Raw genomic sequence first — 57671 nt, forward strand, 5'->3', positions numbered from 1 at the left:
GAAGCGCTGGCGCTGCAAGCCGATCTCGTGATTGCATCCTACGACACCTTCGATTTTCCGCCTGAGACACTGTCACTTGAAGACTGGACGGCATCCGGCGTTCCGGTTTACAGCATGAGTACGGAATGCGGCGGCGGAGATGCGACCCAAGCCCGTTTTGAAATGTTCTTCGATGATGTGCGGAATATCGGCATCATTTTCAACGTTCAGGCGGAAGCGGAAACGCTGATCGCTGAAATGCAAGCCCGTTTAGCTGCCGTCCAGACCGCAATTGGCGATGCTCAACCTACGACTGCCATGATCTACTATGGCGGCGAAGGACCACTCAACGTTTTTACCAACGGGGTGTATGGCAGCATCATCGAGCTTGCAGGTGGGCAGACGGTTTTCCCGGATGCGGAGCGCACCGTTGAAGAAGTCAGCCCGGAAGTGGTCGCTTCGCTTGCGCCGGAAGCGTACCTGATCATCCCGTGGACAGACACATTTGACAACCTGCGGACTTTCCCTCTGTCACAAGCGTTCCCGGATGCACCGGCAACCGTCAACGACCGTGCGCTGCTGATGCCGGATGGCACGACGCCCGCCGGGTATCGCACGGTCGAAGCCATCGAGCAGTTAGCGCAAATGCTGCATCCCGAAGCGTTTGAATAATCACTGCATACGAAAGCCTCAAGCGGCGTGGAGTAATGATCCACGCCGCGCTTTTTTCAGGAAGTGAAACTTCATTTTGTCGAGTTTTGCACCGTTATCACTCACTCAGCACATGAACCGTAACGCGAAGTTTTGGCTGCTGTTCTTCGGATTAACCTTTGGTGTACTGGCAGCGGTTGTGCTAGCAGTCGAAATCGGTCCTGTCCCTATTCCTTACGATATGGTGGTGCGCATCGTCCTATCCAAGCTGCTGCCCAATGCGGTCGCGGTTGATTGGACGTCGGTACAGGAACAGATTGTGTGGGTATTCCGATTGCCGCGCGCACTGCTGGCGGTGCTGGTTGGCGCAGCGCTTTCGGTCAGCGGAACGGCGTTACAAGCGCTGGTGCGTAATCCACTCGCTGACCCGTACACCTTTGGCATCTCGAACGGCGCATCGGTCGGGGCGGTGCTGGTGATCACACTGGGCGCAGGAGTTGCAACCGGATTCAGTCTATCCGGGGCGGCGTTCATAGGCGCACTCATCACGATGGTGATCGTCTATGGGATCGCGCAGCAGGGAGGGCAAGTCAGCCCCGGACGGCTGATTCTGGCGGGGGTTGCCATCAGCTACGCGCTCTCTGCTATCACCACCTATTTGGTGCTGCGTGCCAGCAGTCCCGGCACCAACAGCGCGGCGATCGCCTTGAGTTGGTTGGCGGGCACGTTAGGAGCGGCGAAATGGGAACAGCTTGGCATCCCCGGTATCACTGTATTCGCCACCACTATTTTGCTCATGTTGCAATCCCGTCGAAACCAACGCACTGCTCGCCAGGCGATAGAGCAACGGTCAGCCTCGGCGTGAGCGTTCAACGCTTCCGGTTGCAGCTCTTCGTTTTAACCTCGCTGCTCATTGGCACTGTGGTTGCGATCAGTGGCGCCATCGGGTTCGTTGGGCTGATGATCCCGCATCTGGTGCGCTTTCTCGTCGGCGCGGATCACCGGCGGGTACTGCCGATTGCGGCACTCCTCGGTGCGGTCTATCTGGTCGTTGTGGACATGATCGGACGCACCATCATCGCACCGTCCGAGCTTCCAGTGGGGATCGTCACGGCGGCGGTGGGCGGACCTTTCTTCCTGTGGATGCTGTGGCAGCGGCGGCTGACGGGCGGTGTGCGGTGAACATCGAGATCGCCAGCGTTTCCGTTGTCATTCAGACCCGCCTGATCGTCGAAGGGATTTCGCTGCATATTCAGCCGGGTCAGATCGTCGGGCTAATTGGCCCGAACGGAAGCGGCAAATCGACGCTGCTGCGGACGGTCTACCGGATGCTCAAGCCAGCAGCGGGTTATGTGCGTTTGGGCGGTGATGATGTGTGGAAGCTAACCGCCCGGGAATCAGCGCGGCGTACCGGGGTCGTGGTGCAGGAAATGCCAAGCGATTTTCAATTCACAGTGCGCGAAGTCGTGCAGATGGGGCGTACCCCGCACAAAGACGCGCTTTCGTTGGATACCACAGCCGATGCCGCGCTCATCCAATCCGCGCTGGAACGGGTGGAAATGTCAGGCTTCGATGACCGCCTCTTCGCAACCCTCTCCACGGCGGTGAGAAACAGCGCGTTTTGATCGCCCGCGTGCTGGCCCAGCAGCCGAAACTGCCACTCATTCTCGATGAGCCAAGCCAGCCATCTCGACATCCATCACCGGTTTGGAGATTCGCGCGAACTGGTGCGCGGGCTTCGGCATTACGACCTGATCCGCTGCACGACCTGAACCTGGCTGCGACCTGTGCTGATTATCTGGCCGTGATGCAGCAGGGTCAAATCGCTGCCGAAGGCGCGCCTGAAGCGCAACCCTGACGCGCCCCTGATTCAGCAGGTATTCCCTGACGTCATCGTGCCATCCACGCCATCAAGCCGCGACTGCCTGCATCTGATATTTATTCCGCTGGAGCAGCCCCCGCCGCCACCTGCTTGACGTTCTCGACAAAGCCATCGAACATGGCGCGCATCATCCGCACCGTGTCCGGTGACGACTTTTCCGGTGTGCCCGCATTCAGTGTCGGCTGCGGGTCATATTCGGACAAAAGCTGCACGCCTTCGGCGTAGGTGTTGCCGCGCAAACGAGCCACGATTTCCAGTCCGCAGTCCAACCCGGCAGTCACCCCTGCGCCCGTGATGCGGTTGCGATCCACGACCACGCGCTGATTGACGGGATGTGCGCCAAATTCGCTCAACAAATCACGCACGACCCAGTGTGAGGTTGCCTGATAGCCTTCGAGTAGTCCAGCGGCAGCGAGTACCAGTGATCCGGTGCAAACACTGGTTACCCAGCGCGCTTTCTGCCCGCGCACGCGGAGAAAGTCGAGTGTTTCTTTGTCCTGCATCGCCCGCAGCGTCCCCATCGTGCCGCCCGGAACACAGATGACCAGCAGATCTTCGGGGCATTCGTCGAAGGTAAGCTGTGGTGTGACACTTACTCCTGTGTCGCTGATCACCGGTTCCAGAGTTTTTTTTTTTTTTTTTTTTTTTTTTTTGGCGACCAGCCGCGTTCGCTCACCCATCAAATTGATGAACATGTGATGTGGCCCAAAACACATCCAGCGCGGTGAATTCAGGGTAGAGGAGAATCGCCAGAAGCCCCTCCTGATACCCGCCAAAATGCTCGATAAATTCCGCATCCATCTCGTGGGTCATGCTTGTAACCTAACTGATGAATCTGTATCTTGTGAGGCCGGGCTGAGATCACAGCATTATAGCGACGAAATTGAGTAACCACTCTACGCCGTTTTGCGTAGTTGCGGTCTTAACGAAATGAACGAAGTTGATGCTGGTCAACGCACCGCTCTGCTACTGGTTCACGGTCAGAGTTTCCAAAAAGCGCCCGTAGATTTCTCCGACCAAAGCACCATGATTGAGGAAAACATGAGCCACTGAGGGAACGGTTTCCAGTTTCCCATGCGGCAGGAGTTCGCACATGCGATAGGCGAGATTGATGGGATGGAGCGAGTCATTGGGCCATGCGATGATACAAATTGGCATTGTTAGCTGAGTGATCTCCGCGAGCTCGTCAAAGATGACCCAATCTTTCACAGTATCGAGCGCGGTTATCAGGCTGTTCTGCTGGTGTGAACTCTGCATTTCGCGTACAGCTTCGATCACCTCGTCAGAAGCCCCCCAATTTTCACGCAGGCGTTGAGCCGACAGCCGCATATACTCCTCCAATCCATAGTGCCCGATTTCGCTTGCCATGTTGTGCAGCGAGGGGATTTCCGGGTTGGGCTCATCACCGAAAGCGGGTCCAGTCAGCAGCAGCGCGCTGACCCTGTGTGGATGAGGGTGAAAGAGCAGGGTAGTCGCCGCACCCATCGATTCGCCTTGAACGACGGCTTTCTCGATGCCATATGCATCCATGCGACGGCGCGCATATCTTCTGCCATGCGATCCGGATTATAGAGGCTGGGGTTGGTGACGGGGGTAGAATCGCTGTGACCGCGTTGGTCATAGACGATGATGCGGTAGCGGTTGGCGAGCTGTTTGAGCTGCCGTCCAGTAATATGACGATTGCCAGTTAGCCCGTGGGCGGCGATCAGCGGCGGTCCAGAGCCAAAGCTCTCGGCAACAAGTTCCAGTCCATCAGAATTGATTTTTACAATCTCTGAATCCATGGTTTTGCCCAATCCCCCAAACGACTCGTTAAAACAAACATAATAGTAGGCGGTTGCCCAGTGGTTGAGAATGATCAGCGCTCAACAGGTGCCACGAGCACCTCCGTGCCCGCCTCACGCAGGGTCTCAATCATTTCTGGCGGCGCGCTGTCGTCCGTGACAACACAGTTGAGCTGATCGATGCGCGCAAACGATGCCAGACCGGTGCGGCCAAACTTGCTGCCATCAACGACCGCAATGACTTCTCCCGCTCGTTCAACAATGTATTGAAGCAGTTCGTTTTCCATCGGATCATTGCCGCTCAGCCCTTTTTCGAGCGTGATTCCCAGCGCGCCGATAAACGCCCGGTTGATGTGATACTTCGCTAACATCTCGCGGGTGATAGGCCCGTTGACAGACCCAGACATGCTGGCGAGGCTTCCCCCTGCCACGATCGTGGTGGATATTGGGCGAGTCCATGATTGCGACTGCTGTCCATAAGCCAGTCGTGATTACCGTTAGGTTGGTAATGTTCGGTGCATCTTTAATCGCCTGACCGACTGCCAGGGCGGTTGTACTCGAGTCGAGCAGAATTGAGTCTGTCTGCTTGACCAGCGTGGCGGCCAGCTTCGCCAGCGCGTGTTTCTCGGCGGCATGCCGCCGCTGACGAGCCGCAAAGGTCATTTCCTGGCGCAAACTGGGTTTTGCGAGTGCCGCGCCCCCGTGAACCCGAACGATCCGGCCTTCTTCCGCCAGAAAATTCAGATCGCCACGGACTGTGACAGATGACACGCTCAACATCTCGCTGAGTTCGTTGACGGTTACCCGTTCGCGTTCACTAAGAATATTGACGATCTGCTCGCGTCGCTGATTCATGATTCTGATAAATACAGCCATGTCACGCTTTCGCCTTTAGAAACGATACCATCTGGAGGTGCTGCACATCATGATATAACGTACCGCCGATGAACATCCAGTCTTCATTTCGAAAGAGTACCGCAAGAAAAACAAAGGCTTTAACTTTCATTCGAAAGTGAAAAATTGTACTAAGGTTTCTTTTTAGTGTCAATGAGCCTTCGTTTTATTGACAACACCAAATATTTAGGCGTACACTTCATACAAAGTCCTACCACTTTTGATGAAACTCAATCCGTCGCGTCACGGAGAAGGGATCTGCTCACTTCGGAAGACCGTACCTATCCGATGGTCATTTGCGCTCAAAACATAGTAATTAATCAAAGGATAATTCAAATGAATAGATCACGAACAACTTCGGCGAAATCACTTTTTGCACTGTGCATCCTGCTTGTTTGCCTGATGGCAACGGTTGTGGGAAGCTCCGCTCAAGAGGCCACTGAATTTTCTGGTGAACTGCGAATCGCTGTTTGGGGACAAATCGATCAGGCAGTAGGCCGCCCCGATGTCACCGTAGTGCATAACCTGCTGCAGCAGTGGCAGGCGATGTACCCGGATGTCCAACTGGCATACGACTATATTGGCGGTACGAACGTGTCTGAACGCTTCACATGGATCAACACGAACTTGCTCGCGGGGACGCTGCCCGACGTGGTCATGATCTATTTCCCGGGTCCGGATGTTACCAATGCCGTCGACCTCGTCTACAATTTCGCTGACGATCTCCAACAGCCCAATCCGTACAGTACCAATGCAACGTGGCGCGAAGATTTTCCGCTCGATGGGCTGGTGCTCAATCAGACTCAGTCATCCGACAGCGGCAATCGCGTTATCGGCTTCACTCTATCCGGCGACTCCGGCGTGACCACCTATGCGTACAACCGGACAATCTTCGACGAAGTGGGCATCGAACCGCCGACGACATGGGGCGAATTCATGCAAATTCAGCAAACGCTGAAGGATGCTGGCTATACCCCTTTCCAGATGCCAACTGCCGGATCCCTAGGCTGGGTGTGGAACTGGGCGGAGTGGATCATCCGTGAACAGCTCATGGAAGACGTGAATGGCGCGTGCGATATCGAAGAACCGCGTAACCTGCTGAATGACAAAGGAAGTTGTCCGCTGTATCGCTACCGGCACATTCACTCTGCAAGACCCGCGCATGGCCGAAACATGGGAACTACTCCAGCAGTGGTCGCAGTACTGGCAGGAAGATTTCCTGGCTCCCCCACCCGATGTTGATTTGTTTGCTCAGGGTGAAGTTGCCATCGTCAACACAATGAATCTCTGGTTGGGACAAATCGCCGCCAACCCGAACATTACGTTCGACTGGGGACGTTCTATCAGCCGCCGGTGACCCCTGCCGAGCAGTGATTCGGCAACGATCTCCTTCCTCGGCGCGTTGGTAATCTGGGGCAGGCTGGCAGCGGCAGTGTCTATTTCTTCATCCCGAATACGACGGTCGAGCGTGGCCCGGAACGCTTGGCGATGGCGCGCGATTTGATCCAGTATGTGACCGCGCCGGATCAGCTCGCCCAATGGTGCAGCCAACAACCAATACCCTGCTACGAACCCGGAACGCCGATTGAAGAAGTCTACACTGATCCCGTCATGGTCGAGCGCATGCGTGGCTTCTTTGAACCGGGCGCGTACAACAACGGCGGAGCCTCGCTCAACTGGGCGACGTTTGACCGGGCGTTGGATGCCGAATGGTCGCGCTTATTCGTCGAATACATGAGCGGCAGCATGACCATTGAAGAAGTGTTCGCCGAATTCCAACCACTGCTGGATGACTCGGTTCAGCGTGCTATTAGCGCCCACCCAGAATGGGGCGCGGACTCGTGGTAGTGTATCGACACTAGATCAGAAGCGGTCTGAAAATTCGTAATTGCCCTCGTAGAGGCAAGGCGCGCCTTGCCTCTACACAAACGAAACCAACGGATTTTTCTGATGGCCGCTCACCCGGATTAAATTCTGCTCCTGCGGGTGCAGCCCAGCGCCGAGTATGCTGGGCTGCGCCCGGACTCATAGTTTTCTTAAAATCGTTTGGGCGAATGATGGCTTCACAGGTTACTTTTTCCGCGGCTGCGCCGCGTCGGTATCGCATCAACACGGAGCGACTGCGTCACTCGCGCCACTGTACCTGATGGTGCTGCTACCGTCGTGATGCTGCTGATTTTCTCTACTATCCAGCGATCAATGGCTTTTTTGACGTCATTTCATTATGTTGACGTGCGCGGTTGGCGGTGGGTTGGGCTCGACAACCACGAGCGGTTGTTCAGTGACGCGCGTCTCGGGCAGTCCTTCAGGAATTTATTCTTCCTCGCGGGGTTCAATGTGCTGGTGGTCACCACCATGCCGTTGATCGTTGCGGCGTTGATTTTTCGCGTCAAAAGCACCGTGGCGCAGTTCTGGTGGCGAATCGTCTTTGTCATCCCGATTGTTGTCCCGGCCGTCGCCATCATTCTGGTATGGCGCTGGATGTACGCTGCCGACGGCGGCTTGAATATTCTGCTCAACCTGATTGGTTTTGGGCGGGCTGACGCGCAGTTGGTTGGGTGATCGGGATGTAATCATGTGGGCGCTGGCGTTCACCAATTTTCCGTGGGTCGCCGGTATTAACTTTCTGATCTACTACGCGGGATTGCAGGAAATCTCATCTGAAGTCCTAGATGCTGCCGTCGTCGACGGCGCGACCAGTTTCCGCCGTTTCCGCAGCATCGAACTGCCGTTGCTGCGTCCACAAATGCGCCTGCTGGTCTTGCTCACGTTGATCTACTGGATGCGCAGTTTTGAACTCCCCATGATCGTGACCAACGGAGGGCGGGGTACGCCAGCATGGTACCCGGCTTACGCATGTTCTATGCCATAAACCGCGATTTTGACCTTGGTTACGGATCGGCAATCGGCACGATCCTATTTCTGATTGTGCTCGTCATCACGCTGGTTCAGATACGTGTGACTCGAACCCGCGACGACGTGGTCTAGATTGGAGCAGGGCGTGTCACGACTTCATCGACTCCGCAGAGAAATCCCGCTGCAACTGGTCTTGTTGATTTTTGCGATACCGACGTTCTTTCCGGTGTTCGTGATGCTGTCGATCTCTGGGAAAGATTTCTTCCAATACGGACAGCAGCCGCTGCTGCCTACACTGCCCTTCAACTTCAGCAATTATGAAGTGGCATGGGCATCAATGTCTTCGACGTATTTCAACAACACCGTCATTATCGGGACGAGCGTCGCGGTGATATTGATCTTCGCCTCGCTGACATCCTTTGCACTGGCGCGCTTCAGTTTTCCGGGGCGCAAAGTACTGTTCTATTTTGTGCTGGCAGTGCTGGCCATCCCGCCGACCGTGATCCTCGTGCCACTGTTCATGTTGATCGTGAATATGGGGCTGCTCAACACGCGCTGGGCGGTCATTCTGCCCTACGCCGCCAGTCAGAGCTTCGCCATTCTGGTGTTCTACACCTTCTTTTCAACGCTCTCCAAAGAGATTTTTGAATCTGCCGAAATTGACGGCGCGGGTTTCTTTCAAATGTATATTCATCTGGGGCTGCCGCTCGCCCGTCCGATCATGAGTTCCATTGGCGTCTTCCTGATCTGGATTCAGTGGAACGATTACATCTGGCCGAGTCTCGTGCTGTCGAATCCGGAACTCCAGACGGTAGCGCTCAAACTGGTGGTGTTTTATCTGGGGCGCGGCATCCCCGAACCCGGTCAAGGCATGGCGGCTTCGGTGATCGCGGCTGATCCCGCTGGTGATCTGATCTGGTTTCTGGTCATATGCGGACATTTATTGCCGGCTTAACGGCCGGGGCGGTCAAAGGATAGTGTCAGGCGGCGCGATGGCTAAATTTGCTCGGCGTGCCGAGTGGATCTGGCGGCGGCGCGGATTGGGCACGCTCGCATTTGGCACGTCCACCCCGCTGTTAGCTGCGGAAGCGAACCGCTACATCTACTTTCGCCGGCGAGTCGAAGTGACCGGGGAGATTGCTCAGGCATCCGCGCTGGTTTCGGCTGACGGGCGCTACCAACTCTTTGTCAACGGTCAGCGGATTGGACGTGGTCCAGCACGTTGTTCCCCGAGCTGGCAGTATCTCGATGAATTTGATTTGACGCCTTATCTGCACCCCGGCGCGAATGTGATCGCTGCCCTTGCGCACAGCTACGGCCGTCCGACCGCATGGTACGAATTACCGGGATGGGAACAGATCCGGGCCTTTGGCTGCGGCGGGTTCTTTTTGCAGGGCGAGGTGATCACCGCGGCAGGCGAGCTTCTGCCCCGATACGGGTGACTATTGGCACTGTCTAGACTCCGGTGCGTGGCAGCGGGATGTGCCGGCCGGAAGCCTCGGTTTCATCGAGATCTACGATGCGCGGCTCGCCCCGGTAGGCTGGACAGAAGTGGACTTCGATGACTCTGATTGGGAGTATGCCGAGTGTTTGCGGGTCGCGGGGCGCAATTTTGCCGGGGATGTTATCCCGTTTCCGGTGATGATTCCGAGCGATATTCCGCGTCTGATCGAAGTGCCGCGCTGGGCGGAAGCGGTTGTGCGTGTGGCGGAAGTTACAAATGCAACCACCGACACCAACGCGATTGCGCCGCTCTTCGAACAGGAGCTGCTGGCGGATTTGCGCGCTTGCAGCGTTATCGACGCCGAACATCTGCTCCATGACGACGGCATCACCACCATCACTACCAGCGGCACACGCGGCGTCAGCCTGGTGCTGGATTTTGGCGAAACGCAGCCGGGGCGCGTCCAATTTGATCTGGAGGTTCCGCCGGGACGATTATTGACTTCACCCACAGTGAACGCCTGCACGCGGACGGACGAGTCCACATGCATCAGGGCATCCCCGGTTTCGATGTATGGCCCGCTCACCGTTTGATTCTGCGTGAAGGTCGGCAGACATGGGAAGCCTTCGAGCTGAGCGGCTTCCGCTACTTGCAGGTGACAGTACGCGGCTGTGAGCGCCCGCTTCAGATTCACGCCGTGCGGCTCAATTTCAGCGCCTATCCGGTGCAGCCTGTCGGCAAGTTCACCTGTTCTGACGATCTGCTGAACCTGATCTGGCAGGTAGGGGCGAAAACATTACGCTATTGTATGCTCGACGGCTATGTGGACTGCCCATCGCGCGAACAGCGTCAGTGGCTGGATGCCTATGTCGATTCACTGATCAACTATGCCGCTTTTGGCGATGCCCGGTTGGCAGCGAAGATGCTGCGGCAGGTCGCCCAGTCACAGCAGGCGGACGGCATCACGATGATGGTCGCCCCCGGCGATTTTTCAGTCATGCGCTTCACCAACATCCCGGATTTTTGTCTGTACTGGATACTGGCAATTGATGCCTATCTGGATTACACAGGCGATCTTTCTATCATCGCTGATCTTTACCCAAGCGTAATCAAAGCGATTGGCTGGTTCGAGCGGCATTTGAACAGTGAGATGCTGCTGACCGATGTGCCGCATTGGGTATTTGTCGATTGGGCTGAAATTGACAAGCGAGGGCAAGTGACCGCGCTGAATGCGCAGTTTGTGGCGGCGCTGCGCGTCGCCGCCCGCCTCGCGCGCCTGATGGACTCCCCCCGTGATCGCGTGCGGTTCGAGCAGATGGAGCGAGCGATCAGCGCGGCGATCAACCAGCATTTGTGGGATGACAGCCGGGGGGCATATGTTGACTGTCGTCACAATGACGTTCAGAGCAGCCGACTCAGCCAGCAGACAAATGCGGCGGTGCTGGCGTATCAGGTTGCCCCGGCAGAACGCTGGTCACGGGTGTTTGATGTCATCCTCGACGATCAGCGGTTAGTGCTCACGCGCTTCGGCGCGGCGCAGGCCGAATCCATTCGCTTTGACGAAGCGGCGCACGTCGTGCTGGCGCAGCCGTTTACCATGCACTTTCTGCACCGGGCGTTATGCGCATCCGGTCGACAGCAGACGATGCTCGATAACATCCGGCGGCGCTGGGGCGCGCTGATCGAATCCGGGGATCGCACCTTCCGCGAGTCGTGGCAAATCATCGAATTGACGAGCTTGTGTCACGCCTGGGCCGGAACACCAACCTTTGATCTCTCCACGGAAATTCTCGGCGTCAGGCCGCTTGCACCGGGTTTTTCGCGTTTTCAGGTTGCGCCGCAACCAGCAGATTTGCTCTGGGCGCAAGGAGTTTTCCCCTCTCCGCAGGGTGGGATCGCCGTCGGGTGGCGCGTAACCGGCGATCAATTCGACCTGACGGTTACCGTACCGCCGGGAACAGAGGCGCAAGTTTCCTTGCCAGAAGCAGATTGGGATGTCGTTCAGGTCAATGATCGAATGGCGCATCCCGGTACGCTCCTGCTGTCGATTCCTGGAACATATCACGTGAGCGCGCGTCGATCACATTTCAGCGAGCTTGTCTAACGGTATTCAAGTCACACTGACGGAGCCTAGTATGAATGCAGCACAACACCATCACGACAGCATCATTATTGACGGACTGAATGCTAGTTGGTTCCTGAGTGATTCCGTCATTGAGCGGATTCATCGCGGTGGCACGACCGCCGTCAACGCCACGATTGCCGCTTGGCATGACCCAGCAGCGACGCTCGACATGATCGGCCGGATGTACCACCAGATCGACAGGCACAGCGAGATTGCCCAACTCGTGCGCAGCGTAGACGATATTCACGCTGCCAAGACAGCGGGCAAGACCGGGTTCATCCTGCGTTTTCAGGATACCACTCCGCTTGCGGACAAGCTGCATCTGCTGCGCGTCTATCGTGCATTGGGTGTGCGGATCATCCAACTCACTTACAACTTCGAGAATCTCGTCGGCTTTGGGTGTCAAGCGCCGGAAGATCGTGGTTTGACCGAGTTTGGGCGGCAGGTCGTATCGGAAATGAACCGCTTAGGCATCCTCATCGATCTGTCACACTGTGGGGCGCGCACAACGTTGGAAGCGATTGACCACTCTGAGAAACCCGTCGCTATCACCCACAGCAATGCAGCCGCGCAATTTCCTCACCCGCGCAACAAAAGCGATGAGGCGATCAAGGCGTGTGCTGCGCGCGGCGGTGTGATCGGCGCAGTATCGTTCCCCGCGATGCTCACCCCAAATTTACCCGCCACACTGGACGATTATGTCGACACAATTAACTATTTGGTCGAAGTGGCTGGCATTGATCATGTCGGAATTGGCCCCGACCTGATGGAAGAAATGCCCGCGGAAGTGGTGGCGATCGTACTGAAAGGGCTGCCCGTTGATGCCGTCAACTTCATGAAGAGCATTCCGCCTGTGCAGGGCTTTGCGTCAGCGGCCGACATGCCGAACATTACCGAGCGGCTATTGGCGCGCGGCTACAGCGCCGCCGATACTCAGAAAATCATGGGCGGCAACTGGCTGCGCCTCTATGCCGAAGTGTGGGAGTCTCCCAGCCACTGAGCGCGCGAACGCTGGCCCCAACCGCCAGCCCTGACGGCCAGCGCAATCCCCGGACGCATACTGTGGCGGGTCAACTGGCACAGTCAATTCCTGAAACAGTAATGAAGCTTTGATAATCAAGAGCAGAAAGGAAATTTATAATGCCGGACAATCCCATTCCCCAGACGATGGGACAGCAGTTTGGTCGACGCTCCTGGGCGGAACCCTGGAAAATAAAGATGGTCGAGCCAATCACCATGATTAGCCGGGATCAACGCGAGCAGGCACTGAAAGCCGCTGGTTACAACACCTTTCTGCTGCGCTCCGAAGATGTCTATATCGACCTGTTAACCGACAGCGGCACCAGCGCCATGAGCGATCGCCAATGGGCGGGAATCATGTTGGGCGACGAGGCCTACGCTGGCAGTCGAAACTATTATCATCTGGAAGATGCTGTTCAGACCTATTATGGCTACCGGTATGTCGTGCCGACCCATCAGGGACGCGGAGCCGAGCACCTGATCAGCCAGTCCGTCATCAAACGCGGGCAGTATGTACCGGGCAATATGTATTTCACAACAACTCGGCTTCACCAAGAATTGGCCGGGGGGATTTTCGTGGATGTGATCATTGACGAAGCCCATGATCCGATCAATCCGCATCCTTTCAAAGGGAATGTGGATTTGGACAAGCTGGAAGGGCTCATCAAACGGGAAGGTGCCGAGAAGATCGCTTACATCAGCCTGGCCGGCACGGTGAACATGGCCGGCGGGCAGCCGGTGAGCATGGCGAATGTCCGCGCTTTGCGGGAACTATGTAACCAATACGGAATTCGCATTTATCTGGACGCGACGCGCATGGTCGAGAACTGTTTCTTCATTCAAGAGCGCGAAGCCGGATACAGTAATCAGCCGATCGCGGCGATTCTGCGCGAATTCTGCAGCTATACCGATGGTGCGTGGATGAGCGCCAAAAAGACAATCTTGTGAATATCGGTGGCTGGTTGGCTGTGATCAGGAAGAAGTCGCGGATCTGGCACGCAATCTGGTGGTGATTGTGAAGGGCTGCAAACGTATGGGGCATGGCTGGGCGTGATATGGAAGCCCTATCTATAGGTATAGCCGAATCGGTAGCCGATGATCATGTGCGGGCACGGATCGGACAAGTACGTTACCTCGGCGATCTTCTGACCGATTGGGGCATCCTGATCGTCCAACCCATAGGCGGACATGCCATCTTTCTGATGCCAAGCAAATCTATGCCCACATTCCACAGGATCAATTCCCCGCACAGGTGTTGGCATCCGAACTGTACCTCGATACGGGAGTGCGCAGCATGGAGCGCGGCGTGGTCAGTGCCGGACGCGATCCCAAGACGGGTGATCACCGGTACCCGACGCTTGAACTCACCCGTCTGACCATTCCGCGCCGGGTATACACTCAGGCCCATATGGACGTAGTAGCGGAGTCGGTGAAGGCGGTTTGCGATGCCCGAGAGACAACTCGCGGGCTGAAGATGGTTTATGAACCCAAGTATCTACGGTTCTTTCAAGCCCGGTTTGATCGACTATAGATCAGGGCACGTGAGTTTGAGGGCGTAAACAGATGATCAAACATATTCAAACGGACCGAGCCCCTATCCCGAAGGGGCCGTATTCGCAAGGTGTGATCGCCATAGCACCGCAATTGTATGTCGCTGCGCAGGGTCCCTTCGATCCAGTCACAGGCGCGGTGGTGGGGGTGACTTTTCGCGAACAGGCGGAGCGCGTATTCGCCAACATTCAGGCAATCGTAGAGGCAGCCGGTGCTTCGATGGCGGATGTGGTCAAAGTAACCATCTATCTCGCAGACGCCGCAAACTTTGCTGAAATGAATGAAATTTACCAGAGCTTTTTTCCGGCACCATTCCCGGCTCGAACCCCAGTGCTGGGGTCGGTTTACCTCGCGCAGATCATGGCGGATGCGGTCGTAGCGCTGCCCCAGACAGACCGCGAATCCTGACCATTAGCGGGCGGCGGTTGCGCGGTCGTAAGGTTGCACTCGTGCCTCGGTTCTTCGGCGCTGGAAATGATCTGCCGCACTAACACGTGCGAAGTGGAAAATCTCATCGGGTAACCGCTTCAAGGAGCATCTCGGTTGGTCTGGGAGGAATGCGATATTGCGTTCAATCAACCCGGTTCTCGACGGATACGTCGAGGATCGGCTCGCAGAATCAAGTCGATCGATAGCAAAAGATACCAACATCAAGATTAAACCCATTGAGTGCGGCTTCCTCCAATTGCACGATGCTGCCGCTCAGGGCCCGGAGCGGCAGTACGACACAGGGGAAAGTACACAGGGTTAGCACCAACCATGCGCCCCAAAACCGCAGATCGAGGGTAATCGTTGAACGCTGTAAAACATCAGAATCAGTGAGACAGGAACAGGGCTAAACTGAAGAGAGACTTTCCCATCTTCGAGAGTGACAAAAAGGCTTCGGCTGCTTCGAATGCACTGGGCAAGGGAAAGCGCGGCGACGCATCATCGAACCGTTGAATTCAGATTACGATCGACAAAAGTTTTCGCAAACTGGACATAGGTGTAGACATCAGCAAACGTGGAAGCAATGCCCAATGAGGCGCGCAGCGCACCGGTCGTTTTGCCATCGATAACATGGAGGAACTGTTCAAAAGAGAGTGATTCGTGGTCAACGAAGCAGGCCAGCATAGTTTCGCGGGTAAATCCCAGCCCGAGTTCTCGCGCTCCCGGATTACAGTGACAGCCTGCCCGAAGTGAGATTCGCTGTTCGTTCGCCAAGGCTTCGATTTCATTACAATCCCACATCGTACCGGACGGATCGAAGAAATTGACCTGAATCGTCGCACCACGCATCACTGCAGCTTGCGGTCCGTAAAGCTGAATGACCGGGCTCGCATTGCTGTGCCTCAGCCCACACAACTGCTTGATCGTCCACTCAGTCAAGCATTTCACTCGCGTATGAATTAGGTCGATGCCAATCGACTCCATGTGTTTCAGGCCGATCTCAACGGCAGGAATACTCAGATAGTTGACAGTGCCATCTTCAAAACTTGCTACCCCAGGCGTGAGATGATGGTTGAAGGCAAGCACTGAGGAAAAAGTGATCGTACCGCCGGAATACCATGGTCGGCGCAGCTTGTTCAATGCGGCTTTACGGGCAATCAAGCAGCCGATTCCGGTCGGATAGCCGAACATTTTGTAGAACGAGAGATCGACAAAATCTGGATGCCACCGACTCAGATCGAGTCGATTCGTCGGCACAAAAGCCGCTGCGTCGACAAGCACGTCCCAACCCAGTTGCTGCGCCTCGCCAATCCAGTCGAGAGGATGCTGCACGCCAGTAAAATTCGACTGCGCTGGATAGGCGAATAGATTCTTTTTTCCCGGTACGCTCGCCTGCAAATACTCGGCCAGAACGACCGGGTTCACCCGCAAATCAGGCAGCTCAAGCGGTATGTAGCAGACCTGTGCGCCCTTAGCGCGGGCATATTCCCGAATGCCATTCACCGAATTGTGATTATCAAACGTCAGCAGATAAGTACTCTCGGCGCCAAACGGATATGCTTCACCAACCAATTTGAGCGCGCCAGTCGCGTTCGCTGTGAATATGGCGACATATTCGTCGGGCGAGGCATTGAAGTATTGGAGAACCGCGGCGCGCGCCTGTTCGACCCGCTCGGTCATCGCCAGCGAAGTCAGATTTTTGGAGTGGGGATTGCCGAACACATCACTGGCGAGCAGCCTGAGGTGATCGCGCAGCTGCGACTCCGCGTACAGACTGCCTCCCGTGTAATCCAGATACACGTGCTTCTCCCGATCCAAGCGGGCATACTCCGTGGCCCGCAGCGCATCGAGCGGGCGGGTCGACTCATAGGCTGGAAACTGCCTAATGAAGTCTCCGAAGGCGGTCTCTTCGGTCATGGTGCTGAAGGCAAGCGTCGGCTGTATCATTTCAATGGCTCACTATGTGGTTACAAGTCCTACTGAACGTCAGTTAGGGATAAAACCGCCCGGGGGGCGGAATTTTGGGCGCGCCCCGCCCCCCCCCCCCCCCCCCCCCCCCCCCCCCCCGGGGCGGGGGGGGGGAAAAAAAGGACGGGGGGGGAGGGGGGGGGGCCCGCCCCCCCCCGGCCGGGGGGGGGGGGACAAGGGGGGGGGGGGGGGAGGGGGGGATGGAACAAGCAGTTATCCCAACTGACGTTAATGAGACGATGAGCGCCCGGAGCAGACTGCCGAGGCGCAGCATGCGCCCACCCAACCTGCTGGCGGGCGCGTACTCTACGGTGCACTCGACCATCGGCCGCTCTTCTCCCAAACGCGGCGCACCCTTGATGTGGCCACCCGCCAACAATGTAAACGTATCAGCAACCGGTTGAGAAGGACGCATGGTAAACACCTCTCAAGTACTAGTTATCTCGATTTGCGTTACTTGTAGTGTTGCTAGTATAAAGAACGTAAATGACGACATCGTGACGAAAACGTGATGTGAGGAAAACAGCATGAGCGAACTGCGGCTCTATTTGCTGGGGGTTCCCCGAATCGAATATCAGGGAAAACCTGTCAAGCTTGATCGCCGGAAAGGGTTAGCGCTGGCTGCTTATCTGACTCTCTACCCCCAGCCGCAAAGTCGGGATACTCTCGTCGACTTGCTGTGGCCAGAGCTCGATCGTGAGCATGGCCGTTCTGCGCTTCGCAGTGCCTTGCGTTCACTCACCATGTCAGTCGATTCCAACTGGATCGACGGCGACCGCGCTACTATCGCTTTGAACCGGACCAATATGTGGAGCGATGCGAGCGAGTTCACACGTCTCCTTTCCGAGACTGAAGCCCATAACCACCCCCCGGATGTCGTCTGCGAGCAGTGTGCAGAGCTGCTCAAACAAGCCGTGGCGCTGTATGCCGGAGACTTCATGTCCGGTTTCAGTCTAAAGGACAGCATCGACTACGATGACTGGCAGATGGAACAGCGGGAATGGCTGCGCCGCGAGTTTGCCGATGTCGTCCGGCGACTATCGGTGTTTCACGCCGACTTGCGCCAGTTCGAGCAAGCGATCAAATATGCCAAACGCTGGGTCACCGCCGACCCGCTGCACGAAGCGGCTCAGCGGCAGCTGATGCGCTTGTATGCAGCGAACGGTGAGCGTACCGAAGCGCTGCGTCAGTACAAGCAGACCGTCGACTTGCTCGATGAAGAACTGGCGACGCCACCCGAAGACGAGACGAACACGCTCTACGAAGCCATTCTGAACGGACTCGGCGACCCAACAGCATCCGCCACCAACTGTGCGGTGACCAGCGTGCTGCCGCCCCTGCCCTCGCTCCTGATTGGGCGCGAGGACGTGCTCCGCGAGATCAAGCAGCGCCTCGGCATCGGCGGCGAACAACGCCCCGTCACGGTGATTCAGGGTTGGCCCGGCGTGGGCAAAAGTACCGTAGTGGCCATGCTCGCCCACGACCGCGAGATGGTCGAGCAGTATCCTGACGGCGTGCTGTGGGTCTCGCTGGGCGAAACTCCAAGCTTGATCAGCGAGATTTCCGTCTGGGCTGAAGCCTTTGGTTTGAGCGAACCGACACGCATGCGCAAAGTCGAGGAATTGAGCGCGCAGTTGACCGCCGTGTTGCGCGACAAGCGGGTGCTCTTGATCATTGACGACGTTTGGCAGGTCGAACATGCCGCTCCGTTCCGTGTGGGCGGTCATGCCTGCGCGCATCTGATTACAAGCCGCTTGAACGATGTCGCTACGGCTCTCGCACCCACCGCCGTTGATCTCTACCGCCTGCCCCTCCTCACGGACCAAGCGGCGCTGGAGCTGCTGCACAAACTCACCCCCGAAACAGTCAGCCAATATCCCGCCGAGGCGCGCGCGCTCGTCCGCAACTTGGAAGGTCTGCCCCTCGCTCTCCATGTGGCCGGTCGTCTCCTGCACAGTGAAGCGCGGTTGGGCTGGGGCGTGCGCGAACTACTGGCCGAATTGGGCGCCGGAACTGGGCTGTTAGGCGCGCAAGCGCCCAGCGACATGCGCATGAGAGATATCTCACCCACGGTTGCAGCGCTCCTGAAGCGCAGTACCGATGCCCTCGACGCGGCATCGCGCCAGCGGTTCGCGGTGCTCGGTTTATTTGTACCGAAACCGGCGACGTTTGATCTGGCGGCAATGGGCGCGGCGTGGGGACTTACCGATCCACGACCGACGGCGCGTCTGCTCGTCGGACGCGGCTTACTCGAACCCATCAGCGGTGGCCGTTTTCAGATGCACGCCCTGCTCGTCCTGCACGCACGCTCGTTGATCGCCGAGGAAGGCTTTGTTCAATGACTCAGTCGATTGCACTCGTTCAACAGCGGCTTGCCCAACACTACGTCGACACGTTGCAGCGCGCCAATACCGCCATCCAGCGAGGCCGGGGGAATCGCAGCCACTGGTACAATCAGATCGAGCAGGATTGGGAACAAATTCGCCACTGGCAAGCGTGGTCGGCAGAAGCATCTGACCTAGAAAAAGAGCGCGCCAAGCTGTGCGTCGACTTTTCCATGGGTGGGCTAGACATTCTACGCGTGCGCCAGACGCCCGCCGACCGCATCCAGTGGATGAAAACGGCGTTGGCCGTGGCGCAGAAGATTGGGAATACCGCTGCCGAATGTACGGCGCTGCACGAGCTCGGTCACACCTATTTCTATATCGGCGCAACTGAGGACGCGACCGCCGTCGCTCAGATGCTGCTCAAATTGGCTGAACCAAGGCGTGACATCTTTAACCTTGGGCGAGCGTGGTACATTCTGGGTCAGGTGGGTGTGCATCAGGGTCAGCTTGATGAAGCCGAGGCCGCTTTCATCAACGGTTTGGCGTATTTACAGGAGGCGGGCGCAGAACCTGAATATGGACGCGCGCTGCAGGCGTACGGACGGATCGCGCTGTATCGCGGGGACAACCAGACGGCCTACGAACGCTTTGCAGGCTACTTAACGATCGTTGAACGCTCCGGGCGCGAAGCGGAACTGGCACCCGCCTACATCACTATGAATCACGTTCTGTTGGAAATGCACGATTATCCCCAAGCGAAACACTACGCCGAACGCGCCTTGCAAGTCTGCCTGAAAACCGGCTTTCAGCGCATGCTCGCCAATGCGTGGTTATCTCTCGCCGCCGCCGAAGCCGAACTCGATGAGCTAGACGCTGCCCGCACCCATTACTTGCAGGGCATCACCAGCGCCCGCGCTATGCAGGCGAACTCCACTGTCATCGACCTCCTCCGTTATCTGGCCGATGTCGAAATGCGGCAACAGCACTACACCGACGCACAGCAGCATCTGCAAGAAGCACTAGAACTTGCCCAGCAGCACAACATTTCATATTACTTATGTGAAATCTCAGCGGCCTTGGCGCACTGGCACATCGATCAGCACCAAACTGCGGCCGCTCGTGTTCATCTGCGCACCGCGTTTGATTATGCCCAACAACTGCGCGCTGATCGCTTTCTGGTCGTGGTGCTGGCGCGCGCGCTGCGACTCTTTCCGCTTGAAGGGCAGACCGAACAAGCCGTAGTCTGGTTCGGCGTGCTGACGCGTTATGCCCATTATGTCGAACCACGCGTCATCGCCGATCTCCAAACCCACCTCCAGCAAGGCTTGAGCGCAGCGCAGTTTGAGCAAGCCTTTACCCGTGGCGCAGATATCCAGCTCGCTGATGCCATTACGGAAGTTCTGTCACTCATCCAGTAAGCAGCCCACGGGCAACCGTAACCACAGACTATGAAGACTTGGTAACGCCACCTCAGATCATGCTGAAAAACGGTTAGGGATACGCGTTCGAGCGGCGATCTACTCGGCTGCGCGCAGCCGACACAGGACCAAAGTCAAGGGATAGGTGCCCCGTCTGTCACGGTGTTGTAACGCAGTCGTGACGATCGTTTCCTATAGTAGCCCTAAGCGTAGTGAGGCCGAACACACCTTCTGACTGTTCCCGCCGTCGCATACCTTCGTTCCTTCCTTTATCCCCACCAGTAACGGTTTGCCGTCGGAAGAGTCGTCCTAAGCCAGACCGCCCGGAACGGCACACCATGCTTGACAGGAATGCTGCATTGATACTGGTGCTCGGAGTTGAGCGCTAAGGCAGGGGGCGAATCACAGCAATGGCGATTGACACGGGAAACAGCACCTCAACGAGATTTGACTATCGCACCTTTCTACTCCCTCAGCTCTTAGTTAAGTTGGGTGTATTTCAGGGAATGCGCTCCCCCAATGCCGATTACCGTGAGAACAAATTCATGGAGGGGGATATCGCGCCCCAAAACGTCGATCAGGCGCTGAATTTCGTTCATCCGATGGGGGTGCTGCTCAATCTGGCGGGCTACCAATTGGAAGCCTTAACACTCGCGGCCATGGCGACCAATGGCGTGAGTTCGGGCGTTTTCATCAACTGCCTGAAAGGTGAATACAGCATTGGCAGCGCGGATCCGTCCGACGCGGAAAACGCGCTCCAATACCTGATCCAGCGCGACTTTCTCGCGAATACGAATCTTTGTCTCGCACTGCGTATCACCCCCCGCCCCATGTGGTGGGGCGAATCCGCCAGTGAGCAGTTTTTTAGTCTGCCGGTTTCACTCACGGGCTTAGGATTTTCGCACAGCCAACTCGAAACCCGCAACGCGATTTGGCTCCTGTTAGGTGGCAGCATCGCAAATAGTGGCACCAACGTCAAGCTGCAAGATGTGACGACTGGGCTCGATAACAGCCTGACTGATTTGACCGAAGCGATCGCTGACGCGCTGACGACCGAGTGGATCGCCAAGCAAGCTATCCCTGAAGCGCGCTCAGGATTGCTCAAATACCTCAGCCCAGCCCACTGGGGCGCGATGATCATGGGCGACACTATCTTAGGCGATGAAGATGAGCTCGAAACGCATAATCTGACGCTGATCAACATGGGGCTTGATGTTAGCGACTGGTTGGAAACGCTGAACGAAGCGACCTTTAAGTCCTGGCTGTTGGATCTGCAAAAGGGCAGTTTCAAACAATCGCTCAAACAGGCAGTGTCGCTTACAGGGGAAACCATTCAAGCGCAGGTGATTCCCGAAATCGCAACCAGCATTGAGACGATTTTCACCGGCACGCATCCGCAACGGGACTGGATCAAATTCAAGCATGTCCGCGATCTGATTGAGTCACTGGTGTTGAACGGTTCAGCCTTGCATTACATCAACGTCTTGATGCTGATGGAAGAGATGACCGTAATCGATATGCTCGGGCGTATCGGAGAACCAAGCTTGCCCAAAGTCACGCTGCCCTTCGACATCACCGGCTTTTACGAACAAGTTCCGCCGGAAGATATTTCCCAAGGGCAAGAACAAAACACCTTTGACTTTCACACCCTGCAAATCAATCAGGCTGGAATCTACGCGCAAGGACACTGGCAATACCGTGAACAAGCGGGCCTTTGCAGCGACCAGTATAACGGTGGCCGCTATGTTCGCTGGAAGCATTACCGCTTTTGCATCGACACATTACCGGGGCAGGACTACAGCGCTGGCCTGGAAGAAGTATTCATGAACGTTTTCCGTTGGGAGAACACCAACTTTCAGTCAGTGCAGCCCTATCTGAAACTCCCCGGCGATACCACGAGCGAAGATTACTGCAATTACAGTCTGAGCGCTCAAAGAGGGACGCTAGAGATCAAGAAGATTCCGCTGCTGCCACTCGACGAAATCGTGCCGAATACCGACGTATACGACACATCTTTGCCTGACTACAGTGTTCAACTCGAAATCACCCTCGGTTCCGAAACACTTATCATGAAGCGCGTGCACGCGCTGCCCTATCTACCGCAGCCGGACTTGATCGCAGCGCCGCTGAATGCCCGTGACTCACTGGTCATTGCGCAGCGCTTTCCACTGCACAGTTATGACAAAGTACGTATCTTAGCCGCCGCCAATTACTTGCTCACCAGCATTGGGGACTACGCGTATGCCTTTGAGACCGACAGCGGCATTACGGATCGGACAACGCTGGATGCCCTTGAAGAGATCGATCACAACTTTGCGGAATGGATGGCGCGTTATGCCTGCGTTAGTGCAATAACGAGGAAATTGGTCAACGCAGGCCCCCAGCTTGAAGCCATCCGCGCATTTATCATGCATGTTTTGTCCCAGCGGATCGTGGTTCTGAGTGACATCAACATTGATGCGCTAACCGTTTTGAGCGTTTTTTTGCATCGTCCAATTAACAGTAACCTCCTGATATACACGCGGACGATCTTCGGTGATTCCCTCCCCGAACGGAGTCTGGAGATTGAGCAGGCCATTGACGATGGGACAGCCGAGAGCCACATTTACGATTGGGGCGATAACGGTCTAGGCGAAGAAGGTCAGGGGAAGATTGTCGATAAACTAATCACATTGGGCATCAAAAAGACGTTCGACGCGGCTGAAGCCATACTTGATTTCTTGGTCAAGCTTGAAAAAGGGGTTATCCCCGTTGCCATTGATGTCAGCATCTTCATACTGGAAATCACGAAAATCTCACCGCACGGCACACAATACCCCGGTTGGGCACCCGGCGAAATTCACAGCTACTTGGGATTTTTGGCCGGGGTCGCGGCTGGCTTCTCAAAAGGTATGTACTTTAAAGCAGACAGCACACAACGCATGTACGCGAGTGTCAATTGGGATCCCGGCGATTTTAGCGGCCCGATTTTCCAACTGAGCTTTCAGGCTGGCGTCGTGCTGGACTTACGCGCCGATCTCGATTTCATCAATCTGCATTGGCATGTCGTCGACGTGGGCGGGTGGCTTGAACAGCAGATTCAGACCTTCGGACCCGTCCAAAAGTTTGCCGATTGGATGGGCGTTGACCCAAACGATATTCGGCTCGGCTTTACCCTCAGCACAACGACATTCGTAGGCAATACGTTAGATCTCGACCCCAAATTGCCCATTGTCTCCAGAGGTCTAAACTGGGTTGACTATTCTTATGGGGCAGCCGGCATCCTGGAAGCGGGAGCGCTCAATGGCGCGATTCTCCACATCTCTGAAGACCTGATGGGACATGATGCCTACGGGGTGCTTGAGGGGATGTTCGCGGCTGTCGACCCCCTGACATGGCGGGTCATGGCGCACACCAGCGCCCGCACCTACAATGAACTTGATGAATGGGAGCTTACAGACGGTGACAAAGTGCTGCTGCGGGGCATGGTCGCGGAATACCTGATCATTTTCCGCCGCCGTGATACCAAGCTCACCATCAACGGCCACGCCAGCCCCATCGGTAGCGACCCCTATAACCTCTGGCTCTCGCAAAAACGCGCCCAAGCCGCCTATGACTATCTGCGCAGCCTGCTCACCGACGACGAGTTTTTGATCCTACCGCAGAACACCGTCGTTCAAGGGTTTGGCGAACTGTATGCCAATGTCTTTGGCGCCCCCGAACGCGATGAAACCTGGCAAACAGTCATGATCTACCTGAACGGGGAACTGGTTGTTGCCCTAGGCGAGAGTCTCAGCGAAAGCGATGCCGGATGAGCGCGAGATACGGAGCAAACCACGCATGAGCTATCCTCTCAATATTGCCAAAGGGTTCGGAGAAGCCTTCGCCGCGCTGTCCGCGTCGCTGGCTTCCGCCAACAAATTTACGCTGCTGCTCAGTCGTCTAGGCTGGCGCGTCAAACTCACGGACGAGCAGATGGCGCTGATCACTTCGCTGTTGGGGATCAGCAGCAATTTATCGGCGCTGACCAACGCGCTGGCTGATTTAGAGAGCGACGACAGCGACCCGAATGTGGCGGCGGTGGTCGAAGCCGCCTTCAACATTAGTCTGGCGCTGTATGACCTCGCCCAGACCGATTTCAGCGCCATCGCCCAATTGCCCGCGCCGCTCAACAGCGAGGCTTTCTGGATCGATGACTTCGCACCGCGCTTGATCAACTTACTGCTGATCGATTTGATTACGGATAAAGCCAGCGGCTTGTACGGTTTGATGGATGTTTTCGGGTTGGTCGAGCCCGATATCGTCGATGGTTCGCTGTGGTGGTTCAGCAGCCCAGCAAAGCTGCGCTGGGATCGCCTGCTTCCCGCCGTCACCGATCCTGTTGGACATCTCAAAACGATCTACGGCTGGGATGACGACCTGCAAACCACGGCCATCACCGCCGCAATCAAGAGTTTCGTAGCCGCGCTGGGGTTGCAGACCGTTCAGGCGCCCATCAGCGATACCGTGCGCGCCCGCTTTTTCCCTGACCTGTCGGAAACGCTCACCATCCACGCCACCGAAGTCATATTCATCGAGAACGGCTTCACTCGCGCTGGCTTACGCATTTTGCCCGTCAACACGGACGACGATATCGGGTTGTATATCGAGCCGTTTATTCAGGGCATCGCCAATGCCAGTCTCCAGCCCAGCGACGCGCTTGAACTCGCGCTCACCGCCGGCGCCGAAGCCAGCGGCACCGGTTTGTTCATCACACCCGAGGGTCAACCAGAAACACTCGGTGCAAGCGTGGCACTGGATCAGAAGATGAGCTTGATCTGGCAACCGGAAGCACCACAGGTGTTGATCGGCAAGCCGGATGGGATGCGCCTTGAACTGGCCGATACTGAAGTCTCGGTCACCTTTACGGGCAGTCCCGCCGATCCGGAAATCATCATCACGCTCGGCGGTCGTGATACGGGTCTGAAGTTGATCCTGAATCCCAGTGAGGCGGATTCGTTCGTCAGCGAACTGATGAAGAATGTGGAGATCAACGCCAGTCTGGCGGCGCGGCTGGTGTGGTCAAGCAAAACCGGTTTTGCTATTGAGGGCAGTACCGGGCTGGAGATCGTCATCCCCCTCAACCTTGAGATTGCCTTCGTCACCCTGAACGAGCTGTATCTTGCGCTGGCGCTGGCCGCGGAAAGCCTCGACATCACAGCCGCGGTGACCTTCACTGCTGAACTTCCGCCGCTGACCTTCACCGTTAACCGCATCGGTCTCCTGACCACCGTTATCCCGGATGACAACCCGACCACGAATGGTCTCGGGGGGCTCGATCTGGCACTGGCCTTCAAGCCGCCCACCGGCGCGGGGATCGCCCTCAATTTCCTCGATATCGTCTACGGCGGCGGCTTCATTGACCTGAACGCCGCCAAAGGCGAGTACAGCGGCATGATCACGGTGCAGTTGGCGGTGATTGGCGTCACGGCGCTGACGATCATCACCACCAAGCTGCCCGATGATCCCAATGCCTGGAGCATGTTCGTCAGCATCAATGTCAATTTAGGCGGCATTCCGCTCGGTTTCGGTTTCACGCTCGAAAAAGTCGGCGGCCTGATCGGCATTCACCGTTCCATTGCGACCGATGTGTTTCTGGAGGGCGTGCGCACGGGGCTGCTCGATTCGGTGCTGTTCCCTGATGATCCGATTGCCAATGCCCCAAGGATCCTGAGCGATATTCAAGCCGCCTTCCCCACAACTCCCGGCTCCTTTGTGGTGGGCGCGATGCTGCAAATCGGGTGGGGATCGCCCGCTATCATCACAGGGGATGTCGGCTTCATCATCCAGGTGCCCGACATCATTCTGATGTTGGTCGGGCAGGCCGAATCCGTACTACCGGCTGAAGAAGCGCCGTTGGTCGAGTTTCACTTTGATGTTGTCGCGGTGATTGACTTAAGCCTCGGCACGCTTGACATCCGCGCAGGCCTGCGCGATTCGCAGATCGTCGGGTTCGTGCTAACGGGTGAAATGGCGCTCAAAGCTGCGTTTTTGGGGCAGCCCTCTTTCCTGCTGGCGCTCGGTGGTTTCCATCCGGCATTTGTCCCACCGGAATCCTTTCCGAGTTTGCAGCGGTTGGGCTTCGGTCTGAACGTTGGCGATTGGCTGAGTATCGCGCTCGAAACCTATCTCGCGCTCAGCGCCAATACCGTGCAGTTCGGTGCCGGGCTGTACCTGAGCGCGACGTTCATCGGCTTCCGGGTCGAGGGTGGCTTCGAATTCAATACGATGATCACCTTCTCGCCCTTTCAGTTCGTGGCCGATCTGCGCTTCTACATCACCGTGAGCGCTGGCTCAATTGAACTGCTGGGCGTGCTGCTCACCGGATACCTCAGCGGCCCCAATCCCTACTTCATTCGCGGTCAAGCCCAGTTCAAGCTGTTTGGTCTAGCGAAAGAAGTGAACATCGAAGAATCGATTGGCGAGAAAAGCTCGCTCGATGAAGTCGATGAAGTCCCCCTGATCGGCGATCTGGTGGCTGCGCTCGAAGAATCCGAGAACTGGCGCGCCGTGGATGAAGGCGCACGCCTCGGCGCGGTGCTTCTGGCGGGTGTGAGCGATCCTCAGGCGGAACCGACCGTGCATCCCGGCGGCTCGGCGGAAGTGGTTCAACGCCTTGCCCCGCTGGATGTGGAACTTGAGCATTACGGCCAGGCTGAAATTGCCGGGCAAGACGAGTTTGCGATTGATGATGTGGCGCTTGGCGGGGATGACATCGCCTGGGAATTTGTCGAAGATTGGTTCGCACCGGCCCAGTTCTTTGACATGACGAATGATGAAAAGCTGGATGCACCGTCCTTCGAGATGATGAAAGCGGGTGTACGCTTTGGCGATGATGCCGCCGATGGCGGCGCAAGTGCCGACGCGCTCTACAACTATGAGCAGATCATCCGCGATCCGGAGTTTATCGACACCACTTATCCCTTGAAGACGAAGTTCACACCGAGTGCCGCCGTGATCAGCACGTTGGGGCAGCAAAAATACGTGCTGGTCAGCAGTCGCCCCTTGATCAAACGCACGCCCGCCGCCGCGCAGGTCTACACGCTCAACCCGGTGCGCTATGTCATTGTTGACCGTACCACACTCAGGTCTGGCTCGGGGATGCCCACGCACAGCATGACCCATGCCGAAGCCGTCCAAAAAGTTCATGTGAACACGTCTGACCAGATCGTGGTGACGACTGGCGAAAGGGTAAGCGCATGACCGACCTGAATTTACGGTTTCTGCCGTGGCTGCGGCGCGGGCTGGCGCGTTCTATTCAAGCTGATGCTTCGGCCAACGCCACGGTCAACTTCAGCTTCACCGTCGGCGGCTCAACCGTCAGCAAGACGCTCCGCGTGCGCAGCGCCGGTGACGTCATCGGGATTGATCCGGCGCAGATCATCCGGACGGATCCGCGACCGAACCTGGTTGACTTCGAGCCGAACTACTTCCCGACCATCGAGTTTGCCACGCCCGACCTCCCGTGGATGTTCACACCGACTGCGCCGGACGGCGATCGGTTACTCCCGTGGCTCACGCTCGTCACCGTGCCCGAAGCGCTCGTCAGCCTCGGCCTGCTGCCCAACGCGCCCTTACCCGTCCTCACGACGCCGATCAGCGAACTGCCGCCGGATCTCAGTGAGATGTGGGCTTGGGCACATGTCCAATCCACCACGCTCTATGCGACACCTGCGGATCTAAGTCAGGCGCTGCGTGACCAACCGCAGAACTTCATCAGCCGGCTGCTGTCACCGCGCAACTTGCAGCCCGCGACCACCTATCTCGCCTGCCTGATCCCCACGTTCCAAGCGGGCATTCTGGCCGGGCTGGGTCTGACCGTTCCCGCAGATGTGGGTCAAACGCTCGCCTGGGCAATCGGCGACACCCGCAGCGAACTGCAACTGCCGGTCTATCATTCATGGTCGTTCACCACGGGTACGCTCGGCGATTTCGAGATGCTGGTTGAGCGCTTGCAGCCGCGTGAGTTGAACGAAACCGTCGGGCGGCACGAGCTCGACTTGCTCAACAGCGGCATCATCACCCCCAAAACGATTCCCCTGCCTAAAAGCACGCTCTTTTATGGCGCGCTCGTCTCCCCAAGGCGATTGTCGAAACACCGCTGCCCAAAACGCCCCTGCCGCGCCCAACCGCTGATCCCTTGCGCGCGGCCATTTACGACCAGCTCACGCCCGAAGTGGTTGAGCAAGACGGCGCGTACCACTACTTGACCGACGATCCGGTCGTCACCCCGCCGCACTATGGTCATGAACAGTTGAGCGGTGCGCCGCTGCCACCCCCTAAACCGGACGGTCAGCGCAGCCCGGTCGGCTATACGCCCATCTGGTATGGCGACGTGAACAGCCACCCGCGCACCCGCAGTGCGGCCGGGTTGGGCGTGCGCATCGTCCGCCGCCACCAGGAAGATTTCATGACCCGGGCCTGGGAATCCGTCACTGAACTGCGCACCATCAATCAGACGTTACAACAAGCGGTCTACGCCTCGTTGATCGCCGAACGCTGGCAGGGGCGCATGCAGCAGCTCGAAACGGGCACGCTGCTCACCCTCACCCGCGCCGCCCACGCGCGTATCATGCCCAATACCAAAACGATCTGGGGGCAGTTGCAGGCGGCCGCCGTCCCGAACGGCGCGGTGTCAAGCGACATGAGCCGCCTAACGCGCAGCGGCAGCGTCGTGCAGCACACACTGCGCATTACCACCCGCAGCACGACTTCGATTCAACCCGCGCTGCGTCAACTGGTCGTCGAACAACCGGATCGTCTGGTCGCGTTGTCTGTCCACCAACTGCCCGCCGGGGCAAGCTTGCTCTCCGCCGAAGAAGCCGAACCAACAGTGGAACCAACTCTGAACTGGTATGCGGATGCGCTGGCCATTCAAACGGGTTCTGAAATTGACCATATCAACGGCTTGCTGGTCGGTGGCGTCCGCCCAGCCGAACAAGCCAGCACAGTTACTGCCGTGCTGACCGCTAATCAGATGGCGAGCGGGCAAATCGCCCAGCTTGATGAATTGAGACAGCGCGGCTATCGCCTATCGTCACAGGCCCAAGCCACACGCACCGCCGCCACCGCGCTGCGCACCGCCACCAATCAATTCATCAATCAGATTGAGCCGAATCAGTTCCCGGCTCGTACGCAGGTTGTGGCAGTGCGTGATGCAGTGCGGGCGTTCCAAGGCACGTTGAACGATTGGTCCAGTGTTGTTGAAGAACAACCGCTGCCGCCCGTCGCCCCGAACGCCTCGCTTGAACCCATTGCCCATACGCTCAGCAGCGCACTGCATGCCACCGAATCAATCAGCCTGCATCTCCAGTCGCGTATTCAATTGTCCGCGACAGCCTGGGGCAGTCGCCCGATTCCCACCCTGTTCACGGCATCTCCATCGTTTGACGAAGCGGTTTACCCGTATGTGAACGAACTAAGTCCCGAATTCATGCTGCCGGGAATCGGTGAGATTGAGGCGAACACGGTTGGGCTGGCGGAAGTGAACGGTGAATTTGTCGAAGCGCTGCTGCTCGGCATCAATCACGAAATGAGCCGCGAAATGCGCTGGCGTGAATATCCTGCCGACCTCAGCGGTACGTGGTTTAAGCACTTCTGGACGTCGACCGCACCTGACATTGACGAGATCAAGTCGTGGCAGGTGACGCAGCCGCTCGGCAACAACCTGATCAACTTTGCCGACGACATGCTGGTGCTGCTCATCAAAGGCGACATTTTGCAGCGCTACCCTAATCTCGCCATCTATGCCGTCAAAGCAGTGGCGAAAGATGTCAAAGAGGACGGAATAACGCGCCGTCTGCGTGTGCCCGCAACGCCCGAAGTGCAAATCTTCCCCGCGTTTAGCGGTGATCTTGGCGCGGGCGTAAACTTCTTCGGATTTGCTGGTCTGGATATGACCACGGCACTGGGGGCGGCCACGCCCGAAAATACAGCGAGCGATGGCGGTTACTTCTTCGCCTTTCAGGAACAGCCGAGCGAACCGCGCTTTGGGCTGGATGAAGCCGACCCCGAAGCCGCCTATGACCCGGCGCAGCTTGACACATGGAGCGAGCTGTCATGGGGTCATTTCAGCAGCGCGGAGTATCCCGACGCGCCGCCGTATCTCACCATCGCCGGGAATTTTGAGGATGATCCCGAAAAAGACGACACCGCCGAGACATCCGCGCCAAGTTCAATCTGGGGCAGTCATGCGGGCGCGATGGCGCGCATCGTCTTGCAGCGTCCGGTGCGGATGCTGGTCCATGCCTCAGCGATGCTGCCAGAGGAAAATACCCAATCATGACCAAACGACCGAACCGACCAAACCGCCCCGGACGGGCAGCGCCGCCGACCGGCACTGTGCCGGAAGTTGGGCGCTCCGCCGCTGAATTACCGGGCGGCGGGCTACCTGATATTGATGTACCCGACATCAACCCGCTGGTGTTGTACAGTCTCTTAAGCGCGGATGTCCCCTTATTGCTGCTGCCGGTACGCCTGGAGACGCGCTTTTATCGTGATCCGAATCGGTTGAAAATTCGCGTGTATCCCGATCAGATTCATGTCAACAGCCATCAACCGGAATTGAGCGCGCGGGAAGTCGAATTAGGCCAGCACTTCTGGCAGTTAACATGGACAGCGAATTGGCAGCGAGCGAGTCGCATCTTCAAGAAGCTGGCGGATACGCTGGGTGTCTGGCGGGCGGTGTGGGTGATGGAAAGCACGACGCCGACGAACATGGCTGCGCTGGGAACCGATAAGCCGCTTTTTCCGCCGATCAACGCTGCCCGCGCTTTCGACGCCCCGGCGCACTTTGACTTGCTGCCCGCCCGGTGGGTCGCCGTGGGCCGGCTGAACGGCGCAACGGTGTTCACCGAGGTTGGCGAACCGATCCCTAGTGAGCTGCGGTTTGCACCCTTCCAACTGCAAAACCCCGATGATCTCGATCATTGGCTGGCCGATTTCGAGGCTGCTCAACGGGTCGGAATGGCCTTTGAGATCGCGCTGACCGGCGACCGAAGCGCCATCATCGATCAAGGCCTAGATGAATTGATCGTGCTGGGGATTCGTGTCGAGGATCCTCAGGCCGCCGCCAACGCGCTCGAAAACACCTTGTTGGCTCACTACTACACGCGCGGCTTTGACTTTGTTCCGCAGGGAACGCCCACCAACAACACCGAAACCGTCCGCAGCCCGTGGGCTTGGAACAGCGCCGATCCGCAAAGCGTGCTGCAGCGGTTGTGGCAGCCCACTCCCGCCGCTGACGACAGCTATCGCCAGCGCTTCGCCGCCGCCCTGGGCTTGAAGCCTGATGGACTCGCCGCCCGCGCTCTGCATGGGGATGTGAACGACCTAGCCGGCATGGAATCGATGAATCACACGCTGTGGTACAGCATGTGGGGCGAATATCTGCGCTTTATGTTCGACGATGGCACGCAGACTCCGCTTTCCGCAGCGAGTATTGATGACCTGCGCGACTGGTTCATTGATCATGTGCGGGGCGGAGCGGTTTATCCCGCTTTCCATGTGGGCTCCATGCCGTATGGTCTGTTACCGATACAGCTTCAACCTTCCCCACGCGACGCCAACACGCAAGAAGAATATCTTCAGTGGGTGCTGGAAGGCTTGCGCGCTGGTTGGGAACGTTCGCTGCCCAATGTGCCGCACCTTGACCCGACGGCCACCGCGCTGGCGACTGACGTGCCGATCACCACTGATCTTGAAACCGCTAACGATCACCTGATCGCCATCCTCAGCAGTCACCCGCACCCGACCAAGTTCTTCACGCGCCGCCTTGATAACCTGCGCACGTGGTCTTTCTGGTCGCTCTTCTTCGATCCGGTTGACCTGTATGAAGGCCAAAAAGACGTTTTACTGGAGCGCACCGCCGAAGTCGACAGCGTTTGGTCAAGTGCTATAGAGAGCGACCTGCGCACCCCCTTCTTGTCACTCGCCGACCAGCAGGACTACTATGGCGACCTGCTTGCTGACGCCGAGTCGCGGTATGAGGCTGCGGCGCAAGCCGTCATCGATTTTGGCGCGACCTTTGGCGGTATCATCCCGCCGGCCTTTGTTGATGAGCTCAATGCTTTGGTCGCTACCCGTGATCAGCATGAACTCATTGTACAGATCATCAACAACATTGTGGTGCTGCTCACCGCGCACGCCAATCGCGTCTATCCGGTCACCAGCTTGAATCTGCTGCCGCTGATGGACGCCTTGAGCGCCGAAACGCCCAACCCGGAACACTTCTATTTTGTCTTTGATCAGGAGTCCAGCGCGTGGGGCGACCTGCCGCTGGTTCAGGCCGAGGACGCGCTAGCCGTCGCGCCGGCGAGCGTTTATCTCGCGTGGTTGAGCGATTACGCCCATGGGACGGCCTCCGGCACCCAACCTGCGGGGCTGCCTGACCCTGCGCCCTTGTTGTACCAGTTGATCAAGCGCTCGATTGACCGCGCTAACGCGTGGGATAACGATCAACTGGTCGTGTTTGATCAGTTCGTCGGCAGCATCAATCAGCTTGATTTATTCACCGTAAAAGCCGAACGCGTGAACACGATCAAGCAGTTGGCTACCAATACCAAGCTGCTCGATACCACCGCCAGTTTCCTTACGACCACGCTGCAAAGCCCAACGCAGGATCCGACTCGTGTCACACTCGCGCGCGTGCCGCGCCGGGTGTTCGCCACGGCCTCGACCTACTTGACCGAGTATAAGCAGGTCACGCGGCGCGCCACCCCCGAACTGGATAGCACGATTACCGTACTTGACCAATGGGCCGCCATTGCCGTCGATACGACTGACTCGCCTATCGGATGGGGGGGCACCCATTACCTGCCGCCCAAGGCGGGGGTGCGCGTCACGCAATTGGCGAACGCGATTGCTGAACTGGCCGCGCTCCCTCCAGCAGATTTGGAAATCCGCCTGCAAGAGACGCTGGGGTTGGCAATGCACCGCCTCGATGCGTGGATCACCGCCTACGCCGAAGACAGCATCGATGCCAAGCGTGTCAAATATCCGACCGGGGTTCAGATCGGCGGATTTGGCTGGGTGGAAAATCTGCGTCCGGATCAAGCGGGAACCAGCGCCTCACAGGGGTTCATCCATGCCCCATCCATGACACAAGCCGCTGCCGCGGCTGTCTTACGCAGCGGCTACAGCGCCTTCAGCGATGGGACAGCCACATCACCGATGTCGGTCGATTTGCGGTCGGATCGGGTGCGCATCGCCCGGTGGATGATGGATGGGGTGCGGCAGGGGCAGCCAGTCAACGAACTGCTGGGCTATCGCTTTGAACGTTACCTGCATGATGAATTTCTCGATATCTGGATTGAGCCGGTGCGCGCGGTGGTCGCCGAGCATGGCACCACCGAATACTCGGGCAGCCGCAGAACCGCGGTCGTCGATGGCCTGGGTTTGCTCGAACTCTGGAACGAGGGATCGGGCACGCTGGCCACGCTGATCACGGCGCCCACCGACAGCAGCGGCGTCACCCATCAATTCAGCGAGCTGCAGCCCGCGCTTGAGCATCTGGTGTGGATCACCGATTCCATGGCGGATTTAGCGCTGGCCGAAAGTGTTCACGCGCTGGTGCAAGGCGACTACGAACGAGCCAGCGCGGTCCAAAATGCTTCAGCGCTGGGCGATATTGCCCCGCCGGAAGTCCGCTCGGTGCTGACCCCCAATTCTGGCATGACCATCACCCACCGCCTAATGTTGATACCGAGCGGCACCGACAGCCCGTGGAAGCACGCTGATTTGAGCCAGCGCAGCGCTCTTGAGCCAGCACTGGAAGAGTGGGTCTCCGGGATTGTGGGCGAACCGGGCAGAATTCTGTATCAGGTGCGCGGGACCGTGGATCCGACTGTGGAAATACACTCACTGGCAGAGCTGCCGCTCTCCGCGCTGGATGCTGTCTATCTCGCCCCCGTCGATTCGCAGATCGTCGGGTCGGGCTTAGGCAAACTGATCGCCCTGGAATATTTGCAGCGTCATGTTACCGAAACGAATATCGTGATCAACGCCTATGTTCCCGCGGGAGCAGGGGAAATCACGCTGGCGGATTTCATCTTACTGGCGAACACGCTGCGCAGCGTCTTGAGCGCGGGACGGGCTGCCACCGTCAGCGACTTCAGCTTGGGTGAATCCAGCGAAGCACCGGCCGCGACCGTCGCCGAGTTTCAACGCCGCGCCCGTGATCTCGCTGAAGACTTCGCCAGTGCTGTCCGCGACCTTGCCGACCCGCTGGTGCAACCCTTTGAGGCTTTGCTGCGCTTATCGTATTTCAACCTGCCGCAAGCGATCCCCACTTCACGTGATGCAGCGACACTGGCAGCGCAGGCAGGGACCGTGTTGACCGCCGTGGAGACGCGCCGTGATGAAATCCGCGTCAAATATGATGCGCTGACAACCGATCAAGCCACTGCCACGCCAGATGCCAAAATCCGCGCCGTCCGTGAGTTAATCGCACTGGTGCTGGGACGTGATTTTCCCGTCATGACGCGCATTCAAGTGCCGATCTCCGCCGCCAAGCTCCAAGATCAACCAGCGGCCAGCGGCGCTGCCCACGGCGTCATGGGCTGGCTGCTCAAAATGGCGCGGGTCCGTCCCGATTTACTCGGCGTGCGTGAACTGATCACCGCCGCCGAAGCGATCCGCGATCGAGCGTTGTTCGACTTTGCCGTGGCGCAGCTCCCACAGGTTGAAGGTGATTCATGGGTCGGAATCAGCCGCCCAAATCAAGACGGTGGGGATCGATTGTCGCTGGTGTTGACCAGTAACGCGGATCTTTCCACCCTGAGCGGCCTGATCAGCGGCTTGGTACTGGATCAATGGGTGGAGCGCATCCCCTCCAGCTACGAAATGACCGGCTTAACCTTCCACTTCGATGCGCCCACCAGCCGCCCGCCGCAATCACTGCTGCTGGCAGTGCCACCCAGCGGCCAAGACTGGGATTTCAGTCTGGTTGTCGACACCGTGCGCGAAGCGTTTGCGCGGGCACGACTGCGGGCGGTCGCGCCCGAAACGCTCGGCGAATACGGGCATCAACTCCCGGCGGTCTACCTCACCGGCAACCTGGACATGATTGGAGCAGTGACCGATGACTGATCGACGCTATCGCTTAGAAGGTAGTACCCGCTCGGATGAGATCGCAAGCGGGCTGCAAGCCAATATCGCGGATCCGCTGTGGATGCTGGCGCGGCAGTGGCAAGTCGGGGAATTTCGCGGCGAAGATGCCGCCAGCCCGATTCAAGTTTCGTATCAAATGCAGACCGCGCCCGTCGACCAATTTCAAGCGTACACGGCGAAGCAGTTCTCAGCGATTGATCCGTCAGTGCCTTTGGAAGCGTACGCCGAGCAGCAGCAGCCCAACGACACGGCGGGTTTTTGGCGCGCCGCCGAAGCCGGCCTGCATTTACTGCGCTTGATCGCCGCCGTCGACGATGGCACATGGCGTGATTGGCTGCGCGGCACTTATGCCCTCGCCTTACCTGATGGCATTCAAGCCGACGAAATCACCTGGGGCAATTTGCTCGTCCGCCGCACCTGTGATGGAGCGCGCATCTTCGCTGAGCGTGCGGTGATCGAGCAGAAATTGACCGGGGCGGGAACGGCTTATCTGGCCGCTTTTGCGCAGTGGCTTGATTGGTACGAAGACCGCTTATTCAGCAATCCAGCGTTTGAGTCGTGGGACTCGGAGCGAATGGAATATCGGTTCAGCGTGGCGGCAGGCGTGGGCCGCGATCAAATTATACTGGATGCCAACGAGTATCCCGGTGGACATCTCGATTGGTTCAGCTTCGATAAACGCATCCAGGAGCGCGACCTGCCCAAGCTGGAAAGACAGCCGCTCAAGACAGTGACACCCACGCCCGTGCAGTTCGCGGGCATGGCAACGCAGCGCTGGTTTGAATTCGAAGATGGCACAGTCAATTTTGCGGATGTCTCCGCCAGCGCTGTTGATTTCGCTCGGATGATCACCGCTGCCTTCATGACGACCTACGGCGACGATTGGCATGTAATCCCGGTGCGCGTGCCGATTGGCTCATTGGCGCAAATTCAAACGATTACCGTGCTCGACTCGTTTGGCGATCGGCATATTGTCAAATCTGTCGCGGCGAACGATGGGTCGAAACGGGTCTGGCGCTTCTTTGAGCTGAACAACGACGATGACGATCCGCTGTTGTTTGTACCAGCGGTGGCCTTGGGTCGGCTGGAAGGGAAAGCGGTTGAAACTGTGGTTTTACTGCGCGATGAAACGGAAAATCTGGGCTGGGGCATCGAGAAAACCTACGAAGGCGTGCTTGAACGGCGCATTGAACGGCAGCAGCAGTGGGCGCAGACTCGCGCTGCAAGCGAACCGCCGCCACGGAGTACCGATATGTGGAACTATCGCTTGCTCAACCCAATTCCACCGCACTGGATACCTTTCATCCCGGTACGTCTGGCAAACAGCGCCCAGATTCGGTTGCGGCGTGGGCGCATGAGCGAGTGGGAGTCGCTGCCACCGGACAGCGTTGGTATCCGTGGGACAACCCTGCTGCCTAATCCCACTGCTCCTTTGAACCTGTATGAAGAAGAAATCCCCGCTAGTGGAATTGAGGTGACGAGTTCCTATCAGTTTGCGCGGCAGGTGTCCGGGCAGTCGTTGGTGTGGCTGGGCAGACAGAAGCAACCAGCCTCAAAGTTCACGCCGCTTCACCGCCAGACCGACAAAATCCAACGCAAGACTGAGAGTTAGTTTGAACCTAAAGGGCACGGACATTTATGAGACACGGCTGCCGGTAAGTTAGAAAAGCCGCCTGCGCCAACACGGACTGCCCGCCAAACACCGCCGTCAGCGGCGCGTCATCATCACCGACAGGCAGCACGGTTTCGCCATTGCTCCGCATCGCTTGCAGCGTGAGTTCAGCGCCGAGCATCCAAACGAGAATTGAGTAGAGACTTCACCTACACCGATACGATGGAAGGCTGGCTCTACCTCGCGGTGCTGCTCGAACATCTTCTCGCAATCTGTCTCGAAGGCTGCTGGCACTTCCTCGATGGGTCGGACATTGACGGAGTTGATTTCATGACCAGCGCAAGTTAGCGTTCACTCATGAGAACGGTTTACCGGTGGCCGCCCTGCGCGCAATTGCTAAACTGGCGCACATCCTGGGCAGAACGGCTGATGCGCAACGTTGGAACCTGTTTGCGGCACATCTCAGTGTCCGCCATCAACCAGCATTTATGGTCAGACGAGCTAAGCCGGTGTCTGAACTACGACAAAAGAGGCCAAGGCAGGCCAATCGCTACGTAGAAGGAGTCTTTTTGGGGACAGCGGACGCAATGATGCATTTTAAGAAAAGAAGACGGTGTTTGTAGGGACAAGGCCTGCCTTGTCCGTTCGCAGCGGACAGCGCAGGCGCTGTCCGCTGCGAGAAAAGTGTGGTTGTGTAGGGACGCGATTTATCGCGTCCGCAAACTCCCAAGACCGACAGGTAACCCGTTTTCACGGCATTCACCGGACTTACCAGCCTGCCTTGTACTTTGGCTGACAGCATCGGCGAAGCTGGAGAGTTGAGTGAGAAAATCTCACAAGCGGTCAATGTAGCGGCCCTATTCTCGGGTGTGCCGACGAACGAGCGCACGGCACACCTGCTGCCCTCGGTCTATAGTGGAAAACTCTCATCCGTAGGGGCTTCTGCTTGCATGGTGAGAGTTGGAGTTTTTACTACCCTCTACCTCCCCAAAAGCGATCCTTTCAGGTAATCTCTTGATTCTAGAGCAAGAGAAGTACTCCACTTCAACGCAGCGCGATCTTGCCACATCTGTTTAGTAAACTTAATGCGTCAGCCCCTTGATCAGGATCAGAAGCATGCACAACTCGCGGCTCTCTTGAGTACATTTGTCACTTAAATTATCCGGTATTTGGCGGTACATATGGAATGCTTGTAGAATGATCTGCAAGTTTTGTTTAATAAACAAATGCAATCCATGCGATCAAGCATACTGGTGGTCACGGCAGAGGCTTCCAGAGTTCCCTTTGCTACCTCGCATACGCTCCCACGAACTATCTGCGCGTGTGGAGAGCTGTTGAGATTTACCTGAATCACCTTGGAGTTCAAACCTATGTTCAAAAAAAGATACTTGTACCCTAAGTCGTGAAGAGATCGAAGCGCAAGCTCAAGCGCTGCTCAAGCAAATGACCTTGAAAGAAAAGGTCTGGATGCTCAACGGCAACTGGGATATTTGGGGCAACATCGAGAAATACCAGAACGGTTATAACCCCGTCCCGATTGACACGAACGGCTGCCCGCGGCTGGGCATCTCGCCGATTCGCTTCAGCGATGGGCCACGCGGCGTGGTCATGGGACATTCGACCTGTTTCCCGGTATCCATGGCGCGCGGCGCCAGCTTTGACCCCGAACTTGAGCAGCGCATTGGCGCCGTGATCGGCAAAGAGGCGCGCGCACAGGGGGCGAACTACTTCGGCGGCGTATGTATCAACCTGCTGCGGCATCCAGCGTGGGGACGGTCGCAGGAAACCTATGGCGAAGACCCCTTCCTGCTGGGCGAGATGGGCGCGGCGCTCACCAAAGGCGTCCAGTCGCACAATGTGATCGCCTGTGTCAAGCATTATGCCGTCAACAATATCGAGAACTCCCGCTTCTGGGTAAATGTCAAGGCAGATGAGCGCACGATGCACGAGGTGTACCTGCCGCACTTCAAGAAGTCGATTGATGCAGGCGCGGCCTCGGTAATGGGAGCTTACAACCTGTTCAACGGCGATCACTGCTGTGAAAGCCGCTGGCTGCTCACCGACGTTCTGCGCGATGACTGGGGCTTCGAGGGCTTCGTCATCTCCGACTTCGTCGCTGGTGTCCGCGAAACCAAGAAGGCGATTGAATCCGGGCTGGACATCGAAATGCCCATGCCGATTCATTATCAGCGCAACCTCCTCGCCGCTGTCGAGGAAGGTCGCGTGGCGGAAGCGGCCGTCGACACCGCCGTCCTCCGCATCCTGCGCACGCTGCTGGTCTTTGAAAATACGCCGGAAGCGCTGGCCTACACGCCGGATCTCGTCGCCAGCAAAGAGCACACCGATCTCGCCCGCGAAGTCGCGGAAAAGTCGATGGTGCTCATCAAGAATGCGAACGCTGTGCTGCCCTTCCAGAAACCCGTGAAGCGCATTCTGCTGGCCGGGGAACTGGGAAATCGCAACAACACGGGCGATGTCGGTTCGAGCAACACCAGTTCGCCCTATGTCGTGCCGCCGCTGGAAGGGCTGCGCAGCTATTTCGGCGCGGATGCCGAGATCGTGTACTGCACGGAAAGTGAACTCGACACCGCGGCCGCCGAAGCCGCGCAGGCCGACTGCGTGATCATCGTGGTTGGCAACGACAAATATGACGAAGGGGAATACATCTCTGCCGAGCCCAACGCCGACTTTTCGTTCGACGAAGCGGTCATCAAGGGGACCGAGAACATGGGCTTGTCCACCGCGCGCTTCGGTGAAACGTTTCCCGGCATCGGCGACGCCAAAGGTGGCGACCGGCAAAGCCTGTCGCTCAAGCCTGCGCAGATCGAACTCATCAAGCGCGTTGGCGGCGTGAACCCGAAGACGGTCGTCGTCCTCATCGGCGGCGGCACGATCATGACGAAAGAGTGGGAAGCTGACGTTCCGGCGATTCTGTACGGCTGGTACTCGGGAATGGAAGGCGGCAACGCCCTGGCGCGGGTGCTCTTCGGCGACGTGAATCCCTCGGGCAAACTGCCGTTCACCGTCCCGCAGGACGTCAGCCATCTACCCTATTTCAGCAACACGGACGCCGAGATCACCTATGACCTGTATCACGGCTATTCGTATCTCGATAAGCACGGCTATGTCCCCGCCTACCCGTTTGGTTTTGGACTGTCGTATACGGCGTGGGCGTATGGCGAACCCGTGCTCACCCAGCAGGCGGATCGCGTCGAGGTTACAGTCGAGCTGCGCAATGTGGGCAGTGTGGCGGGCGCCGAAGTCGTTCAGGTGTATGTCGGCCTGCAGCAGTCGGCGGTTGACCGCCAGAAGAAACTGCTAAAAGGCTTCAAGAAGGTCTATTTGGAACCCGGCCAGTCTGCCGCGGTGACGATTCCGGTCGCGCTGGATGAACTGCGGTACTTCAGCAATGAGCAGCGCCAGTGGGTCTTTGAGGCCGGAACCTACACGTTCGCGGTTGGTTCCAGCTCCGCGGAAGCTGACCAGCAGGTCAAGACCATCGTGCTCGGCCAGGCGATTTACCAGAGTTCGTCCAACTGGGGCGCTTGAGCGTCGGAGCGGGGCAGATCCCCGCCCCGACGCTCAGCGATCACCGTTTTAGGCACGCGCAGCGCTCGGCAGAAGTTCGTAGACCGTGCTCTTGAAAAAAATGTTGCACGAGTCAAAAAAGCCACTATAATGTCCGTAGTTGTGCATCAACATAGGTGATGGACGGCGGATTTTAGAGCGTTGTTGGTCTGAGAATGACAGTAGTAACACCCCGGTGGATTGTTCCGCCGTTTTTTTGGTAGTAAATTGAAAGCGTTTACAATTTGATGAACAGTGGCAATCTTGATGTAAAAAAGAAGCCTCGTGTCACGATTACGGACGTCGCCCGCGCCGCGGGTTTGTCGGTGGCGACGGTCTCGCGCGTCCTGAGTGGCTATGAATTCGTCAAAGAGTCGACCCGAACCCGCGTGATGGAAGCGGTGGAGCAGCTCGGCTACGTGGCGAGCCTCCCGGCGCGCAGTCTGGCCGGTGGGCGGTCGCGGACAATCGGTGTCCTGGTGCCGAACCTGGACGTTGGGTATGTCGGCACGGTCACCCAAGGCATCGATCAAGCCTTATCGAAGGCCAACTGTGACCTCGTCTTATATACCAGTCATCATCAAGCGACCAAAGAAATTTACCACGTCAGCGCTATTGCCAACGGTATCACCGAAGGTTTGCTGCTGGTGGCGCCGCAGTTTACCTCCGCCTATCTCGACATGCTGCGTGAGCGCGGCTTCCCGTACGTCCTCATCGATCAAACCGATGCCAACAACAACAGCGATGTGGTTGAATCGACCAATTACCAAGGCGCGTACGAGGCCACCCGGCATTTGTGCCAGTTGGGACACACGCGCATCGCCTTTATTGTGGGCGAGCTGAGCGTGTGGAGCGCCGTCGAACGCCTGCGCGGTTACAAAGCCGCCCTCGCCGACCACCAGATTCCCCTTGTACCGGAACTGATCCTTCAAGGTGACTATCAGCAGCAAACCGGTTACGAAGTTACCAAGCAAGTCCTGAATAATGTTAATCCGCCGCCGACGGCGATTTTTGCCTGCAATGATATTTCAGCTTTTGGCGCCATGGATGCCGCCCGTGAACATGGCTTACGCATCCCGGACGATATTTCCATTATTGGTTTTGACGATATCCCCCAGGCATCTCTGGTCTACCCCAAGTTGACGACCGTGCGGCAGCCGTTGCAGCAAATGGGTCAGGTGGCCGCCGAGATGCTTGTGGAGCGCATTATGGATCCCAGCCGTTTGCCACGGCGGGTGACACTGGCGACACAGCTTGTCATTCGCGATTCATGCGCTCCACCTCAACTTCAAGTGAGTAACAGCCAAGAATCCTTCCCGGAGACAGGAGGCAGCCTAGCGCCGACAAATTGAGACGTTTTCCCACTGAAGACCGCTTAGTTAGTTCGTTATGTGACCTTCTCGAATAATTGGAGGACAAAATGGCAGGTGAACTCAGCCGCCGCGAATTTCTCAAGACTCTCAGTGTTGGCACTGGGGCTTTCTTAGTCGGATCCACTGGCTTAATTCCCATCTCTGAATCGCTGCTCAAGACTGATGCAGCCTTTGCCGCCCAGATCGGCACGTTCCCGCGCGAAGAAACCCTGATCGCCCGCATTCTGACCGGGCGCGTGGGCACCCCCGACAACTTCAACCAATGGGTGGGCTGGAAGTGGCAGGATCGCGGCATTCAGAATCTGGCCGACGAACCGCTCTGGTCGGTCGACTTTGCCACCGGCGAAATCATCAACGGTGTGGCCGCGGGCGACCCGGTCTATAACGCCGACTTCACGACCCTCACCATTCCGCTGCGCGAAGGCGTGGCCTGGTCGGACGGCACGCCGTTCACCGCCGCTGACGTGGTCTACACGGTCGAAACCCTGATGGCGTTCGAGGGCTTCAATGCCCACACGTTCTTCGTCGACAACGTCGAGAGCGTGACCGCAGTTGATGACCTCACCGTCGAATTCGTGCTGAAGCAGGCCAACTCGCGCTTCCACACCACGTTCCTGGATCGCTGGGGCTGCACGCGCATTTTCCCCAAGCACATCTTCGAAACGCAGGAAGACCCGACGCTGTTCACGTTCAATCCCTACGTCGGCTGCGGCCCCTACAAGCTGCACAGCTTTGATCCGCAGGGCAGTTGGACGGCCTGGGAAAAGCGTGAAGACTGGGACAAGAGCCCGACCGGCATCATGTACGGCGAACCCCAGCCCCGTTACATCATCTATCAATACTTCGCCGATGAAGGCGCGCAGATCCTCGCTCAGTTGACCCATCAGCTCGATATCGTCGAACTCTCCGCCGACGGTCTCAAGGCGCTGTTGGCGCAGGCCGAAACCTCGCGTGCCTACCAGCCGACCTTCCCGTTCGTGGTCAACAACGACCCGGCCATCACGGGCATCGTCTTCAACACCGCGCGCGCGCCGTTTGATAATCGCGATGTCCGCTGGGCGCTGACGCTGGCGATTGAAATCGTCGAATACACCAGCATCGCCGTCGACTCCTCGGGCACGCTGAGCCCGGTGCACATCCCGCATCTCGGGCCGTATCCGGAACTCTACATCGGGCCGATGCAGGAATGGCTGACCGAATTCACGATCGACATCGGCAATGGCGAAACCTTCGCGCCGTATGATCCCGAAGCAGCGCGGCGCGTGGCCGACTATGCCCGCAGCCGTGGCTATGTCTTCCCCGAAGACGATGAATTCATCATCAAGACCTTCGGGTATGGCTGGTACAAGTACGCGCCCGATATCGCGGAACGCCTGCTGGTGAACAATGGCTTCTCGCGCGGCGCGGACAACATGTGGCTGCTGCCCGACGGTACACCGTGGCGCATTTCCTACATGACCGGCACCGTCCTGTCGAACCACGATGCGCGGAACGCCGTCGCGGCCGTGCAGCAGTGGCGCAAGTTCGGCATCGATGCGACCGTGTTCAACACGGAAAACGGCGCCGACCTCGGCTCCGTTGGCGACTTCGATGTGGAAACCGTGTGGCCGGGCCGTGAGCCCTGGGGCGCGGGTCCGGACCTCTACCGCGTGCTCGACGACTGGAATTCGGCCTACATCAAGCCCGTGGGCGAACGCGCGCAGAGCTCGTATCACTCGCGCTGGTCGACCCCCGAAATGGACGACATCATCCGCCGTCTGCGCGAAACCGATCCGTTCAACACCGAACAGGTGGTGGCGATTGGTATCGAAGGTCTCAAGGAAGTCGTCCGCCAAATGCCGAGCGTTCCCACCTACGGCTATATCGGCTTCATCGGTTGGGATGAGAGCTACTGGACCAACTGGCCCGGCAGCGAGAATCCCTACGCCGTGCCGTATTCGCACTGGCCGAACTTCAAGTACGTGACGCCGTTCCTGCGTCCGGCGGGTCAAGCCTAAGCTCGCTGCGCTTTACTGCAACTGCTTTGAAAACCTGCTCTGGGCGGGGTTCCCGTCCAGAGCAGGTGCTTTCAGGTCGCAGGCGGTTGCTACTTAGGAGGGTATAGAGTGTTGAGGGTAAGACCATGAATTTTGTGAAACGTTATCTCCTTCCCCGTCTGATTTCATACTTTTTAGTCATCTGGTTGGGTATCACGGTGGTATTTTTCATCCCCCGACTTACCCCCAACGACCCTGTCATCCGCATGATTGATCAGATGCGGGCGCGTGGTTCAACGCTGGAACCGGGCGCGATGGATGGCATCATCGAAGACCTGACCCGCATGTACGGTTTGGAAGGTTCGTGGCTTGACCAGTATGGGGATATGTGGGGACGACTCGTCCGCGGCGACTTCGGCGTCTCGTTCTTCCAGTTCCCGACCCCGGTTAACCAAATCATCGGCAACGCGCTGCCGTGGACGCTGGGCTTGCTGCTTTCCACCACCGCGATCACGTTTATCTTTGGCAATGTCATCGGCGGGATCGCCGGGTACTACACGCGTCGACGCTGGTCACGCTCGCTGGATGCCCTCGCGATGGTCATACGTCCGCTCCCCTACTACATCTTCGCGTTCAGCCTGCTGCTGATCTTCTCGTATCTCGTCCGCTGGTTCCCGATCACGGGCGGTTCATCGCTCGGGGCGCTGCCAGAATTCAGTTGGGATTTCATCAAGGATGTGCTCTGGCATTCAGCCCTGCCTGCGGCCTCGTTGGTGGTGCTGGGTGGCGTGGTCGTCTTCCAGACGATGAAGCTACTCGTGCAGAACGTGAATTCCGAAAGCTTCGTCCAGTATGCCAAGCTGGGCGGCGTGACCGAAGACCGCATCGTGAGCAAGTACATCATCCGCAATGCGATGCTGCCGCAGATCACGGGGCTGGCGCTGTCGTTCGGGCAGATCTTCAGCGGCGCGCTCATCACCGAGATTGTGTTTGGCTACCCCGGAATCGGTATGCTGCTGTATCGCGCCATCCTCAATGGCGACTACAACCTGATCATGGGCATCACCGTTCTATCCATTGTCGGCATCACGACCGCTATCCTGTTGGTCGACCTGACCTATCCCTTGCTTGACCCCCGGATTCGGTACGTGTAGGGAAACTACTTCAATGAGACTTCTCAGAGATCTATTCAAAGACTTTCGGTTTACGCTCAGCTTTATCGTGCTGGTGGTCATCCTGTCCCTGGCGGTATTATCGCTGTTCTCGCCCTACGACCCGACCCTGTGGTATGTCGTCCCGCGCGACTTACCGCCGTCGGCCACGTATCTGCTGGGCACCGATTCGAACGGGCAGGACATCTTCTGGCAGGCGACCTTTGCCGTGCGTAACTCGCTGGTGGTTTCCCTCATCTCCGGTCTGCTGTCCCGCACCATCGCCATTCTGATCGGCATGGTCGCCGGGTATAAGGGCGGTACGCTCGACCGGGTGCTCATGTTCGTCGGCGACAGTCTGCTGGTCATCCCGCTCGTCCTCATCTTCGTCATGCTGGCGATGATGGTGCGGCAAAACATGACGCTGGTGACGCTGGGGCTGATGCTGGCGGGTTTCGGGTGGGCGTGGGACGCGCGCCTGATCCGTTCGATGGTGTTGAGTCTGCGCGAACGCGAGTTCACCAAGACGGCGGTGCTCTCCGGCACGGGGACGATCAAACTGGTTCTGAAAGAATACATGCCTTTCACCATGCCGCTGGTCTTCTCGACCCTGATCAATAATATGTCGTGGGCGATTGGCATCGAAATGTTTCTGGCCATCCTCGGGCTCGTCAATCTCAATATCCCCACGCTGGGGACGATGTTGAACTGGGCGCTGCACTACCAGTCGATTCTGTTGGGGCGCTGGTGGTGGGTGCTGACGCCCGTCCTCCTGTCCCTGTTCGTCTTCATCGCTTTGTACTGGATGTCGGTGAGCGTGAGCGAATACCTCGACCCGCGCACGCGCATTCAACGCGTAGGAGCCTAATCGGATGGTAGACATGACCGCAACGAAACAGACCATCCTTCGCACGCAAGATCTGCAGGCGTTCTATGTGCTGGAAATGCAAGGGGTGCAGAAGGTCGTCAAGGCCGTCAATGAGATCAACCTGCAAATCCGCGAGAACGAAATCTACGGGATTGCGGGCGAAAGCGGCTGCGGTAAAACGACGCTGCTGAAGACGCTGTTCAACGACATTGTGCCGCCGCTGCGCCTGATAGACGGCAAAATCTACTACCGCATCAATTCAACGGAAGTCGATGTCACCGGGATGAGCGCGGAAGAGAAGCGCAGGCTGCGCATGGAGTTCATCTCGTATATTCCGCAGGGGTCGATGAGCGTATTCAACCCGGTGCAGCGCATCCGCGGGACGTTTGAGGATTTTATCGGCAGCCATGTCACGGTGAAAAATCGGCAAGAGATCTATGAACTGACGTATCAGCGCGTCGTCGAGCTCGGTTTGCCCAAAAACGTGCTGGATGTGTATCCGCACCAGCTCTCCGGCGGCATGCGCCAGCGCGTGACCATTGCGCTGGCCTCAGCGCTGAACCCGCGCGTGATGATCGGCGATGAGCCGACCACGGCGCTGGATGTGGTGGTACAGCGCGGCGTCATCCAGATGCTGACCGATATTCAGAAGGCGCTGAAGAACACGATCATTCTGGTCACCCATGATATGGGCGTGCATGCCAACGTCTCGGATCGCATTGGCATCATGTACGCGGGCAAGATCGTGGAAGAGGGGACGACCGAGCAAATCTTTGCCGAACCGGCGCATCCCTATACGCGCTTCCTGATCAATTCCCTGCCGAAGTTTGGCGACAAAAGCGTGCGCGACAGTGTGCCCGGCAGTCCCCCGTCGCTGGCTGACCTGCCGAAAGGCTGCCCGTTCCATCCGCGCTGCCCACATGTCAAAGATATTTGCCGCCAGCAGATGCCGGACTTCACGCAATTGGATGCTGACCACAAAGCGGCCTGCTGGTTAGTTGGAGAACAACAACATGGCTAATCTGCTGGAGGTTGTGAACCTCACCAAACGCTATTCCCAAGGCAACGTACTCGACCGCAGCGTCTTCACCGCGGTTGACGAAATCAACTTCTATATCAAGCCAGCCGAAGTCTTCACGTTGGCGGGCGAAAGCGGCTGCGGTAAAACCACCACGGCGAAGTTGGTGCTCGGCTTTGAAGAAGCGACATCCGGCGAGATTCGCCATAACGGCAAGGCGCAGGTGCGCAACGAAAAGACGTGGATCACCGAAGGTGTACAGGCGATTTTCCAAGACCCGTTCAGCACGTTCAATCCCCTGCGGCGCGTCGAGTCGTATTTTCACGAAACGGTGCAGAACTTCCGCCTGGCGAAATCCAAAGAGGAAGCCGTGGCCCGCATCGACCAGAAGCTGCGCTTGGTCGGCTTGACGTACCACGATATCGCCGGGAAATACCCGAATGAATTCTCCGGCGGGCAGCTCCAGCGTATTTCCATCGCCCGCGCGCTCGTCACCGACCCCAAGCTGATCATCGCGGATGAGCCGGTGTCGATGGTCGATGCCTCGCTGCGCATGTCGATTGTCAACCTGTTCAAGCAGCTCCGCGATGAATTAGGCGTGAGCATTCTGTACATCACGCACGACCTCGCGACCGCCTATTACGTCAGCGACCGCATCGCCATCATGTTCCGCGGACGCATCGTCGAAATGGGCACAGTGGATAAGGTGTTGATGCAGCCGCGGCATCCGTACTCCAAGCTGCTGCGCGACTCGATCCCGCAGGCCGATCCCAAACAGCGCTGGACGACCTCGGTCACGCTGGCGGAACTGGAACAGGAAGAGTATCTGCGCCAGGGGTGCCGCTTTGCTGGCCGCTGCCCCGATGTGATGAACATCTGCAAGAGTGTGGTGCCCGCCGAAGTCAAAATTGACGATGTGCTGGTGCAGTGCCATCTGTACGACGATCATAAAGATGCGGTCCCCGTCCCCGCGAAGTCGACGGAAGCCAGGGCGCCCCCCCGGCGCAATTGGAACACTACCTCACCCCTAGCCCCCTCTCCGGGAGAGGGGGCCCCCGGGGGGGGGGGGGGGGGCCCCACCTAAGGCGGGGGGGGGGGGGGGGGGGGGGGGGGGGGGCGGGGCCCCCCCCCCCCCCGGGCGGGGCCCCCGGGGGGGGGGGGGGGACACTGGCTTTCCACAACTGACGTTAAAGAACTCCCTCTCCCGCCCCCCTCCCCCCGGGAAGGGACGCTAACAGGGGTAGGTTCTTAATTGTAGGACGGGCGCCCGTCAACCCCCGGGCGAGGGGCAAAAAAGAAAAGGGGGGTGGGCTGCCCCCGGAGAGGCGGCTTGCGGAGGGGTGAGGTTGAGTATTATCACCAATTTTCCCCGCAAACCACACCTCAGTGCCCGTGTTCGCGCACCAGTTGATCGAGGGGCTGTGTGTCCATCCGCACGAGCTGCGCGCTCACCTTGTCGACCAGTTGGGGAATGGTCGTCAGGTCGGCACCCCACAGGTCTTGATGCGCCAGCACCTGCGCTGTAAGGTCACGCGCTGACACACCCGACGCCCACACCTGACTCAGCCACGCCACACGCGCCGGATCATCGTTGACCGGCAGTGCTCCGCCCGGCCAAGCGCCCCCATAAAACCGGATCAGCGCCGCGAAGACCAGTGCCAAGCGTTCTGGCGATTCGCCGCGCAGCGCGGCGGCAGACAGTGACGGCAGCAGGCGCGTCCGGAATTTGGACAGCGAATTCTGCGCGATATTGGCTAAGCGATGATGGAGGAAAGGGTTCCGAAAGCGCGCCAGCACCGCTTCCGCGAACTGCGGCGCTTCGGGGAGGGTCAACGTCGGCACGATGTCCGCGAACACGAGATCCCGGATGAACGGCCCCAGCAGCGGATGTTCGACCGCCTCGCGCACCGTTTCGAGGCCGAGCAGCAGGCCGAGCAGCGCCAGCGACGTATGTGCGCCGTTGAGGATGCGCACTTTGAGCGCGTGGTAGGGGCGCACATCGTCGACGATTTTGACGTTGAGATCGGTCAGGTGGAACGGCAGTTCACGCTCCAACCACACGGGCGCTTCGATGATCCAACTATGATACACCTCCCCTTCGACCAGCAGCTGATCCGTATAGCCGAGCGCCGCGAAGGTGGCCGCGCTGTCGCCCGGGGGAAAGCCGGACACGATGCGATCCACGAGCGTATTGCAGAACAGGCAGCTGTGATCCAACCAGCCCGTAAAGCCCGGTTCCAGTTGCCACAGGTCAGCATACTTGACGATCAGCGCCTTGAGCTGTTCGCCGTTCCGCTCGATCAATTCGCAGGGCAGCACGATGCAACCGGATGCCCGGTCGCCGCCGAAATGCTGGTAGCGTTCGTACAGAAACGCGGCCAGCTTCGCCGGAAACGACTCCGACGGCTGGTCGGCCAAACGCACAGCGGGATCGTAGACGATGCCGCTTTCCGTGGTGTTGGAGACAATAAAGCGCAGCCCCGGCTGACGCGCGAGGCTCAGATAGGCGGCGTAATCCGTATAGGGATTCACCGTCCGGCGGACACAGGTGACGAGCGCCGTCTGCGTGACCGGGTTATCCGCCGCGCCACCCGTCAGCCGGACGTGGAATAACCCCTCCTGAGCGTCCAGCGCAGCATACGAGCCATGGGGCGTCGGCTTGACGATCACGATACTGCTGGCAAAGTCCGTCTGCTGGTTCAACTGCTCGACGATCCAATCGGCGAAACCGCGCAGAAAGTTGCCGCCGCCAAACTGCACGATGCGTTCGGGCGCAGGCGCGGGAGTTTGGGCGGTCTGGCGATTGAGAGGCGGCACGAGTCTGCTCCTGTTTTCGAGTGAGGATAACGACTCCAGCGTCAGCGATCAAAGAGTGAGCATGGCCTTGAGCACCGCCGACTCAGGCTTGAGCCAGGAGCCGAAGTTGGCGATCAACTCCTCCGGTGTCGCGCGATGCGTGATCCAGCCGTCGAGCTTGACCGTACCCCGCGTCAGCGCGTCGATCACCCACGCGAAGTCCTCATCCATCGCATTCCGTGACGCGAACAGCGTCATTTCGCGGCTGTGAAAGTGCGGATCGCTGAACGTGATATCTTCTTTGCTGATGCCCACGTAGACGAGCTTGCCGCCGTGCGCCACATAGCGAAACGCGTTGATCATGGAACGCGCGTTGCCGGTGGCGTCGACCACGATGAGCGGCAGATCGCCGTCGAGGGTGGCGCGCAAGCGGTCTTCAGGCTCATCCAGCGCGTCGATGGTGTGAGCGATGCCTAACCGTTCCCGACAGAAGGTGAGACGGGTGAGGTTGACATCCATCGCGATCACCTGCGCGCCGCGCAGCCGCGCGAACTGCATGGTCGCCAAGCCAATCGGCCCCGCGCCGATCACCAATACAGGGCTGCCCGCATCAATCCCGGCGCGCCGCACGGCATGCGCGCCCACGCTGAACATCTCGACCAAAGCGACCGCCTCCAAGGGCAGATCCGCCGCGCGGTGCAGTTTGCGACTGGGAACGGTCAGATATTCGGCCATGCCGCCATCGCGATGCACGCCGAGCACCTGCAGCCGCAGGCACGCATTCGGGCGACCGCGCCGACATGCGCTGCATTGCCCGCATTCGAGATACGGATTGATCGCGCAGATATCCCCAATGGCGCGGTCGCCATGATCGGCGCCGTGCCCGAGCGCCAGCACTTCGACCGCCAGTTCGTGACCGAGCACGCGCGGATACGAGAAGAACGGCTGCGTCCCTTCATAAGCATGCAGATCCGTGCCGCAAATGCCCACGCGATGTACACGCACTAACGCTTCGTCCGGCTGGAGAAGGGTTGGCTCCGGGGCGTCGTGCAGCGCAAACGCGCCGGGGCGTTCCAGTACGATGGTTTTCATGTTGCGCCTTTTCTCAACCTTTGACCGCGCCGACCAATAAACCTTTAGCAATATAACGCTCCAGCAGCACCGCCATCAGGACCAGCGGGCTCACCATCAACAGCACGAGTACCGAGATATTCCACCACTGTGGGCCGCGGGTGGCATTTTGCGCGGAGACGAGCAGCGGCATCGTCTGCGTTCGCGACCCCGAAAGGAACAGCGCCATCGTATATTCGTTCCACGAAAAAACCAGCACGATCAGGAAGGTAGCCACGAGCCCCGGCACTGCCAGCGGCAGGATAATGCGATGAAAGGCACGAAAGCGGCTCGCTCCGTCGATGAACGCGCTTTCTTCCAACTCCACGGGGATCGACTGGAAATAGTCGCGCAGAAACCAGATCACGATGGGCAGGTTGGCGGCACAATACGCGATTATGAGCGCTTGTGGCGTATCGAGCAGGCCGAACTGCTGAAACAGGATATAGATCGGGATGATCACGGTGACCGGCGGCAGAATGCGCTGCGAAATCAGCCAGAAGGCGATATCGCTGTTACCCATCGTCCCTTTGAAGCGCCGCCCAATCCCCTGCGCCAGCAGGAAGTAGAGCACCACGCCGACGCTAACAGCGAACAACCACGGCACCTGAAGGCCGATCAGCACCGCGGCCAGCACGCCGCACAGGATGAACGTGACGATCAGCGCCGGTTTGGGACGATACTCGAAGCGCGTCAGCGCGTAAGCAGCCCCCGCGCCGATGATCAGCGCGACGACCGAACTTGTCAAGCCCACGCTGATAGTGGTCGCGTACGGGCGCCAGAAGATATTCGCGCTGTCGGTCGAGCCGAGCATTTCCTGCCAGGCATGCAGCGACGGCTGGAAATCGACTGTGGGGAGGTAGGTGGGTCCTGCGCTCACATCAATGGGCAGTTTGAAGGACGTGACAAACAGCCAGTATAACGGGAACAGCACAACAAACGTCCAGATGAGCAGAACTGCGTAGGAGAGCAGTTTCACGCCCAGTGACAGGCGAAACGGATTAGCCGCGCGCGCCGAGAACCGCATTAGAGACGCTCCACAATTTTCTGACGAACCGTGTTGACGAACAGCGTGGCGACAAAGGTCACGACGAACAGCAGCAGATAACTCAGCGCCGCCGAGCCGCCCAGATTCGGTGAGCGCCATTCGTTGTAGGCGTGCAGCGCCATCGATTCGGTCGCCGTGCCGGGGCCACCGCCCGTCAGCAGGCGCGGCATGTCGATGATCTTGAAGGCTTCGATCAAGCGGATGAGGATCACCGTGAGGCTCACGGGCGCGATCTGCGGCAGCACGATATGCCGAAACATTTGCAGGCGATTCGCCCCGTCGACGCGCGCCGCTTCGACCTGGTCCTGCGCGACCCCTTCCAGCGCGGCCAGCAGCACGATGAACATGAACGGAATCCACTGCCAGATATCACCGATCAGCACAGCGATGCGCGCGCCGCCGCCCGTTTCCGCCCACGAGAAATCTTTGAGCCCGAGCGCCACCCACACGGGCGCGAACGGCCCGACCGAGGTATCGGTCAGCATGCGAAACAGAAAGCCGATGCCGACGGGCGTGATCGTCATGGGCAGCAAGAAGATCACCCGGAAAAAACGCCTACCGGGGAGATCCTGCACCAGCAGCAGTGCCAACCCCAAGCCGATGATGTACTGAAAAGACACGCCGACGAACACAAAGATCAGGGTGACGACGAGTGTCCCCGGCACGCCGCCCTCGCCTAACGTGGCGACGACAATCCAGCTCAGGCCGACCGTCAGCCCCAGCGCCAGCAGGCGCAACCCCGCCCCGATGATGCGCCGTTCGCGGCTCTGGACGTAGCGGAGGAACCAGAACAGCATCAGCCCGCTGATCAGCAGCCAACCGACCCACCCGGCGAACGTCGGCGTTTGCAGTGCGCCGATGAAGTGGCGCTGGCCGCTGCCAAACAACAGCTTGGCGTAATTGGCGAAGCCCACAAACTGAATATCCAGCCCGCCGCGGACAAAGTTCACCCGCGAGAGCGAGAGCAGCAGCGACGACACGAGCGGGAAGATCGACAGCAGCAGAATGAACACCACCGTCGGCATTAAAAACACATATTTCGCCGTCTGATCGGCGCGGATCCCCGGCGCGCGCCGGGAAGTTGTTTGCGCCGCTGCGCCCGTGAGCACGACGCCATGTTCGAGCGTTTCCATAGCCAACATCCAGAGTAAGACCGACAGAGGGACGCGCCAAGAGAAGCAGGGCAGTCGGGAATAGACTGCCCTGCGATCTACAGCCTCACTCTGTCCGGCTGATGCCGAGCGAGGCGCGGTACGCGGCCAGTTGGCTGTCGCGGCCTACCTCGTCGGTGATCTCCTGCCACTGGTTGTAAATTTCCTGCGCGGCCTGTTCCGCCGTGAACTCGCCCGCGAGGAATTGGCTGACGACCGTGTCGAGCACGACCTGCTGGTAGCGCTGCGTCTGCGGGATGCTGAGATCGAGAATCATGTTCGGGTTATTGAGCGAGTCCTCAATCGCACCGAGATAATTCGCCGCGCCCTCTTCGGTGAAGCCCGCTTCGACCCACGGCTGCAAGTCGGCGGTCTGCGACAGGCGGTACGGGTTGTATCCGGAGCGCCCGAGCGTCACATCGACGTTGGACTGCGCGGGTTGGGTCAGGTACGAGAAGAAGGCATAAGCCGCATCTTGAACTTCCGGCGCAGCCGCTGCGCTCACCGCGCCGCCCCAGCCGCCGAAGGCCGCCAGCGGCGCGTGGTTCACGCCGTCGATGGCATAGGGGCAGGTCGCGGCATCGCACGGGACGAGCGCGCCCGTCGCCCGGTCCAGCACTTCGGTCGCGCCCGGCATCAGCAGCGTGCCGACCGTGCCCGCCACCGTCGAGATCGTCGGGTCAATCGAGAGCGCGCCGATGTCGCCCCAGTCGAGCGTCAGAGCGCAGCGCCCCGTCAGGAACAGCGACCGCGTGTCGTTCAGCTCCAGATTGAGCTCGTCGGGCGGGCCGTATTGGGTGGTCTCATTGTAGATTTCGAGCGCGCGGATGAAGCCCGCGTTATTGACCAGCGGTTCCAGCGTTTCGGTGTCGAAGAACGCACCCTGGCCCGTGCCCTGACTTTGCAGGTAGCCACCCGCCACATCAAGCACCCACCAGAAGCCCTGACCCGCGCGGCGCTTGGGAATGCACGAGCCATAATCCGCTTCGCCATCGCCGTTCATGTCCTGACCATGCAGCGCGGCGGCCACTGTCAGATACTCTTCCCACGTCTTCGGCGGTTCGATGCCCGCGTTGGTGAACACGTCCGTGCGGTAGTAGACCAGATGCAGATCACCGTCGAGCGGGATCATGTAAACACTGCTGTTGTAGGTGGAGATGAAATTGCGGAAGAAGGGCGAAATATCATCCCACGCGATATCCGCGTCACTGCCGACGCGCTCGGTCAGGTCGGCGAAGTAGCCGGGTGTGACGTAGTCGGCCAGCCACTGCGGCGCGAGCACAAACGCATCATAGCTGTTGGTGCCCGTGGCTTGATCGGTGAGGATGGCCTGATACAGGTCGGCGAACGGCACGGTCGTCACTTCGATGCGCGCCCCGGTGAGCGCTTCAAAGTCTGGCCCACGGCGCAGCAGCGGTTCGGTGACCTGCGGGCCAGTGAAGCTGAGCACACGGACGGTGACACCGGCATACGGTTGATCCTGAGCGGAAACCGAACTCAACAGAGTCAGCATGACGACGAGCAAGCTCGCCAGAGCAAAAGATGAACGCAAATTTTTCATCGTTGGCCTTTGCACAACTGATTAAACAGATATGGTGGAAATAATGCATCATGCACGATATTTTTGAAAGTAGCACCGTTCTTTTTATCTGTCAACCTGTTGGTGTTGGTGAGCTTTTTTGCGCAGAGAGGGCGGCCATGAGACAATCGAGGGGTCAAAATCAGCACGTTGTCGGGAGTACTTCAGGATGACGGACCCTACCTCGAAACCGAACAAAGCGATCAAGCGGTCAGCGCATCTGTCGTTAGCAGATATTGCCTATAACGGCTTGGTCGAAGCGATCATCAATCAGGAGTTTCAGCCCGGCGAACCGCTCAGTATCGACCAGTTAGCGCGCCAATTGGAGATGAGCAACACTCCCGTGCGGGAAGCGCTGATGCGCGCCCACGGCGAACGCCTCGTCAAACAGAAGACCAATTACGGCTTCGTCGTCGCTGAACTGCTCACGCCGGAAGAACTGCATCAGCTCTTCGAAGTGCGGCACTTGGTCGAAATCCGCGCGCTGCAGCTCGCTCCCCTTCCCTCCCAATCCATGAGCGAACTGCGCCGTCTCGTCGATCACATGCTGCAAGCGCCGGACGGCGCGGGGTATCACGACTACAAGGTCTATCTCCAGCTCGATCATCAGTTTCATCACCAGCTCGTCAGCCTGTCGGGCAACGTGTTCCTGATCAAAGCGTGGGAAGACCTGCACGTGCATCTGCATCTCTCGCGCCTCTATACAGGCATCGGCCTGTTTGATCGCACGGACTCCGCCCGCGAACACAAACAAATTCTGGAGGCGCTGGAACGCAGCGACCGGGCAGAGGTCGTCAACCTGCTGAGCGAGCATATTCAGGGCGTTCGCGAGCGCGTCGAGAAATACTTCCTGACCTGAACGCGCTCACGCAATGGCTATCGGATGCACCCACGAGCCGGTCGCGCCTTGCAAGCGCAGCGGCGTCACGATGAGCAGGCATTCATAGACCTGATCGCGGCCTAACTGTTCCAGATACAGGTTTTCGAGATGCGTCACGCCGTGATGCGTGAGTAAGAAGCGATGCACCGCGTGATCCAGCGGCGGCACCGCTTCGACCGTCATGTTGTCAGCGCCTGCCAGAATCATCCCCTGCTCGAACAGATAGTGCGCGGCATCCAAGCCAATTCCGGCTATCGCGTCGCGGTAGAGCGGATCGCCAGCGGCCAGATGCTGGTAAAACCCGGTGCGAATGAGGACGGCCGTCCCCGGTCGCACCTCAGTTCCCTGCGCGCTGAGAGTCTCTTGAACATCCTGCCGCGTGATCATGTAAGCGGGTGGCAGCACGTCGACGCCCTTGCAGCGCGCCACATCGAGCAGCACTGCGCGCGTGATGATCGGCGGCATATCGGCGATGCTCAAATACGCCTGACCGTGCACGTCTGCGACCGAGTGCGCTGTCACCGAGGCATTCTCCCCGGCATATAACCGCACCGTTCCGGTCGGATCCGGTTCTCCCGCCGCACTCTGATGCTCACCGATATGGCACAGGGCATCGATGTGCGTGCCGACGTGCGTGGACATACTGATCACCTCGGCGGCGGCGGAAGCCGGCCTGAGATCGGACAAATCACCATGCCGCATATGCGGCCAGAGGCTGTAGGTCTGCATGGGGCCGGGGGCCAGCATGCCCGGCGTGTGCATGACCGCCAGACTGTAGACCTTCCCGGTGCGCACCAGTGTCATGAGCTCGGGCGTCAGCACCGGGACAGGCAGCGCACCATACGTCCGCAGCGTTCCGGCCTGCGACGATTCCAGCGTTGTCGACATGTTTTACTCCTCGTATGTGAAAATTGATCGGCCACACCGCGCACGACAAGCGATCAAAGGCACTTGATTGACAATCATAGAACCTTATGCTATTTTCAATAAACATGCATCATGCACGATTATTGCAACCCAGACATTGTTTGACAAATAACCACTCTTTAGGAGAGACAAAATGAGGCGGAATCTTTCACGTCGCAACTTTCTGAAGTCGGTTGGGGTCGGTGCGGCAGCCGCCGGTCTTGCCCCCTACGCGCCCTTAATCGGCAGCACGCCCAGAAAAGCCGCGGCTCAGGACAATGCCAGCTATCGCATGGCGTTTATCCAGTTTATGCCGCATACCGTGCCTGCCGCGTGGAGCACCGGCATCGAAGAAGTTTTGACCACGCAAGCCAATATCAGCTATGAGCTGCTCGACGGACAGGGTCGCCCTGACGTGCAGATCGGCCTCATGGAAAACCTGATCAATCAGGGCGTAAACGCGATCTTCCTGCAGCCCGTCGACAGCGTCGCGCTTGGGCCGTCGATTGCGGCGGCGCGCGATGCGGGCATCCCTGTCATTACGCTGAACATTGACGCCGTGGAACCGCATGCCGTGCACGTCGAAATGAACCACTATTTCGGCGCGGTGGCTATTGGTCAGGCGATGGGTGAATTGATGGGCGGGAGCGGCAAAGTTGCCATTCTCAACGCGCCGCCCGGCATCATCATCCGCGATCAGCGCACCAACGGCTTCCTCGAAGGGCTCGCACAGTTCCCCGACATCCAGGTCGTGGCGGATCAGTCCGCTGAATGGGATCGCCGCCGCGCGCAGGAAGTGCTCGCCGCCATGCTCGCCGCCGATCCCGAAATCACCGGGGTGTACGGTGTGAACGACTCGATGGCGCTCGGCGCGGTCGATGTGGCCAAGTCTAACGGCGTGCTCGAAAACATGGTCATCTTCGGCAACGACGGCGAAATCGCCGCGCTGGAGTCGATTGAAGCGGGCGAATTGACCGGGACGCAGTATACCGACGTGTTCCAGCAGGGGCGCTTTGCCGCGTCGATTGCCGCGAGTCTCATCAGGGGCGGCGTTGCTGCCGGAGCCGTCACCCGGCAGGGGCGCGTGCTCATGCCTTACACCATCGTGACCGCGGACAACGTCGGCACGATTCAACCGAACCAGCGCTGGTAGGGTTATCCGGTGCCGCAGAGAGCGGTCAG

Annotated in this window: 47 protein-coding genes and 1 pseudogene; 34 read left to right on the plus strand and 14 right to left on the minus strand. The window is 58.4% G+C overall.

The annotated features are described in order from the left end of the window. From IPK17_RS36400 to IPK17_RS36415, 4 genes are all read left to right on the plus strand, one after another. Positions 1 to 651 (plus strand): ABC transporter substrate-binding protein (locus IPK17_RS36400; RefSeq protein ID WP_343422651.1); only part of this gene is annotated, 651 nt, incomplete at its 5' end. A gap of 112 nt (positions 652 to 763) precedes the next feature. After that, positions 764 to 1495: a FecCD family ABC transporter permease gene (locus tag IPK17_RS36405; protein ID WP_343422652.1), complete on the plus strand. Its 732-nt coding sequence runs from the start codon at positions 764 to 766 to the stop codon at positions 1493 to 1495. Further along, positions 1492 to 1812 (plus strand): FecCD family ABC transporter permease, encoded by a 321-nt coding sequence (locus IPK17_RS36410; RefSeq protein WP_343422653.1) that lies wholly within the window; start codon positions 1492 to 1494, stop codon positions 1810 to 1812. The genes IPK17_RS36405 and IPK17_RS36410 overlap by 4 nt, the downstream gene beginning before the upstream one ends. Then, positions 1770 to 2255: an ABC transporter ATP-binding protein gene (locus IPK17_RS36415; protein ID WP_343422654.1), complete on the plus strand. Its 486-nt coding sequence runs from the start codon at positions 1770 to 1772 to the stop codon at positions 2253 to 2255. The genes IPK17_RS36410 and IPK17_RS36415 overlap by 43 nt, the downstream gene beginning before the upstream one ends. A 313-nt stretch (positions 2256 to 2568) precedes the next feature. On the opposite strand, the gene IPK17_RS36420 is transcribed toward IPK17_RS36415, so the two are convergent. The 6 genes from IPK17_RS36420 to IPK17_RS36445 form a co-directional block, all read right to left on the minus strand. Continuing rightward, positions 2569 to 3126, minus strand: coding sequence for a DJ-1/PfpI family protein (locus IPK17_RS36420; RefSeq protein ID WP_343422655.1), 558 nt, complete (start codon positions 3124 to 3126; stop codon positions 2569 to 2571). A 58-nt stretch (positions 3127 to 3184) separates the two neighbouring features. Further along, positions 3185 to 3325: a hypothetical protein gene (locus IPK17_RS36425; RefSeq protein WP_343422656.1), complete on the minus strand. Its 141-nt coding sequence runs from the start codon at positions 3323 to 3325 to the stop codon at positions 3185 to 3187. A 153-nt stretch (positions 3326 to 3478) separates the two neighbouring features. Further along, positions 3479 to 3997 carry an alpha/beta fold hydrolase gene (locus tag IPK17_RS36430; RefSeq protein ID WP_343422657.1) on the minus strand — a complete coding sequence of 173 codons (519 nt, stop codon included), beginning with the start codon at positions 3995 to 3997 and terminating at the stop codon, positions 3479 to 3481. Next, complete coding sequence (locus IPK17_RS36435; protein ID WP_343422658.1) at positions 3934 to 4296, minus strand: alpha/beta fold hydrolase; 363 nt, start codon at positions 4294 to 4296, stop codon at positions 3934 to 3936. The genes IPK17_RS36430 and IPK17_RS36435 overlap by 64 nt, the downstream gene beginning before the upstream one ends. Before the next feature lie 74 nt (positions 4297 to 4370). Then, complete coding sequence (locus IPK17_RS36440; RefSeq protein WP_343422659.1) at positions 4371 to 4703, minus strand: DeoR/GlpR family DNA-binding transcription regulator; 333 nt, start codon at positions 4701 to 4703, stop codon at positions 4371 to 4373. Beyond that, entirely contained in the window at positions 4588 to 5172 is a 585-nt protein-coding gene (locus IPK17_RS36445; protein ID WP_343422660.1) for a DeoR/GlpR family DNA-binding transcription regulator, read from the minus strand. The genes IPK17_RS36440 and IPK17_RS36445 overlap by 116 nt, the downstream gene beginning before the upstream one ends. A gap of 432 nt (positions 5173 to 5604) precedes the next feature. On the opposite strand from IPK17_RS36445, the gene IPK17_RS36450 reads away from it, so the two are divergent. The 12 genes and pseudogenes from IPK17_RS36450 (at position 5605) to IPK17_RS36515 (ending at position 14594) form a co-directional block, all read left to right on the plus strand. Continuing rightward, positions 5605 to 6432, plus strand: a complete 828-nt coding sequence (locus IPK17_RS36450; protein WP_343422661.1) for an ABC transporter substrate-binding protein — start codon at positions 5605 to 5607, stop codon at positions 6430 to 6432. A 246-nt stretch (positions 6433 to 6678) separates the two neighbouring features. Beyond that, positions 6679 to 7038, plus strand: coding sequence for a hypothetical protein (locus IPK17_RS36455; RefSeq protein ID WP_343422662.1), 360 nt, complete (start codon positions 6679 to 6681; stop codon positions 7036 to 7038). A gap of 351 nt (positions 7039 to 7389) precedes the next feature. Further along, positions 7390 to 7752 (plus strand): ABC transporter permease family protein, encoded by a 363-nt coding sequence (locus tag IPK17_RS36460; RefSeq protein WP_343422663.1) that lies wholly within the window; start codon positions 7390 to 7392, stop codon positions 7750 to 7752. Positions 7753 to 7765: 13 nt separating this feature from the next. Then, positions 7766 to 8062, plus strand: coding sequence for a carbohydrate ABC transporter permease (locus tag IPK17_RS36465; RefSeq protein ID WP_343422664.1), 297 nt, complete (start codon positions 7766 to 7768; stop codon positions 8060 to 8062). After that, positions 8047 to 8178, plus strand: coding sequence for a hypothetical protein (locus IPK17_RS36470; RefSeq protein WP_343422665.1), 132 nt, complete (start codon positions 8047 to 8049; stop codon positions 8176 to 8178). The genes IPK17_RS36465 and IPK17_RS36470 overlap by 16 nt, the downstream gene beginning before the upstream one ends. 103 nt (positions 8179 to 8281) lie before the next feature. Further along, the gene (locus IPK17_RS36475) at positions 8282 to 9001 is read left to right on the plus strand and encodes a carbohydrate ABC transporter permease (protein WP_343422666.1); all 720 of its coding nucleotides are present in this window, start codon (positions 8282 to 8284) and stop codon (positions 8999 to 9001) included. A gap of 37 nt (positions 9002 to 9038) precedes the next feature. Continuing rightward, complete coding sequence (locus IPK17_RS36480) at positions 9039 to 9488, plus strand: hypothetical protein (RefSeq protein WP_343422667.1); 450 nt, start codon at positions 9039 to 9041, stop codon at positions 9486 to 9488. A 40-nt stretch (positions 9489 to 9528) separates the two neighbouring features. Then, complete coding sequence (locus IPK17_RS36485; RefSeq protein WP_343422668.1) at positions 9529 to 10083, plus strand: hypothetical protein; 555 nt, start codon at positions 9529 to 9531, stop codon at positions 10081 to 10083. Continuing rightward, entirely contained in the window at positions 10035 to 11594 is a 1560-nt protein-coding gene (locus IPK17_RS36490) for an alpha-L-rhamnosidase-related protein (protein WP_343422669.1), read from the plus strand. The genes IPK17_RS36485 and IPK17_RS36490 overlap by 49 nt, the downstream gene beginning before the upstream one ends. A 31-nt stretch (positions 11595 to 11625) precedes the next feature. Beyond that, positions 11626 to 12615: a dipeptidase gene (locus tag IPK17_RS36495; RefSeq protein ID WP_343422670.1), complete on the plus strand. Its 990-nt coding sequence runs from the start codon at positions 11626 to 11628 to the stop codon at positions 12613 to 12615. 140 nt (positions 12616 to 12755) lie between these two features. Then, a pseudogene (locus tag IPK17_RS41205) lies at positions 12756 to 14166 on the plus strand (tyrosine phenol-lyase). A 32-nt stretch (positions 14167 to 14198) separates the two neighbouring features. Further along, positions 14199 to 14594, plus strand: a complete 396-nt coding sequence (locus IPK17_RS36515; RefSeq protein ID WP_343422673.1) for a Rid family detoxifying hydrolase — start codon at positions 14199 to 14201, stop codon at positions 14592 to 14594. A gap of 519 nt (positions 14595 to 15113) precedes the next feature. On the opposite strand, the gene IPK17_RS36520 is transcribed toward IPK17_RS36515, so the two are convergent. Continuing rightward, entirely contained in the window at positions 15114 to 16562 is a 1449-nt protein-coding gene (locus IPK17_RS36520) for an aminotransferase class V-fold PLP-dependent enzyme (protein WP_343422674.1), read from the minus strand. A gap of 764 nt (positions 16563 to 17326) precedes the next feature. On the opposite strand from IPK17_RS36520, the gene IPK17_RS36525 reads away from it, so the two are divergent. From IPK17_RS36525 to IPK17_RS36560, 8 genes are all read left to right on the plus strand, one after another. Then, complete coding sequence (locus tag IPK17_RS36525) at positions 17327 to 18925, plus strand: AfsR/SARP family transcriptional regulator (protein WP_343422675.1); 1599 nt, start codon at positions 17327 to 17329, stop codon at positions 18923 to 18925. Then, a complete protein-coding gene (locus IPK17_RS36530) occupies positions 18922 to 20328 on the plus strand; it encodes a tetratricopeptide repeat protein (RefSeq protein WP_343422676.1) in 1407 nt (468 codons plus the stop codon). Before IPK17_RS36525 ends, IPK17_RS36530 begins: the two co-directional genes overlap by 4 nt. Before the next feature lie 410 nt (positions 20329 to 20738). After that, entirely contained in the window at positions 20739 to 24122 is a 3384-nt protein-coding gene (locus IPK17_RS36535; protein ID WP_343422677.1) for an OmpA family protein, read from the plus strand. Positions 24123 to 24147: 25 nt separating this feature from the next. Then, on the plus strand, positions 24148 to 27549 hold the full coding sequence (locus IPK17_RS36540; protein WP_343422678.1) for a DUF6603 domain-containing protein: 3402 nt from the start codon (positions 24148 to 24150) through the stop codon (positions 27547 to 27549). Further along, positions 27546 to 28556: a hypothetical protein gene (locus IPK17_RS36545; protein WP_343422679.1), complete on the plus strand. Its 1011-nt coding sequence runs from the start codon at positions 27546 to 27548 to the stop codon at positions 28554 to 28556. The genes IPK17_RS36540 and IPK17_RS36545 overlap by 4 nt, the downstream gene beginning before the upstream one ends. Beyond that, complete coding sequence (locus IPK17_RS36550; RefSeq protein ID WP_343422680.1) at positions 28487 to 30631, plus strand: hypothetical protein; 2145 nt, start codon at positions 28487 to 28489, stop codon at positions 30629 to 30631. Before IPK17_RS36545 ends, IPK17_RS36550 begins: the two co-directional genes overlap by 70 nt. Continuing rightward, positions 30628 to 35433 carry a hypothetical protein gene (locus IPK17_RS36555; protein ID WP_343422681.1) on the plus strand — a complete coding sequence of 1602 codons (4806 nt, stop codon included), beginning with the start codon at positions 30628 to 30630 and terminating at the stop codon, positions 35431 to 35433. The genes IPK17_RS36550 and IPK17_RS36555 overlap by 4 nt, the downstream gene beginning before the upstream one ends. Next, positions 35426 to 37066, plus strand: coding sequence for a hypothetical protein (locus IPK17_RS36560; RefSeq protein ID WP_343422682.1), 1641 nt, complete (start codon positions 35426 to 35428; stop codon positions 37064 to 37066). Before IPK17_RS36555 ends, IPK17_RS36560 begins: the two co-directional genes overlap by 8 nt. 7 nt (positions 37067 to 37073) lie before the next feature. Here the strand turns inward: IPK17_RS36560 and IPK17_RS36565 are convergent, their stop codons facing one another. Further along, positions 37074 to 37247 carry a hypothetical protein gene (locus IPK17_RS36565; protein ID WP_343422683.1) on the minus strand — a complete coding sequence of 58 codons (174 nt, stop codon included), beginning with the start codon at positions 37245 to 37247 and terminating at the stop codon, positions 37074 to 37076. Between the two features lie 11 nt (positions 37248 to 37258). Between IPK17_RS36565 and IPK17_RS36570 the strand changes: the two genes are divergently transcribed. The 8 genes from IPK17_RS36570 (at position 37259) to IPK17_RS36605 (ending at position 48103) form a co-directional block, all read left to right on the plus strand. Further along, positions 37259 to 37414 (plus strand): hypothetical protein, encoded by a 156-nt coding sequence (locus IPK17_RS36570; protein ID WP_343422684.1) that lies wholly within the window; start codon positions 37259 to 37261, stop codon positions 37412 to 37414. A gap of 1101 nt (positions 37415 to 38515) precedes the next feature. Beyond that, complete coding sequence (locus tag IPK17_RS36575; RefSeq protein WP_343422685.1) at positions 38516 to 40615, plus strand: beta-glucosidase; 2100 nt, start codon at positions 38516 to 38518, stop codon at positions 40613 to 40615. A 266-nt stretch (positions 40616 to 40881) separates the two neighbouring features. Further along, positions 40882 to 41985, plus strand: coding sequence for a LacI family DNA-binding transcriptional regulator (locus IPK17_RS36580; protein WP_343422931.1), 1104 nt, complete (start codon positions 40882 to 40884; stop codon positions 41983 to 41985). Positions 41986 to 42053: 68 nt separating this feature from the next. After that, positions 42054 to 44003 carry an ABC transporter substrate-binding protein gene (locus tag IPK17_RS36585; RefSeq protein WP_343422686.1) on the plus strand — a complete coding sequence of 650 codons (1950 nt, stop codon included), beginning with the start codon at positions 42054 to 42056 and terminating at the stop codon, positions 44001 to 44003. A gap of 125 nt (positions 44004 to 44128) precedes the next feature. Continuing rightward, positions 44129 to 45136, plus strand: a complete 1008-nt coding sequence (locus IPK17_RS36590; protein ID WP_343422687.1) for an ABC transporter permease — start codon at positions 44129 to 44131, stop codon at positions 45134 to 45136. Positions 45137 to 45149: 13 nt separating this feature from the next. Then, positions 45150 to 46001: an ABC transporter permease gene (locus IPK17_RS36595; protein ID WP_343422688.1), complete on the plus strand. Its 852-nt coding sequence runs from the start codon at positions 45150 to 45152 to the stop codon at positions 45999 to 46001. A gap of 13 nt (positions 46002 to 46014) precedes the next feature. Beyond that, complete coding sequence (locus IPK17_RS36600; RefSeq protein ID WP_343422689.1) at positions 46015 to 47022, plus strand: ABC transporter ATP-binding protein; 1008 nt, start codon at positions 46015 to 46017, stop codon at positions 47020 to 47022. Then, positions 47015 to 48103 (plus strand): ABC transporter ATP-binding protein, encoded by a 1089-nt coding sequence (locus IPK17_RS36605; RefSeq protein ID WP_343422690.1) that lies wholly within the window; start codon positions 47015 to 47017, stop codon positions 48101 to 48103. Before IPK17_RS36600 ends, IPK17_RS36605 begins: the two co-directional genes overlap by 8 nt. 299 nt (positions 48104 to 48402) lie before the next feature. Here the strand turns inward: IPK17_RS36605 and IPK17_RS36610 are convergent, their stop codons facing one another. The 5 genes from IPK17_RS36610 to IPK17_RS36630 form a co-directional block, all read right to left on the minus strand. Further along, positions 48403 to 49836, minus strand: a complete 1434-nt coding sequence (locus IPK17_RS36610) for a tagaturonate reductase (RefSeq protein WP_343422691.1) — start codon at positions 49834 to 49836, stop codon at positions 48403 to 48405. Positions 49837 to 49884: 48 nt separating this feature from the next. Then, a complete protein-coding gene (locus IPK17_RS36615) occupies positions 49885 to 50907 on the minus strand; it encodes a zinc-binding alcohol dehydrogenase family protein (RefSeq protein ID WP_343422692.1) in 1023 nt (340 codons plus the stop codon). Positions 50908 to 50920: 13 nt separating this feature from the next. Then, positions 50921 to 51952: a carbohydrate ABC transporter permease gene (locus tag IPK17_RS36620; protein ID WP_343422693.1), complete on the minus strand. Its 1032-nt coding sequence runs from the start codon at positions 51950 to 51952 to the stop codon at positions 50921 to 50923. Then, positions 51952 to 53106, minus strand: a complete 1155-nt coding sequence (locus IPK17_RS36625) for a carbohydrate ABC transporter permease (RefSeq protein WP_343422694.1) — start codon at positions 53104 to 53106, stop codon at positions 51952 to 51954. The genes IPK17_RS36620 and IPK17_RS36625 overlap by 1 nt, the downstream gene beginning before the upstream one ends. A gap of 85 nt (positions 53107 to 53191) precedes the next feature. Then, complete coding sequence (locus IPK17_RS36630) at positions 53192 to 54685, minus strand: ABC transporter substrate-binding protein (RefSeq protein ID WP_502749873.1); 1494 nt, start codon at positions 54683 to 54685, stop codon at positions 53192 to 53194. Between the two features lie 187 nt (positions 54686 to 54872). On the opposite strand from IPK17_RS36630, the gene IPK17_RS36635 reads away from it, so the two are divergent. Further along, positions 54873 to 55562, plus strand: a complete 690-nt coding sequence (locus IPK17_RS36635) for a GntR family transcriptional regulator (protein WP_343422696.1) — start codon at positions 54873 to 54875, stop codon at positions 55560 to 55562. Positions 55563 to 55568: 6 nt separating this feature from the next. Here the strand turns inward: IPK17_RS36635 and IPK17_RS36640 are convergent, their stop codons facing one another. Further along, positions 55569 to 56471, minus strand: a complete 903-nt coding sequence (locus IPK17_RS36640) for a cyclase family protein (protein ID WP_343422697.1) — start codon at positions 56469 to 56471, stop codon at positions 55569 to 55571. Between the two features lie 172 nt (positions 56472 to 56643). On the opposite strand from IPK17_RS36640, the gene IPK17_RS36645 reads away from it, so the two are divergent. Then, positions 56644 to 57642, plus strand: a complete 999-nt coding sequence (locus IPK17_RS36645; RefSeq protein WP_343422698.1) for a sugar ABC transporter substrate-binding protein — start codon at positions 56644 to 56646, stop codon at positions 57640 to 57642. Positions 57643 to 57671: the final 29 nt, after the last annotated feature.

The organism is Candidatus Flexifilum breve (genome assembly GCF_016713355.1).

Coding starts and splice junctions, on each gene's coding strand:
- IPK17_RS36635 (WP_343422696.1), top strand. CDS start 54,873: ATGACGGACCCTACCTCGAAACCGAACAAAGCGATCAAGCGGTCAGCG.
- IPK17_RS36405 (WP_343422652.1), top strand. CDS start 764: ATGAACCGTAACGCGAAGTTTTGGCTGCTGTTCTTCGGATTAACCTTT.
- IPK17_RS36535 (WP_343422677.1), top strand. CDS start 20,739: ATGGCGATTGACACGGGAAACAGCACCTCAACGAGATTTGACTATCGC.
- IPK17_RS36525 (WP_343422675.1), top strand. CDS start 17,327: ATGTCAGTCGATTCCAACTGGATCGACGGCGACCGCGCTACTATCGCT.
- IPK17_RS36515 (WP_343422673.1), top strand. CDS start 14,199: ATGATCAAACATATTCAAACGGACCGAGCCCCTATCCCGAAGGGGCCG.
- IPK17_RS36590 (WP_343422687.1), top strand. CDS start 44,129: ATGAATTTTGTGAAACGTTATCTCCTTCCCCGTCTGATTTCATACTTT.
- IPK17_RS36520 (WP_343422674.1), bottom strand. CDS start 16,562: ATGATACAGCCGACGCTTGCCTTCAGCACCATGACCGAAGAGACCGCC.
- IPK17_RS36425 (WP_343422656.1), bottom strand. CDS start 3,325: ATGACCCACGAGATGGATGCGGAATTTATCGAGCATTTTGGCGGGTAT.
- IPK17_RS36620 (WP_343422693.1), bottom strand. CDS start 51,952: ATGCGGTTCTCGGCGCGCGCGGCTAATCCGTTTCGCCTGTCACTGGGC.
- IPK17_RS36445 (WP_343422660.1), bottom strand. CDS start 5,172: ATGGCTGTATTTATCAGAATCATGAATCAGCGACGCGAGCAGATCGTC.
- IPK17_RS36640 (WP_343422697.1), bottom strand. CDS start 56,471: ATGTCGACAACGCTGGAATCGTCGCAGGCCGGAACGCTGCGGACGTAT.
- IPK17_RS36555 (WP_343422681.1), top strand. CDS start 30,628: ATGACCAAACGACCGAACCGACCAAACCGCCCCGGACGGGCAGCGCCG.
- IPK17_RS36475 (WP_343422666.1), top strand. CDS start 8,282: ATGCTGTCGATCTCTGGGAAAGATTTCTTCCAATACGGACAGCAGCCG.
- IPK17_RS36600 (WP_343422689.1), top strand. CDS start 46,015: ATGACCGCAACGAAACAGACCATCCTTCGCACGCAAGATCTGCAGGCG.
- IPK17_RS36615 (WP_343422692.1), bottom strand. CDS start 50,907: ATGAAAACCATCGTACTGGAACGCCCCGGCGCGTTTGCGCTGCACGAC.
- IPK17_RS36460 (WP_343422663.1), top strand. CDS start 7,390: ATGGCTTTTTTGACGTCATTTCATTATGTTGACGTGCGCGGTTGGCGG.
- IPK17_RS36560 (WP_343422682.1), top strand. CDS start 35,426: ATGACTGATCGACGCTATCGCTTAGAAGGTAGTACCCGCTCGGATGAG.
- IPK17_RS36490 (WP_343422669.1), top strand. CDS start 10,035: ATGCATCAGGGCATCCCCGGTTTCGATGTATGGCCCGCTCACCGTTTG.
- IPK17_RS36565 (WP_343422683.1), bottom strand. CDS start 37,247: ATGCTCGGCGCTGAACTCACGCTGCAAGCGATGCGGAGCAATGGCGAA.
- IPK17_RS36580 (WP_343422931.1), top strand. CDS start 40,882: ATGAACAGTGGCAATCTTGATGTAAAAAAGAAGCCTCGTGTCACGATT.
- IPK17_RS36430 (WP_343422657.1), bottom strand. CDS start 3,997: ATGGGTGCGGCGACTACCCTGCTCTTTCACCCTCATCCACACAGGGTC.
- IPK17_RS36595 (WP_343422688.1), top strand. CDS start 45,150: ATGAGACTTCTCAGAGATCTATTCAAAGACTTTCGGTTTACGCTCAGC.
- IPK17_RS36530 (WP_343422676.1), top strand. CDS start 18,922: ATGACTCAGTCGATTGCACTCGTTCAACAGCGGCTTGCCCAACACTAC.
- IPK17_RS36585 (WP_343422686.1), top strand. CDS start 42,054: ATGGCAGGTGAACTCAGCCGCCGCGAATTTCTCAAGACTCTCAGTGTT.
- IPK17_RS36480 (WP_343422667.1), top strand. CDS start 9,039: ATGGCTAAATTTGCTCGGCGTGCCGAGTGGATCTGGCGGCGGCGCGGA.
- IPK17_RS36435 (WP_343422658.1), bottom strand. CDS start 4,296: ATGGATTCAGAGATTGTAAAAATCAATTCTGATGGACTGGAACTTGTT.
- IPK17_RS36540 (WP_343422678.1), top strand. CDS start 24,148: ATGAGCTATCCTCTCAATATTGCCAAAGGGTTCGGAGAAGCCTTCGCC.
- IPK17_RS36625 (WP_343422694.1), bottom strand. CDS start 53,106: ATGGAAACGCTCGAACATGGCGTCGTGCTCACGGGCGCAGCGGCGCAA.
- IPK17_RS36455 (WP_343422662.1), top strand. CDS start 6,679: ATGGCGCGCGATTTGATCCAGTATGTGACCGCGCCGGATCAGCTCGCC.
- IPK17_RS36495 (WP_343422670.1), top strand. CDS start 11,626: ATGAATGCAGCACAACACCATCACGACAGCATCATTATTGACGGACTG.
- IPK17_RS36440 (WP_343422659.1), bottom strand. CDS start 4,703: ATGTCTGGGTCTGTCAACGGGCCTATCACCCGCGAGATGTTAGCGAAG.
- IPK17_RS36645 (WP_343422698.1), top strand. CDS start 56,644: ATGAGGCGGAATCTTTCACGTCGCAACTTTCTGAAGTCGGTTGGGGTC.
- IPK17_RS36465 (WP_343422664.1), top strand. CDS start 7,766: ATGTGGGCGCTGGCGTTCACCAATTTTCCGTGGGTCGCCGGTATTAAC.
- IPK17_RS36545 (WP_343422679.1), top strand. CDS start 27,546: ATGACCGACCTGAATTTACGGTTTCTGCCGTGGCTGCGGCGCGGGCTG.
- IPK17_RS36605 (WP_343422690.1), top strand. CDS start 47,015: ATGGCTAATCTGCTGGAGGTTGTGAACCTCACCAAACGCTATTCCCAA.
- IPK17_RS36470 (WP_343422665.1), top strand. CDS start 8,047: ATGTTCTATGCCATAAACCGCGATTTTGACCTTGGTTACGGATCGGCA.
- IPK17_RS36630 (WP_502749873.1), bottom strand. CDS start 54,685: ATGAAAAATTTGCGTTCATCTTTTGCTCTGGCGAGCTTGCTCGTCGTC.